We start from the raw sequence: 55,888 nt of genomic DNA, 5'->3' as shown, positions 1-55,888 counted from the left end.
GCCCGCGCGGCCGCTCGACCTTGTCCATCACGCTGTTGCAGGCGTCGACGCAGGCGGCGCAGCCGATGCATTCATACTGCAGGCCCTTGCGGATATCGATGCCGGTCGGGCATACCTGTACGCACAGTGTGCAGTCGATACAGTCGCCCAATTTGGTTTGCGTGCCGTCCCTGGCGGCTTTCTTGCTCAGCGCGCCGCGTGGTTCGCCGCGTTTTTCATCATAGGTGATGATCAGGGTGTCCTGGTCGAACATGGCGCTCTGGAAGCGCGCATACGGACACATGTATTTGCACACCTGTTCGCGCAGCCAGCCCGCGTTGCCGTAGGTGGCCAGGCTGTAGAACAGGATCCAGAACCATTCCCAGGGACCGAAATTGAAGGTTCGCACTTCATGTACCAGGTCCTGGATCGGCGTGAAGTAGCCGACGAAGGTAAACCCTGTCCACAGGGCGATCGCGCCCCACACCAGATGCTTGGCCACCTTTTTGCCGGTCTTGCGCAGCGAAGGGCCCTGGCGGTCTAGCGCCATGCGCGCGCTGCGCGTGCCTTCGATTTTGCGTTCGACCCACAGGAAGATTTCCGTGTACACCGTTTGCGGGCACGAAAAACCGCACCAGACGCGCCCGGCAATTGCAGTGACGAGGAACAGCAGATACGCCGAGATGATCAGCAGGGCCGCCAGATAGATGAAATCCTGCGGCCACAGCACCACGCCGAAAATGTAGAACTTGCGCGTGGTCAGGTCGAACAGCAGGGCTTGCCTGCCGTTCCAGTTGAACCACGGCAAGCCGTAGAACGCCAGTTGGGTGAGCCAGACGCACACCCAGCGCCATGTTGCATAGCGTCCTTTGGCCTCGCGAGGGTAGATCTGCTCGCGGGCCGCATACATCTTGATGACTTGGGGTTCCATTACATTATTTCACGGGAACTGCAGGCTGAGGGTTGGACAGGCTCCAGATATACGCCGACAGCACATGCACTTTCGACTCGCCAAGGAAGTCACCGAAGGCGGGCATCTGGTTGTTGCGGCCCTTGCGGATGGTTTCCATGATGGTGTCGGCACTGCCGCCGTACAGCCAGATCTTGTCGGTCAGGTTCGGTGCACCGAGTTGCTGGTTGCCCTTGGCGTCGGCGCCATGGCAGGCCATGCAGGCGCCGAACTTGGCCTTGCCCAGTACCGATTTGACTGGGTCCGAGGTCGAACCCGACAGGCTCAGCACATAGTGCGCGACATTCTCCACATCCTGCTCCGAACCGAGCGCGGCGCCCATCGGCGGCATGATGCCGTTACGGCCGTGCATGATGGTGGTCTTGATGATGTCCGGGTCGCCGCCATACAGCCAGTCCTTGTCGGTCAGGTTGGGAAAACCCTTGTTGCCGCGTGCATCCGAGCCATGGCACTGCGCGCAGTAGGTCAGGAACAGACGCTGGCCGATGGCGTTAGCCTGCGGATCGGCAGCCACGGTTTTCAGGTCCTGTTTCAGGTACTTGTCGAACAGGGGACCGTAATCGGCTTCGGCCTTTTTCAGCTCCTGCTCGTACTGGCCCGACGATTTCCAGCCCAGCTTGCCGGCATAAGTGCCCAGGCCCGGATACAGGAACAGATACGCCAGCGCAAACACGATGGTGATGTAGAACAGCCACATCCACCAGCGCGGCATCGGCGTGTTCAACTCCGTCAGGTCCTCATCCCACACGTGGCCGGTGGTGCCGTCGGCCGGTGCGCCCGGCAATACCTTCACTTTCGACTGCGAGTACAGCAGTACGGCGCAACCGATAATGCCCAGCAGGGACAGCACGACAATGTAAATATTCCAGAAACCACTGGTAAAGTCAGACATGGCTGCGCTCCTCTTTTGCCACTCCGGCTTCCACCGGATAGTCCAGCGCCTCGTCGGCGAACGGCAGGTTGGCCGCCGCGTCGAAGTCCTTGTTGCTGCGGCTGAATGTCCACCACAGGATGCCAACAAACGTCGTAAAGGAAACCACCGTCATGACGCTGCTGGCGCTGTCGAACAGGTTCTCGATTGCCATGCTAATTCCTCGTTTTGATTAATGTGCCCAGGCCTTGCAGGTAGGCCACCAGGGCGTCTTCTTCGGTTTTGTCCTTCAGTTGCTCCGGACCGGCCTTGATTTCTTCTTCGCTGTAGGGCTGGCCCAGGCGTTTCAGGGCGCGCATCTTCGGCACGATGTCTTCCGGCGCGAGCTTGGTCTTTGCCAGCCATGGGTAGGCCGGCATATTCGATTCCGGCACCACGTCGCGCGGATTGTTCAGGTGGGTACGGTGCCATTCATCGCTGTAGCGCGCGCCGACGCGTGCCAGGTCGGGACCGGTACGCTTGGAGCCCCACTGGAACGGACGGTCGTAGACGAATTCGCCCGCCACCGAATAGTGGCCATAGCGCTCGGTTTCCGCGCGCAGCGGACGCACCATCTGCGAGTGGCAGTTGTAGCAGCCTTCGCGTACATAAATGTCGCGCCCGGCCAGGCGCAGTGGTGAATAGGGCTTCAGACCGGCGATCGGCTCGGTGGTACTCTTCTGGAAGAACAGCGGCACGATTTCAACGGCGCCGCCGACGCTGATCACCAGGGTGACCAGGCCTATCAGCAGCCAGGGGTTTTTTTCAATCCATGCATGTGAAAATTTCATTTTGCTTTCGCTCCAATCAGGCGTGCGCCGCGTTCAGTTCCGGGATGCGTGCGACTGGCACCTTGGTGCCGCGCAAGGTCATGTAGGTGTTGTAGCCCATCACGCACATGCCAGCCAGGTACAAGAGGCCACCGCCCACGCGCACCACGTAGTACGGATAGGTAGCTTTCACGCCTTCGACAAAGGTATAGGTCAGGGTGCCGTCCGGATTGACCGCGCGCCACATCAGGCCCTGCATCACGCCGGCGATCCACATTGCAGCGATGTACAGCACGATGCCGATGGTGGCGACCCAGAAGTGCACGTCGATCAGGCGCGTGCTGTACATTTTGGTCTGGCCGGCCACGCGTGGCAGCAGGTAGTAGATCGAACCCATGGTGATGAAGCCGACCCAGCCCAATGCACCGCCGTGCACGTGGGCGACGGTCCAGTCGGTGTAGTGCGACAGCGAGTTGATGGTCTTGATCGACATCATCGGACCTTCGAAGGTGGCGATGCCGTAGAACGACAGCGAGACGATCATGAATTTCAGGATCGGGTCGGTGCGCAGCTTGTGCCAGGCGCCCGACAGGGTCATGATGCCGTTGATCATGCCGCCCCAGCTTGGCGCCAGCAGCACCAAGGAAAACACCATGCCGATCGATTGGGTCCAGTCAGGCAAGGCCGTGTAGTGCAGGTGGTGCGGGCCGGCCCACATGTAGGTGAAGATCAGCGCCCAGAAGTGGACGATCGACAGACGATACGAATAGACAGGGCGCTCGGCCTGTTTCGGGATGAAGTAGTAGACCATGCCCAGGTAGCCGGCGGTCAGGATGAAGCCCACTGCGTTATGGCCGTACCACCATTGAATCATCGCGTCCTGCACGCCGGCATAGGCCGAGTAGGACTTGGTGAACGAGGCTGGCATGACGGCGCCATTGACGACGTGCAGGATGGTGACGGCCAGGATGTAGGCGCCGAAGAACCAGTTGGCGACGTAGATATGCTTGACCTTGCGCTTGATCAGCGTGCCGAAGAAAACGATCGCGTAGGCGATCCAGACCACGGCGATCAGTATGGTGATCGGCCACTCCAGTTCGGCGTATTCCTTGCCGCGCGTCAGGCCCATCGGCAGCGTGACGACCGCGCACAGGATGACTGCCTGCCAGCCCCAGAAGGTAAAGGCGGCCAGCTTGTCCGAAAACAGGCGCACCTGGCAGGTGCGTTGTACCACGTAGTACGAGGTGGCGAACAGACCGCAGATACCGAATGCAAAAATGACCGCATTCGTGTGCAGCGGACGCAAACGACCGTAAGTGAGCCACGGTATGTCGAGGTTCAGGGCGGGCCAGGCCAGTTGGGCGGCGATGATGACGCCGACCAGCATGCCGATGACGCCCCATACCACAGTAGCGACCGCGAATTGCTTCACGATCTTGTAGTTATAGTTCAGCGATTGATCCACAAAGACTCCCTGGAATGTCTATTTATGATGGTGGGCAGAGGTTAAGTGTTTGAGGTCTAAAAAACTTTGATGTGGATCAAAATTAACCAGATGAAACATCGATTGCGGGCGGCAGCAAAAAAAATGCTGACCTGGGTAAAAAACCCCATGCAAGATCGCTGCAAGACCGGGTGGAATCGGCTGTAATCCGGCTGTTTCAGTCGTGTTCGCTGGCCGATGGTTTTGATGCTGGCTCCGGCGTCGTGTCGTCGTCCTGCAGCACGCGCAGGCCCGGTCCGACCAGGTCGTCGAACTGGCCGCCGTCGGAGGCCGTGAAGAACACCCACAGTGCGATAAACACCACCACGATGCTGAGCGGAATGAGCAGGTACAAGGACTCCATCAGGTTTTCCTCAGGCGCAGGGCATTGGCGATCACGACCGCCGAGCTGGCGGCCATGCCCACGCCGGACAGCCAGGGATTCAGAAAGCCCAGCGCGGCGGCGGGGATGGCGGTCAGGTTGTACAAGGTGGCCCAGCCCAGGTTTTCGCGGATGATGCGCATGCTGCGCGCGGCCGTATGGGCCGTGTCGAGCACCGAGCGCAGCTGGCTGGACAGCAGCACCGTGTCGGCATGCGCCTGCGCCAGCGCGGCGCCCGAACCCATGGCGAACGAGACGTCGGCCGCGCTCAGCACGGCGGCGTCGTTGATGCCATCGCCAACCATCGCGACCACCGCGCCGGTCGCTTGCAACTGCTGCACGAAATCGAGTTTTTCATCGGGCAGGCATTCGCCGCAGGCAGTGGTGATGCCGAGTTCGCGCGCCACGACTTGCGTCAGCGCTTCCTGGTCGCCGCTCAGCAGCACCACCTGCTTGCCATGACGCTGGAAATACTCCACCACCTCGCGCGCTTCCGGCCGCAAGGCGTCGCTCAACAGAAAACGCGCCAGCCACTGCCCTTGCGTAGCCAGGTACAAAGGCGTCATGCCGTCAATGCCGAGCGCCGTGTCGTCCAGGGGCGGGCCGGCGATTGCGGCCACGAAGGCCGCATTGCCGAGCCGGTAGCGCACGCCGTCGATGGTGCCTTCCAGGCCCTGGCCCTGCACTTCCTGCAACTGCTGCGCATGGCGCGCTGCGACGCCGCCGGCCGCGTCCAGGATGGCTTGCGCCAGGGGGTGGGCGCTGCCGGATTCCAGTGCCGCCGCCACTTGCAGGCAGCCATCCTGGTCGAAGCTGCCCAGGCTGTCGGTCTGGCGCAGCACGGGCCGGCCCAGGGTCAGGGTGCCGGTCTTGTCGAACACGATATGGGTGGCGCGGTGCAGGGTTTCGAGCACATGTGGCTGGACGATCAGCACGCCGCGCCGCAGCAGGCTGTCGGTGGCGGCCGCCAGCGCCGTCGGCGTGGCCAGCGACAGCGCGCATGGGCACGACACCACCAGCACGGCGATCGCCACCGGCCAGGCCCGCGCCGCATCGTGCCAGCTCCAGAAGGCGAACACGGCGACGGCAAACAACAGCAGGGCCAGCACGAACCAGGCGGCCACCTTGTCGGCCCACTGGGCGATCTGCGGCTTGCCGCTGCCGGCCCGCTCGATCAGTTTCAGCAGGTCGGACAGGGTGCTTTCACGCGCCGGTTTCAGCACCCGCAGCAGCAGCAGCGCGCTGGCGTTAATCGCCCCGCCGGGTACCTGATCGCCGATTTTTTTCCGCTGCGCCGCGCTCTCGCCCGTCAGCAGCGACAAATCGAGCGCGCTGTTGCCCTCGATAATCACGCTGTCGGCGGCGACCGCTTCGCCAGGCTTCACCAGGATCACGTCGCCTGTGCCCAGGCTGCCGGCTGGCACCAGGGCGGTGGAGCGGCTGTCCGGGAAGCCCGGCAGCAAGGTGGCCGAGGCCGGCAAGGCATGCTGCAGGCGTTCCAGCGCCGAAGCGGCCTTGCGGCGCGCCTGCAGTTCAAAGTAGCGGCTGCACAGCAGCAGGAAAATGAACATGGTGGCCGAGTCGAAATACACCTCGCCCTGGCCCGTGAATGTGGCCACCAGGCTGCCGAAAAACGCTGCCAGGATGCCCAGCGTGACCGGGACGTCCATGCCCAGGGTGCGTGCGCGCAAGCTCGACCAGGCGCCCTGGAAGAAGGGCAGCGCGGAGTAGCAAATGGCCGGCAAGGTCAGGATCAGGCTGGCCCAGCGCATCAATGAGGCCATGTTCGGGTCCAGCGTGCCGTCTTCGGCCGCCAGGTAGGACGGCGCCACGTACATCATCACTTGCATCATCGACAGGCCGGCCACGAACAGCTGGCGGCCCAGGGTCTTGCTGGCTTTTTGCAACTGCTCGCCATGGCGCACGGCGTCGTACGGATACGCCGTGTAGCCGACCTGGCGCACGGCTTGCAGGATATCGCCGGGCTCGCATTGCGCGCGGCTCCAGCGCACATACAGGCGTTCGGTGGCGACGTTCAGGCTGGCCGCCTGTACGCCGGGCAGGCGGTTCAGCTGGCGCTCGATCAGCCAGACGCAGGCGGCGCAGCGGATGCCTTCGACCGACAGGGTCGCTTCGCAGCTGCTGGCGTCGCGCGCAAATTGCGCATCGTCATTGCTATACAGGCGCAACTCGGGCGGCATCAGGGTGGCGTCAGACGCGTTGGCGGCGTAGTCGTCGCGCTCAGTGTAGTACTTGCTTTGGCCGATGTCGACGATGGTTTGCGCCACCGCTTCGCAGCCGGGGCAACACATGGCGCGCGGCAAGGCGTCGATGGTGACATTCCAGCTGGAACCGGGCGGCACGGGCAGCCCGCAGTGGAAGCATTCGGTCAATTGTAAAACGGCGTTCATCAGATTCTTTTTTTCATGGATGGGGCGCCACGCACAGGGCGTCGAGCCAGCCCAGCGAGACGCCATTGGCGGCGCGCAGCAACCCGAGCAGGCCAAAGCCCAGCACCAGCAGGCCGCTGGCAATGCGCACGGGGCGGCGCTGCAATTGCTGGCGCATGCGCACGCCCAGCAGGCCCATGCCGAGCAGGGTCGGCAAGGTGCCCAGGCCGAAGGCGGCCATGGCGGCCGCGCCATGCACGGCCGAGCCATTCATCATGGCGGTCAGCAAGGCGCTGTAGACCATGCCGCACGGTACCCAGCCCCACAGGCCGCCAACGACCAGCGCCTTGAAAGGCGTGTCCATCGGCAGCAGGGGTTGCAACAAAGGACGCACGCGGCGCCATACCAGGTTGCCGGCTGCTTCCAGCCTGGCCAGGCCGCGCCAGGCGTCCATCAGGTACAGTCCCAGGGCGACCAGCATCAGGTTGGCCAGCCAGTAGCCGGCCACTTGCAATGAGGCGATTCTGACCATGCCGGCGCCTGCCAGGCCACCAGCAAAGGCGCCGGCCAGCATGTAGCTGGCGATGCGCCCGCCGTTATAGGCCAGCACGCGCAGCGCGCTGCTGTCCTGCACCGCGTGGATGGCAATCACGGCGCGCGGATGTGGGACTGGGGCTGGGCCTCCCACCGACAGTGCACTGACTATGCCGCCGCACATGCCGATGCAGTGCACGCTGCCGGCCAGGCCGACCATGAATAGCGGCAGGAGACTGAGGTGTGTCATCGCGTGGCCGCTATACCGTTTTCGAGTAGCGCAGTGGTTGCGGTTGGTCAGGCGAGGCCAGTGCAGCCCTGGCCCTTGCTTCTGCCAGGTGGCGGTCGAACACCATGCAGATATTGCGGATCAACAAACGCCCTTTCGGCGTTACCGTCAGCCAGTCCTCTTCGATCAACAGCAGGCCGTCGCGTGCCAGGTCGCGCAGTTTTTCCAGTTCGGCGGCGAAGTAGCTGCGGAAAATCACCGGGTGGGCCTGCTCGATGGTGGCGATCGACAGTTCGAAATTGCACATCAGCATCTGGATGATGATACGGCGCAGCATGTCGTCCGTTTCCAGCTTGATGCCGCGCGCGATCGGCAGCACGCCTTCGTCGAGTTTTTCGTAATAAGCGTCCAGCGTTTTTTCGTTCTGGCTGTAGACGGCGCCCACCGAACTGATGGCCGACACGCCACAGGCGATCAGGTCGGCTTCGGCGCGTGTCGAGTAGCCCTGGAAATTGCGGTGCAAGCGGCCTTGGCGCTGTGCCACGGCCAGGTCGTCGGTCGGCTTGGCGAAATGGTCCATGCCGATATACACATAGCCGGCTGCCGTCAGGCGCGCAATGCACAGGCCCAGCATGGCCAGCTTGGTGCTGCTGTCGGGCATGTCGGCGTCGAGTATCCTGCGTTGCGGCTTGAACAAATGCGGCATGTGCGCGTAGTGGTACAGGGCGATGCGGTCGGGGCTGGCGTTGATCACCTTGCGCAAGGTTTCCGTCATGGTCTCCATGCTTTGCTTGGGCAAGCCGTAGATCAGGTCGATGCTGATGGAACGGAATCCCGCGTCGCGCGCGGCCTGCATCACGGCCACCGTTTCCGCTTCCGGCTGGATACGGTTGACGGCCTTTTGCACGTCGGCGTCGAAGTCCTGCACGCCCAGGCTGATGCGGTTGAAGCCTTGCGCACGCAGCGAAAACACGCGTTCGCGCGAGACCGTGCGCGGATCGATTTCGATCGAGTATTCGCCATCGGCGTCTGGCGCGAATTCGAAGTGCTGGCGCAGATGCGCCATCAGCTCGTCCATCTGCTTTTCGCTCAGGTAGGTCGGCGTGCCGCCGCCGAAGTGCAGCTGCTCGATCTGGTTCATGCCGGCAAACAGCTTGGACTGCATGGCGATTTCCTGCTTCAGGTAGCTGAGGTAGGTGGCGGCCTTGCTGCGGTCTTTGGTGATGATCTTGTTGCAGGCGCAGTAGTAGCACAGGGTGTCGCAAAACGGCACGTGCACGTACAGCGACAGCGGCCGGCGCCCGCCGCGCATGCGCAGCGCAGCCACCGCTTCGAGGAAATTGCCGTAGCCAAAATCGGCGGTGAAACGGTCGGCGGTCGGATACGAGGTGTAGCGCGGGCCGGACTGGCTCATCTTGCCGATGATGACGGGATCGAATTCGACAACGGCATCAAGTTCGCCGCAAGCATTGCTGAGTAATGTGGTCATGGTGGTTTGATTCTTGTAAAGTTCAGGCGGCCAGGCGTTTCAGTCCGGCGTTCTTGCCGGCGTTGGCGGCGCCGCTGCGCCCGTTATTCAGGGTGGCACGGCGTGCTGGCGGCATCTTGCCGAAGTTGAACAGGCTGACGGCTTGCGACAGGCTGGCCGCTTCTTCCGACAGGCGCTTGGCAGCGGCCGCTGCCTCTTCGACCAGCGCCGCGTTCTGCTGCGTCACCTGGTCCATGTGGGCAATCGCGGTGTTGACCTGGTCGACGCCGATGCTCTGCTCGCGCGAGGCGATCGAGATTTCCTGCATGATGGCGGTCACCTGCTGCACCGAGCTGACCACTTGTTCCATGGTGGTGCCGGCGCGGTTGACCTGCACCATGCCGGCGCCGACCTTGCTGACGGAAATATCGATCAGCTGCTTGATGTCCTTGGCCGCCACCGACGAGCGCTGCGCCAGGTTGCGCACTTCGCCCGCCACCACCGCAAAGCCGCGGCCCTGCTCGCCGGCACGCGCCGCTTCCACGGCCGCGTTCAGTGCCAGGATATTAGTCTGGAAGGCGATGCCTTCGATCAGGCCGATGATGTCGACGATCTTCTTCGACGAGGTGTTGATTTCATCCATGGTGGTGATCACGTCGGCGACGATCTCGCCGCCCTGCACCGCCACTTTCGATGCCGCCACGGCCAGGTCGCTGGCCTGCACCGAGTTGTCGGCATTCTGCTTGACGGTGGACGAAAATTCTTCGATGCTCGACGCCGTCTCTTCCAGGCTGGCGGCCTGTGATTCGGTGCGGCCCGACAAGTCCATATTGCCGACCGCGATCTGCTTGGTCGCCACCGCCATGGTTTCCACATTGATGCGCACGTCGCGGATGGTGGCGATCAGGTTGCTGTTCATCTGCTGCAGCGCGCGCAGCAATTGGCCCACTTCATCGGTGCTGTCGGTTTCAAAGCTGCCCGACAGGTCGCCGGCGGCGATCGCGCGCGCGCCGTTCAGCGCCTTGTTCAGGGGCTGCAGCACCGATACGCGCAAGGTGTACCAGAGGAAGACGTTGATCAGGAAGCCGACCAGGGTGGCGCCGAAGATGCCGTAGTTGGTGGCGGCGCCGCCCGCCGCAAACAGGGTGAGGGCGCACACCAGCAGTTGCAGACAGTTGACGGCGCTGGTTGCCATCCAGATGCGCAGGTTGAGCGACATATGGGTCAGCTTGTGTAACAGATGGGCCAGGCCCGGGCGCACGATCTGGCCATGCTTGATGATGATGCGCCCGCCCTCCTGGCTGCGGATGGCCTGATACGCCGCTTCGGTTGCCTTGACCTGGTCCTTGTCCGCTTTCACGCGCACCGACATATAGCCGATAGTCTGGCCCGCCTCGCGGATCGGCGTGACGTTGGCGCGCACCCAATAAAAATCACCGTTCTTGCAGCGGTTTTTCACCAGACCGGTCCATGGTGTGCCGGCCTTCAGCGAGGCCCACATGTCGGCAAACGCTTCGGCCGGCATGTCGGGATGGCGCACGATGTTCTGCGGCGAGCCGATCAGTTCGGCCTCGGTAAAGCCGCTGACCTTGCTGAAATACGGATTGACATAGACGATATTGCCATTCAGGTCCGTCTTCGAGACGATCGCCTGGTCTTCGAGAACCAGAGTTTCACGGTTGGTAACTGGCAAATTCTGGCGCATGACGGCTTCCCGGACAGGTGCGCCGAACGGCAGTCGGACGCATTTATTGAATAAAGCTTGCAGGATTGCAAGAACGTGGATCAGTGTAAGGAGTCATCAGCGCAAATTTATTGATGTAGATCAAAATCCTTAAAATTGGAGTGGCTAATTCGACGGTGCGCAGACATGGCTAGTTATTTCTGCCCGGCAGATGGTTGGGTGCATGCGGCCATAGTAACTACGCTGACGATGACGTTGGCGCAGCTCGTTTGTATCAGTCCAGACCGGTTATCAAAGGCCGCAGATTGCCCACCGCATAGCCTTGCGCATAATCGACGCCCAGTTCGCGGATGACGGCCAGCGTCGCCTCGTCTTCGACGTATTCGGCCACGGTTTCCAGGCCCATCACATGGCCCACTTCATTGATGGCCTTGACCATCGCGCGATTGATTGCATTGTTGGCGATATCGCGCACGAATACGCCGTCGATCTTCAGGTAGTCAACCGGCAGCGCTTTCAGGTAGCCGAACGAGGAAAAGCCGGCGCCGAAGTCGTCCAGTGAAAAGCGGCAGCCCAGCGCCTTGAGCTTCTGCATGAGGAGCTGTGCCTTGGGCAGGTTGGCGATCACTGCCGTTTCGGTGATTTCAAAGCAGATCTGCTCGGGTGCGATGGCGTACTGCACGAATTGCTCGGTGATGTAGTACTGCAAGCTGGTGTCGGCCAGCGACATGCCCGACAGGTTGACCGAGTACAGGGCCGGCGTACGGCGGCGTTGTTCCACCAGCGCCTCGCCCGGCGCCAGGCTGTCGCGCACGCTCTGGATATGCGCGCAGACGGCGCGGATGACCCAGCGGTCGATAGAAATCATCATGTCATAGCGTTCCGCAGCGGGGATAAAGGCGCCGGGCAAGATCAGGTCGCCCTTGCCGTTGCGGATGCGCAGCAGCACCTCGTCGTGGCTTTCCTGGCCATCGCGCAGGTGCACGATGGGCATCGCGTACAGGCGGAAATAGTCTTGCTCGAACGCTTCGTTCAGGCGCGAGATCCACAGCATTTCGCCATGGCGCTGGGCCAGCATCACGTCCGCTTCCTGGTACACGTGGATGCGGTTGCGGCCCTGCTCCTTGGCCAGGTAGCAGGCCTGGTCGGCGGCCACCAGCAGTTCGCTCAGCGACTTGCTGTCCTGGTTGACTTCCACCATGCCGATGCTGACGCCTAATTCATAGTTGCGGCCATCCCAGGAGAAATGGAAATCGCGGATCGACTGGCGCAACTGTTCGCCGATCTGGCGTGCATGTTCCATCGGGCAGTGCGGCAGCAGCACGCCCAGTTCGTCACCGCCCAGGCGGGCCAGGATGTCGCTGTCGCGCATCTGCGATTGCAGCAGCTTGGCCAGCAGCTGCAGCAGCACGTCGCCGGCGTCGTGGCCGCAGGTATCGTTGATGACCTTGAACTGGTCCAGGTCCAGGTACAGCAGGGCATGCACATGGCCCTGCTCCTTGGATGTGTGCAGGGCGGCGGCCACCAGCTGTTCGAAATGGCGCCGGTTGATCAGCCCGGTCAAGTGGTCGTGCGTGGCTTGCCACGACAATTGCTGGCTTAGCTTGCGTTCATGGCTGACGTCGCGAAACACCACCACCGCGCCGAGGATTTTGCCCTCGCGCGACCAGATCGGCGCGGCGCAATCCTCGATGGCGATCTGGCGCCCGTCGCGCGTGATCAGGTTGGTGTGTGTCGAGGTGCCGATGGACTGGCGCTGGTGCAGGCATTTGACGGCCACGTGTTCAAGCGGCGCGCCGGTGTGCTCGTCGGCCAGCGGCATGGTATCCCAGATGTCCAGACCCAGCGCCAGTTGGGTGGTCCAGCCCGTCAACTGCTCGGCCATGCGGTTCAGGTAGCGTGTCTTGCCCTGCGGATCGGTGGTCATTACCGCGTCGCCGATGGAACTGAGCGTGACTTCCGCCAGCTCCTTGCGTTCCGCGATCATGATTTCCTGCTGCTTCTGGTCGGTGATATCCCGGATGATGCCCAGCGTGCGCTCGGGCTGGCCGCTGGCGCCGGTAACGACATGGCCCGTGGCGGACAACCAGTGCTCGCTGCCATCGGGCCAGATCAGCCGGTACTGCAGCGCATAACCGGTGCTCCGCTGCACGCCGTCCTGCAGCACCTGCAGCACGTGCTCGCGGTCATCGGCATGCACGCAAGCGAGAAAATCGCGAAATGTCTGCGTCTGCGCGCGCCCTTCCAGTCCCAGCAGGGCGGCGCCACTGGCGGACCAGAAGACATGGCCATCGATTACCTGGCCGTTTGCAACGCATGAATCCCATATCGACATGTGGGCTGCATCCAATGCCATTTGCAAACGTTTCTGCTGGTCGCTCATCACGCTCTCCTGTGCTGTTAACAGGTAGATGCGCTGGCGACCTTTTGGTTCCCTGCGCCGCTCAGACCAAAGGCGCGCCACCGGGCTCGGCCGCCGTCTCGGGTGCCGACTGGGCCAGATCGCGTACGTTTTTTTGCACGGCCACCGCCGCAAACAGGCTCAGCAGGAATGACATGGCATAAAAGCCTTTTTCGCTGTTCTGCATGGTGGCGTTGAACAGGCCCACCGTCAGCAGCAGCAAGACCATTAACACGGAGATCCAGCACAGGCCGAAATAAATGCCGGTGACGGCGATGCCCTGGCTGCGGTCGCGTACGGATTTCTGTAGCGAGACGGCGGCGAACAGCCCATACATCAGCAAGGTAAAGTAATAACCTTTTTCATTGAGCGCCATGCCGGCATTCCACAGACCTGCCAGATAGGTGATGGAACCGATCAACAGCGCGGCCCACGAGGCGCCGACAAAGGCGCTGCTGGGACGTTGGAAGGTGGGTTGCAGCATGCTTGACTCCTGAGGTGGTTGGAAGGGATAGGGTGCGGCAGCCACGGTTGCGGCCGCCGCACCATCAGAGCAGAAATTTTATTTGGCGGGCTTGACCATGCGCAACAAAGCCTGGGCGCCGCTGACTACCGCCAGTACCAGGGCGCCGGCGATCACGCCGACGATGGCGTTGACCACGCTGGGCAGGATGGCCGCCAGCACGCCGCCGACCAGCGCCACGCCGGCCACCGCATGTTCCATCTGGTGCAGCAGGTCGCTGGCCCACGGCCAGCCGTGCGTCAGGATGCCGCCGCCGACCATGAACATGGCCAGGGTGCCGACCACGGATAAAAACTTCATCAGCTTGGGGGCGGCGGCCACCAGCATGCGGCCAAAGCCGCGCACGCCATCCATCAGCGCGCCGGCGCCCTTGCGCGCGGCCAGCCAGAAACCGGCGTCGTCGAGCTTGACGATGCCGGCCACCAGGCCGTACACGCCGACCGTCATGATCAGGGCGATGCCGACCACCACCGCCACCTGCTCGGCAAAGGTGGCGGTGGCCACGGTACCGAGCGCAATCACGATGATTTCGGCCGACAGGATGAAGTCGGTACGCACGGCGCCCTTGATCTTGTCTTTTTCCAGCGCCACCAGGTCCACGTTCGGGTCGCGCAGCGCCTCGGCCAGCTCGGCCTTGTGGCTGTCGTCCGGGTGCAGGTAGGGATGGGCGATCTTTTCAAAGCCTTCGAAGCACAGGTAGGCGCCGCCCACCATCAGCAGCGGCGTGATGGCCCATGGTGCAAACGCGCTGATGGCCAGCGCGGCCGGCACCAGGATGGCCTTGTTTTTCAATGAGCCGACCGCCACCGCCCAGACCACCGGCAATTCGCGTTCGGCGCGCACGCCCGACACTTGCTGCGCGTTCAGGGCCAGGTCGTCGCCCAGCACGCCGGCGGTTTTCTTGGCTGCCACCTTGGTCATCAGCGAAACATCGTCGAGAATGCTGGCGATATCGTCAAGCAGGGCAAACAGGCTGGAGCCGGCCATCTCAGCAGCCCTCTGCAGCGGTGAAAGGGAATCGGGCCAGGGAAGTCAATGTAAGTTTCATCATGTTCTTATTGGTTGGGATGCAAGAGAAGAGGTTAACATGATCTTAACCCAGCGCGGCCGGCAGCGACGCACGCGGCGCGGTAAAATCGCCGTCTTCCCCTCTTTCTGGATTTCGCATGAGCTTTGCCACCTGGATTGCCTTTGTCCTTGCCGCCTCCATCATCGCCGTCTCGCCCGGCTCCGGCGCCGTGCTGTCGATGTCGCACGGCCTGTCGTATGGCGTGAAAAAGACCAGCGCCACCATCCTCGGCCTGCAGATGGGCTTGCTGGTGGTGCTGTTTATCGCCGGCGCCGGCGTCGGTTCGCTGCTGCTGGCGTCGGAAGTGGCCTTCAATATCGTGAAAACCGTTGGTGCGCTGTACCTGATCTGGCTGGGCCTGTCGCAGTGGCGCGCGAAGATCGCGGTGGCCGGCGACCTGCATGCGGCCGCCGTGCTGCCGAGCATGGGCCGGCGCGTGTTGACCGGTTTCCTGACCAACGTGACCAATCCCAAGGGCATTATCTTCATGGTGGCGGTGCTGCCGCAATTTATCAGCCCCGGCGCGCCGGTGCTGCCGCAACTGCTGATACTGGCGGTGACCATGTGCACCATCGACCTGATCGTCATGCACAGCTACGCCTACCTGGCCTCGTCGATGCAGCGCTTTTTCCGCGACGCGAAGGCCGTCAGGAAGCAGAACCGCTTTTTTGGCGGCCTGTTGATGGCGGTGGGCGCGGCGCTGTTTTTCGTCAAGCGTGGTGCCCACGCCACGTCCTGATCGGGACCATGTGCAATCATTTGTAATCGGGCTTGTGGCGCTGTGCATATCGGGCTGTAATCGGGCTGTCATCCGTATCCTTGCCGTATTTTCCTGTCCAACTGGAGCGCCATCATGCGTCCGACTTTCCTGAACACCGTCTTTGCCCTCGTGCTGTCCTCCGCCGGGGCGCAGGCAGCGGCCGATCCCACCGAGCGCGTGGGGCGCATTTCCACGGTCGAAGGGCAAGTGCTGGTGCGCGCCGGCGATGGCGAGCCGCAGGACGCCTTGCTGAACTGGCCCGTCAGCACCGATAACCTGATCACCACCCGGCGCAATGCGCTGGCCGAGTTTCGCGTGGGCGGCGCAGCCGTGCGCCTGGACGGCGATTCCGAGCTGGAAGTCACGCAGCTCGACGATGACAGTTTCAAATTGCACCTCGGTTACGGCAGCGCCAGCGTGCGTGTGCGCAATCCGGACGCCCTGCGCGGCCTGGAAATCACCACCGCCCAGGCGCGCGTGGTGCTGACGCAGCCGGGCTGGGTGCGGATAGACGCCGAGCGTCCGCCCGGCACCAGCGTCGTCAGCGTGCTCGAAGGCGCGGCTGACGTCGACGGCAGCACGGCCAGCGTGATGCTGCGCGCCGGCAAGCGCGCCGAACTGACGGACGACGAGTTGCGCACCGGCCCGCTGCAGCGCATCGCCTTTGACAGCTGGCCCGAAACGGTGGTGTCGGCCTCACCGGCGCTGCGCTATGTGACTGAAGACGTGACCGGCTATGAAGAGCTGGACCGCCATGGCGCATGGCAGGAAAGCGCCGAATACGGCCCCTTGTGGCTGCCGCGTGCCGTGCCCGTCGGTTGGGCGCCCTACAGCGATGGTCGTTGGAGCTGGATTGCGCCGTGGGGCTGGACCTGGATCGACAATGCGCCCTGGGGCTATGCGCCGTCGCACTATGGCCGCTGGGTGCAGGTCGGCCAGCGCTGGGGCTGGGCGCCTGGCCGCGAACGCGCCCGCAACGCCTGGGCGCCGGCATTGGTAGGCTGGGCCGGTAGCGATCACGGTCCACGGCCGGGGCTGCAGCATGGATTGCGTCCCGGCCCCGGCCCCGGCATGGGCTGGTTTCCGCTGTCGCCGCGCGACCGCTATGTGCCCGGCTACCGGGACCGGGACCGGCCACGGCGCGACGGCGGAACGACGATGCCGCCGCCGCAGGTCCATAACGTTCCCTTGAGCACCGCACCCTCACCTTCCCATGGCACTGGCTGGCAACGTCCGCCGCGCGAAACAAACCGTCCCGATTTTCCGCGCCGCGACTGGAACAACCGGCCCGGACGCTTGCAGACGGAAGACATGGCCATGCCGGTACGCGAACCACGGCGCCCGCCCACACCGGCAGCACCCGCCATGCCCGCTGCGCCCGCTTTGCCGCCGGTACAGGATGCGATCGCCCAGCCTGGCCGTCCGGCCTGGCGCGGCGAAGATCGGCCACGCGGCGACCGTCCGGAGCGTATCGACCGCCCGGATCGCGCCGAGCGCGTGGACCGGAGCGACCGTGGCGAGCGCGGCAACCGTCCGCCGCCGCAACCGGCCCCCGCCGCTGCACCGGTGGCCGCGCCACGGCCTGCGGCACCAGCGCCAGCGCCTGCCATGCCTGTTCCACGGCCCGCCGCCGAAGGCCGTGTCGAGCGCGGCGGCGAGCGCGGCAATCCTGCGCGCGAACGCCCCAACCAGGGCAGAAACAATGGCCGCATCCAGGAAGCGGAGCGCTGAGCCTTGCCGTCTGGCGGCGATTCAGGCACTTCAGGCCGCCAAACTGACAGTTCGTCACATGCCGGAAGTAAAACGTCGGTGTTTTGTCTACAGTAGCGTCATTGCAGCACGGCGCAACGCCTTGCGGCAAGACAGCACCGATTTTTCCGGCTATTTTGTTTGTGCAAACGAAATAGTTTTTGGCCAGCTTACCCAGCTGGCCTTTTTTTGCCCGGCCGGCGCGCCGCTGGTGGCTGCTTCGCCCGCTGTGGAATTTCGCTACAATACGGGCTTGTGCGGGCGTGCCCGTCCGCCCTGACCGCTTCTGATTGGAACCACCATGCAAACCATCCCTCCCAGCGAATCGCTGATCGAGTACCCGAGCGACTTCCCCATCAAGATCATGGGTCCGACGCATGTCGATTTCGCGCCCACCATCACCGCGCTGGTGGTCAGCCATGACCCCACCTTCCATGAAGGCCGCCTGGAAGTGCGTCCATCGGGCAAGGGCAATTACACGGGCCTGACGGTGACCGTGCGCGCCGTCAGCCGCGAACAGCTCGACGCCCTGTACAACGCGCTGTCGGCGCACCCGATGGTCAAGATCGTGATGTAACGATCCATGCTGCCGCGCGGCGGCCGGTGCTGTCCGGCAGGCGCAAGTGCACCAGAACGGTGAGAGTAAAATGGTTGTGGTGTAATGCGCTTGTCGCTAACACGAAAAACTATTGGACCACCTGGACGATTCACTATGCCGCGAGGAAAATTAACGCTAGCCCTGGAGTTGCCGCGTCCTACCAGCTGGCTCGACAATCCGGCCATCAGCAAGCAGGAGAGCGCGTATGAAGCGCTGCGCGCGGCCATTCTCGGCAAGGTTTTGCCGGCCGGCAGTCGTTTGCCGTCCAGCCGCGCCCTGGCCGCGCACTGGGAATTGTCGCGCGGCACCATCGAAACCGTTTTTGACCGCCTGCATGCGCAAGCCTATGTGACGCGCGTGCCCGGTTCCGGCACGCGCGTGTGCGCGGTGGTGCCGGAACGCTTCCTGATGGCAGGCTTCAATCTGCCTGGCAACCAGGCCGCAGTTCCTGAGGCCGCAATCGACGCCGGCGTGCGCGACACCCTGCCCTTCGTGGCCCGGCGCGCCGATGCGGCTCTGTTTTCGACTGCCTCCTGGTCGCGCTGCGCGGCCAGGGCGCTGGCCGCCGCCACGCCAGGCCAACTGTGCAGCGCCGATCCTGCCGGCGCGCCCGAATTGCGCCGGCAACTGGCCGACTACCTGGCCAAGTACCGCGGCATCCGCTGCGACCCGCAAGACATCGTGATCACCACCGGTATCCGCCATGCGATTGACCTGATCGCGCGTGCCACCGTGCGCCCGGGCGACAAAGTCTGCCTGGAAGACCCCGGCTATCCGGCCGTGCGCACCCTGTTCACGCTGGCTGGCGCGACCCCTGTCGATATCGCGGTCGACGCCGAAGGCATCGATTGCGCCGCCCTGCAGGCACATGCCGACGCCAGCCTGGTGTATGTCACGCCGGCCCACCAGTCGCCGCTGGGTGTGAGCATGTCCGTGACGCGCCGCCTGGCCCTGCTCGACTGGGCCAGCGAGACCGGCGCCTGGGTGCTGGAAGACGATTACGACAGCGAATTCAACTACCACAGCGCGCCGCTGGCGGCCCTCAAATCGCTGGACCAGTACCAGCGCGTGATCTATTGCGGCAGCTTCAACAAAACCCTCTTCGCCGGGCTGCGCCTGGGCTTCATGGTGCTGCCGCCCGGCTTGCGCCCGCTGTTGCTGCGCACCCTGCAACTGACGGCCCATTCGGTGGGCATGCCGGACCAGCTGGCGCTGGCCGCCTGGATCGAGGAAAGCGTCTTCGTGCGCCATCTGCGCCAGGCGCGTCTGGCCTACAAGGAGCGGCGCGACCTGCTGCTGGCCTGCCTGGAACAGCTGGCGCCCGGCCGCTACAGCGTTTCTGGCCAGCAAGCTGGTTTTCATTTTGTGCTGTGGCTGCCGCCCGGCAGTGACGAAGCGGCATTCTGTGCGCGCGCCGCGCAGGCAGGGCTGGCGCTGCAGGGGCTGGGCGAATTTTGCCAGCAGGCGCGTCTGCCGCCGGCCGTGCTGGTCGGCTACACCGCCTTGAGCAGCGCCCAGATCCGGCTGGCGGCGCCGCAACTGGCGCAGTTGTTGTTGCAGAACTGAGCCATGGCCCGTCCTGGTTCGCCTGTGGCGGTATAATCTCGGCTTCGCCGCAGCGTCGACCGCGCGCCGGCAGCCGATCATAGAATCTGTCATGACCACCACCCGAACCGAAGCGGCCCTGATCCGCGAGCTGGGCCGCGTCGATTACGAGCCGACCTTTGCCGCCATGCGCGCGTTTACCGACGCGCGCACGACGCAAACACGCGACGAACTGTGGATCGTCGAGCACCCGCCCGTATTTACCCTGGGCCTGGCAGCCGACCGTGGCCACTTGCTGGCCGGCGCCGAGGCAATTCCCGTGGTGCAGACCGACCGCGGCGGCGAAGTGACCTTCCACGGCCCAGGCCAGGTGGTGATTTATCTGCTGATGGACTTGCGCCGCAACAAGCCGGGTGGCAAGCTGTATGCGCGCCAGTTCGTGCATAAAATCGAGCAGGCCATCATCAATGTGCTGGCCGCGTATAATCTTGCAGGCGAGCGCATCGATGGCGCACCCGGCATTTATATCGCCGGCGGACCGGACAAAGGCGCGAAGATCGCCGCGCTGGGCTTGAAAGTGCGCGGCAACGGCTGCACCTACCATGGCGTATCGCTCAATGTGGCGATGGACCTGGCGCCGTTTTCCTGGATTAACCCTTGTGGCTATTCCGGCCTGAAAACGGTCGACATGCGCAGCCAGGGCGTGGAAGTGGCGCTGCTTGAGGTGCAGCACGCGCTGGCCCGTGAACTGACCGAATTACTCGATGTACAGCATAGCGCCGCAGGCGCGCCTCAGGCAGCAGATGCCTGAGCAAACAAACCAACATGCCCCACAAGGGCTCGCAGCCATGACTTCTGAGACCATTTCCAGTACCGCCCCCGTCGCCACCGCCGCTCCCGCCTACAACCCGAGCGAAAAGCAAAAAGGCGCCAGCAAGACCTCGCGCATCCCGATCAAGATCATTCCGATCGAGCAAGTCGAGCGCCTGAAAAAGCCGGACTGGATCCGCGTCAAGGCCGCTTCTGCCTCGACCCGCTTCTATGAAATCAAGGACACCCTGCGCGAAAACAAGCTGGTGACTGTCTGCGAAGAAGCCAGCTGCCCGAATATCGGCGAATGCTTCGGCAAGGGCACGGCCACCTTCATGATCATGGGCGACAAGTGCACGCGCCGCTGCCCGTTCTGCGACGTCGGCCACGGCCGCCCGGATCCGCTGGACAAGGATGAGCCGGCCAACCTGTCGAAAACCATCGCCAAGCTGCGCCTGAACTACGTCGTCATCACTTCGGTCGACCGCGACGACCTGCGCGACGGCGGCGCCGGCCACTTTGTCGAGTGCATCCAGCAAACGCGCGCGCTGTCGCCGAACACCCGCATCGAAGTGCTGGTGCCCGACTTCCGCGGCCGCCTGGAAAAAGCCCTGAATTTGTTCAAAGATGGCTTGCCCGACGTGATGAACCACAACCTGGAAACCGCACCGCGCCTGTACAAGGAAGCGCGCCCCGGTTCGGACTATATGCACTCGCTGAAACTGCTGAAGGATTTCAAGGCCATGTACCCGGACGTCAAAACCAAGTCCGGCATCATGGTCGGCCTGGGCGAAACGGACGAGGAAATCCTGCAAGTGATGCGCGACATGCGCGAGCACGACATCGACATGCTGACCATCGGCCAATATTTGGCGCCATCGAACAGCCACCTGCCGGTACGCCGCTACGTGCACCCGGACGTGTTCAAGATGTTCGAAGAAGAAGCCTATAAGATGGGCTTTACCCACGCCGCCATCGGCGCCATGGTGCGCAGTTCGTACCATGCGGATGAGCAGGCGCATATGGCTGGGGTGGAGTCGGCGTTGAACGTGTAAGTTCCAGCAGCAATCAGATCGAGCCGCCCCGCGCAAGCCGGGCGGCTTTTTTTGGGCCGAATCGGAAACAATGCAGATTGTTCAGGAAGCTATACTTGGCTTGCCAAAAAATTCTGGAGTGAATATGGAAGTACGTATCGAGAAATCCTGGAAACAGCGGCTGCAGGCCGAATTCGAGCAGCCCTGGTGGACCAGCCTGGCGGCTTTTGTGAAAGAAGAATATGCTGCCGGACCGTGCTTTCCAGCGGGTAAAGCGATTTTCCGTGCGTTTGACCTGACGCCGTTCGAGCAGGTCAAAGTCGTGATCCTGGGGCAGGACCCGTATCACACGCCGGGCGCGGCGATGGGACTGTGCTTTTCGATTCCCGATGGCACCCGCCCACAACCGAGTTTGCGTAATATTATCAAGGAGCTGGCCAGCGATATGGGCGTGCAGCGCACGCACACCGACCTGACGGATTGGGCGCAGCAAGGCGTGTTTTTGCTCAACAGCGTGCTGACGGTACGTTCCGGCGAGGCCGGCTCGCATGCGGGCAAGGGATGGGAAAAGCTGACCGACAGCGCGATCCGCCATCTGTCGCAGGAACGCGACGGCATCGTGTTTGTTTTGTGGGGAGCGTATGCGATCGCCAAGCGCGCGCTGATCGACGAGGGCAAGCACAAGGTGCTGACGGCGCCGCATCCGTCGCCGCTGTCGGCGCACCGGGGCTTTTTTGGCAGCAAGCCGTTCAGCCAGGCCAACGCTTATTTGCAGGAAAATGGCCAGCAGCCCATCACCTGGGGCTGACGACATCACGGCAACCGACAGCGGCAGGCGTTGCTCCCTGCCGCTGTCTTCGCACGTAACTCTTTAGAAACTCGTCGACAGGCCAGCGTACAGGCTGCGGCGCGCACCATATTGCGGCGCACCGACGCCGACGCCGGAACCATCGCGCAGCAGATACGATTTGTCGAACAGGTTGATCAGCGCCAAACGTCCTTCCACTTTGCCGACCGGCGTGTTTTTCCAGGTGTGCGTCAGCGCCGTATTGACCGTGAAGTAATGCGGCAAATGGCCGGAATTCGGTGCGCCGCCGTCCGGCGTCATGCGCAGGCCACTGCCATACAGGAAGTCAGCGCTTACTTGCGAATCACCGAAGTGGTAGTGTCCGCCACCCGACATGGTGTAGGTCTGGTCGTGGTCAAGGAAGACATAGTTGTTCTTGATATACGCCACTTCATCGGCGCCGAACAGGGACTGGCCTGAATTGATGTTGCGGCCCTGCGCTTTTTGCGTGCTGGCGTTCAGGAACATGCCCCAGTCTTTCTCGGCGTAGATGGCCGACAATTCCAGGCCCTTGGCATAACCCTCGGCGTAGTTGAACGGCGTGAGTATCAGCGCCTGGCCGAACTGGCCTTCGTCAAGCAGATTGGTGATTTTTTTGTAATACGCGTCGGCCGTCAGCGTCAGTTTTGAATTCACCTGGTGGCTGATGCCGATATCGTAATAATGTGTGCGCTCGGCCTTGACGTTGTCCGAGGTGGCGATTTCCGGCGCATTGGTGGTGTTGGCATACAGGTCGATGCTGCCCTGCGCCGCCAGTTCCTGCGGCGGCGGCGTGAAGTAGCGCGAGTAGCCGGCGTGCACGGCGGTGCCTGGTGCAACCTGGTAGGCCAGGTTCAGGCGCGGGCTCCATTGCTGCTCTTCGGTAAAGGCCGAGACCTTGTCGAAACGCACGCCATAGTTCAGGGTCAGCGGTTTGCTGATATGCCATTCATCCTGCAAGTAAAAGCTGGCCAGGGTGCCGGTCTTGCCGCTGTTGTCGACGATGGTGATCGGCGTGATGGCGCTTTGGCCGTTTTCATCGGCGGGGAACACGCCGACCGTGTTGTCGCTGCCGGTTTTCTGGCGCGTGTAGGCCAGGCCGGCGCGCACGGTGTGGTCCTGGTGTACTTTGTAGCTGATATCGAACTGGGCACCCGAGGCGCTGTTCGAGCGGCGCGAATCGGAGGCTACGCCGTTGTAGATCAGGTCGCCAATCGGGTCGGGCGTGAAATGCAGCTGCGAATACTGGTGGAAGGCCGATACCTGGTAGTTCAGGTCGCCCAGGCTTTTTTGCAGCGACAGCACCAGGAAGCGGTTCACTTCGCGCTGGTTTTCATCGAGCTGCGACGATGGCAGGGTCGAGGTGCCGGCTTGTGCATCGCTGCGGCCGGCCAGGGTGAAACCGGGTGCCTGGTCCGGGTTGTTCGGGATCTGGAAGCGGCCGTTATAGGTGCCGAACATGGCGCCCAGGCGGGTATTGTCATCAAAGAAATAAGACAGGTTGCCGAACGATTTGTTCTGGCGCGTCTTGTCGTGCAGCGCATTGCGCGTGTCCTGCGGATTTTCCACGCCCAGCGAGTTACCCAGATAGCTGCCGGACAAATAGTAATTGAACTTGCCGACACTGCCGAAAAACTCCGCGCTCGGTTCGATATGGTTGTGGCTGCCTACCAGGATGCCGATGCGTCCGCCCGGCGTCATGCCGCCTTCCTTGGTTTCGATATCGACGATGCCGGCCGTGCGCAGGCCAAACTGGGCCGGCAAGGCGCCGGTGATGAAATCGGTTTTGTCGATCAGGCGCGTGTCGATCGACTGACCGAAGCCGCTGATGCTTTCCGGCAGTTGCACGCCGTTGATGCGGTACTGCACATTCGCATGGTCGTCGCGCACATGCAGGGCGCCCGAGCCCTTCGAGTCCTGCGACACACCGGGCAGGCGCAGCAGCACTTCATTGAACGGCGTATTGTCGCCCTGGCCCAGCATGTCGACCATATGGCTGTCGATACTGTAGATGGTGGTGCCCACTTTCGGCGACAGCTCGATGCGCGCACTGCGCAGATGGGCCGAGGTGACTTCGACGGTTTGCATCTCTTGTGGAGCTGCATCGGTCGTGGCGTCGGGCGCGGCATCGGCCGCATGGGCGGAAACGGTAAACAGGCTGGCAATGGCGAGCGACAGCGCGCTCAGGCGTGGAGTGTGTTGCATGGTGAACCTCATAGAGTGTACGCCAGACAGCATGGCGCGATCCCTGTGGACGCGACAATGCAGCCTGAAAAAAGTAAGAGCGTGGGAACTACAGCGAGGTCGATGGGGGGCCGCGCACGGGCGGCAACAGCAGGGCAATAACGGGCGGCGGGCTGGCCGGCAGGATGGTCAGCAGGCGATATGGCAACAGTTGCGCCGGCGGCTCGACCAGGACCGGCGGCACGGCAAGGTCGGCCACCTTGTCGATAACGGTGGCGCACAGCGCGCACTCTTCCGCGTCGAGGCCGGTCTTGTGCAGGTGCGAGGCGGCGGTCGACAGCAGCAACACCAGGGCCAGCGCACTGAACAGCGCCACGCACAGCTGCCATGGCGTGCGCGTGAAGGCGGACGCCGCTTTATGAGCTGGCTTGCGAGGTGGCTGGCGGGTGGACATAGTGCGCATGGTAGCAAAAAAACGCTGTCGCTGTCAGTGTCTGTTGCAATTGATTTGCTTTATGGCACAACAACGTTGCCTGCCGCCTCCAGCCAAAGTTGCTATCATCATCGTGTTTTCAGCCCCTACAAGAAAGACAGACAGAGACCATGAACAATCCTGAAGTTACCCTCGAAGTATTGAACCAGCGCGGCGTCGGCCGCCTGCCCGGCCACCTGGGCATCGTGATCACGTCGGTTGGCGATGGCCAGGTGACGGCCGAATTGCCGGTGCAGCCGCACTTGCTGGCGCCGAACGGCTATTTGCACGCCGGCAGCGTGGTGACCCTGGCGGACACGGCCTCGGGCTATGGCTGTATCGCCAACCTGCCTGAAGGCGCGAACAACTTCACTACCATCGAACTGAAATCGAACCATTTGGGCACGGCCCGCGAGGGCACCATCCTGTGCACCGCGAAAGTCGAGCACAAGGGCCGCAACACGCAGGTGTGGGATGCGGTGGTGACAAGCAAGGAAACCGGCAAGACGCTTGCCCTGTTCCGCTGCACCCAGATGATTCTCTATCCGAGGTAAGGACAGCCTGGGCCAGTAATATTGATGCCAGACTGGCCCACCGGTCGATGCCGATCGTTATCCGGCGATGGCGGTTTCCAGCAGCTTGTGCAGCTCGGCAAACTCGGGCTTGCCCACGTAGCGCTTGAGGATCTTGCCCTGCTTGTCGAGCACGAAGGTGGTCGGCGTCATGGCCACGTCGCCATAGGCCTTGGCGGCTTCGCCCTTGACGTCGAGCGCCACCTTGAACGGCAACTGGCGTGTCTGGGCAAAGTTCAGCACATAGTCGGCGCGGTCGTATTGCATGGCGACCGCAACAAATTCCAGGCCTTGCGCCTTGTATTTATTGTAGGTCTCGACCATTTCCGGCATTTCCGCCACGCAGGTGGTGCACGAGGTGGCCCAGAAATTGACCATCACGACTTTGCCGCGCAGGCTGTTCGATGCAATCTTTTCGCCGTTGATGGCGTGGAAGGTCACGTCCGGTGCGCTTTGCTTGTTATGCAGCGACAGATAAGCTGCGGCTGCCACGCCCGCGACCAGCACGGTGATCAGGACAGGCTTGAGCCAGGACTTGGAAGTCGATGTTGACATAATTTAAACACCTGATACGTAACGATGGGGCCATTATAGCCCCATCGTTCTGCGCGTGCCGCAGGCCGGAAGACCTATGGGTTTTACTGTCCGACGGGGTTGCTGACGCGCGCCGGTGCCGGATCGGCCTGGAATTGCTTCAGTTCCGCTTCCGAGATGTAGTCGAACAGCTTGACCACTTTCTGCACGCCGCCCACGCCGCGCGCCACGTCGGCTGCCACGGTGCCTTCGCGCTGGGTCACACGGCCCATCAGGAAGACGGTGCTGTTTTCGGTGACTACCTTGAACGAGGCGGCCGAAATGGTTTTCATGTCGACCAGGCTGGCCTTGACCTTGGTGGTCAGCAGCGCGTCGTTTGAGCGCGAGGTATAGCTGGCCGGGCCGGCGATGATCAGCTCGTTCGATACCGACTCCACGCCGGCGATATTGCGTACTTCGCGTTCGACGGCGTTTTTCATCGCTTCGTCGCGCACTTCGCCCGTCAGCAGCACGCGGCGGTTGAAGCTGGTGACATTCACATGGCCGGCATCACCTGTGACGGCCGGCACGCGTGCCTCGCCCTTCACGGCGATCGCCTTGTCTTCGGTCTGGGCGCCCAGGGTACGGCGGTCTGCGGCAGCCACGCCGCTCATCACCGCGCCACCGACCATCAATTCGATGCAGCCGGTCAGCGAGGTGAGCATGGCGCCGCACAGCAAAGCGGTCGCCAGTGGGCGTTGTACGCGTTTCCAGCCTGGGCCAGTACCGAATTTAGTCATTCACGTCTCCTCCGAATAGTGCGACGTCGATGCCGTCGCATATGCAGTGTATGGTTGTTAGATGCACTTCCTGGATGCGCGCCGTGCGTTCGGCTGGTACGCAGATATGCACGTCGGCGTCCGTCAGCATTTTTCCGATCGCGCCGCCGTCCTTGCCGGTCAGCGCCACCACGCGCATTTCGCGCTCCAGCGCCGCTTCCACCGCCGCCATCACGTTGCCGGAGTTGCCCGAGGTGGAAATGGCCAGCAAGATGTCGCCGGCCTGGCCGAAGGCCTGTACCTGCTTCGAGAAAATTTCGCGGTAGCTGTAATCGTTGGCCACCGCCGTCATGATCGACGTGTCGGTGGTCAATGCCAGCGCCGGCAGCGGAAAGCGTTCGCGCTCGAAGCGGCCAACCAGTTCGGCAGCAAAATGCTGGCAGTCGGCAGCGGAACCGCCATTGCCGCAGGCCAGGATCTTGTTACCGTTTGACAGCGCGGCAAACATCAGCTCGATTGCCTGGGCAATCGCGGGTGCCAGCACCGTAGAGGCCTGGATCTTGAGTTCGGCACTTTCGTGGAAGTGCGAGAGGATGCGTTGATTATTCATAGTCTGCCGATTATAGTGCAGGCGCGCGGAAAGACGGACAAGCGCTGTTAAAAATGCTTACATATCGAGAATGTTCTTCAGCCATTCCATGCGAGTGCCATCGATGACGACGGCGTCGAAACGGCACGGTGGCAGGCTGTTTTGCGTCAACAGCCAGGTTTGCGCCGCGCGCGTCAGGCGCCGTTGCTTGGTTGGCGTGATGCTGGCCAGGGCGCCGCCGAAAGTGTTGCTGCTGCGCTGGCGCACTTCGACGAACACGACGCTTTTGCCGTCGCGCATGATCAAGTCCAGCTCGCCGCCCTGGCACAGGAAATTGCGTTCTACCAGTTTGAGTCCCTGCAGCAGCAGATACGCCAGCGCATCGTCTTCCGCCAGCCGCCCCAATCCACGTTTGTCTGGCGCGGGCGGCATGACGGGCTTCTACTGTGCAGCCGGCATCGCCGGCGCTGGTTCAGGCACAGGTTTCGGTGGCCAGGTACCGACTACGCCCTGCTGGTAAGTGGCGGCTTGCTCGGTACGCTCGAAGCGCGCCTGGCCGCCGTCATAACTTACCGCCAGGCGGCCCGTCACGCCATCGAGCGTGAACGGCGCCCCGCGGCGCAGCGCCACTTCGCGCGCCACGCGAAAAGCATCGATGCCGAGCGCATACAGGCGTTCCATGTCGGCCGTCAGGCGCCCGTCGACGGGCTGCGGAGGTTGCGGATACACCATCACTTGCGGATGATCGCGCTGCACTTTCCATGGCAGGTCGAGCAGGCGCACGCCGTCCAGTTCCGGGCCGCTGGCGCCACGGCCGGGGCCAGGATTGAGCGACGAGGTGCCATACAACGGCAGGTCGGGGCCGATCGCCACGCGCAGCTGGCGCGCCTGGTCGGCGTCCAGCGCGGCAAAGATCAGGGCTGGTGGATTGGCCGACAGGCGCGCGCGCAGTTGCACCAGTTCGGCGTCACTGAGGTAGCCATTGGTGGCCGTCAGGTCGACTTGGTCGGCGCTGCCGCCCTGGCGCAGCCATTCCTGCTTGAAAGCGATGCTGGTGCGGCGTTGCGAGGCTGAATTGGCCGACAGGATCAAGGCGTTCGCGCGCGGCTGTTCGCTGGCGGCCCAGGCAGCGGCCTGGCGCGCTTCCGCTTCGATCGACAAGCCCATGACGAGCAGTTTTGCGGGCAGGCGCGCTTCATTGCGGTTCTCGGGGTGATTCAGGGCGATGGTCGGCTTTTTCACCAGATTGCTGTTGGCGACCGCCGTGACGGCCGAGCGCGACAAGGGGCCGACCACGATATCCTGCTCCTGCTGGGCTTGCGCAAACTTGTTCAGTACATCATCGCTGCCGTCGCCCGTATCGATCACTGTCACTTCGAAGCCGCTGCGGTCGCGCTCGTAAGCTGCCATGAAGCCGGCCCGCAACAGGCTGGCGGCCGGACCGAGCGAAGCCGAGCGCAGCGGCAGCAGCAGGCCGATATAGTGAACTTTGCCGTCCGATGGCGCCGGCGCCGTGGCAGCCGGCATGTCGAGCGGTGTACCGGCGGCCGGCTTGCCTGTCATGGGCGCTACCTCCGGCTTGCCGCCTTCATCATAGGCGGTGATGTTGGGCACGGCGACGGCAAACGTCACCGGTTCAGGCGCGGCCGGCTTGGGCAGCGGCGCCGGGATCGGCGGCGGCGCTGGCGGCAGTGCCCTTGTGTTAGATTCAATAGGCGCGCACAATTGCCCGGGCGCGTCACACGGCGTGCTGCAAGCGCTCAGCATGCCGGTCGCGGCACAAACAAGCAGTAACTTCACACTATTAGCAAGCATTGATCCTCCAAAATGACCGTACAAGAAATCAGTTCCATCGCCAGCCTGCCCATCATGACAGAGGCCGCGCACCAGGTCTATCCTATCGCAACATTGTATGTAGTGGCCACGCCGATCGGCAATGTTACCGACATCAGCCTGCGCGCCTTGCACCTGCTGAGCCTGGCTGACGCTGTCGCCTGTGAAGATACCCGCAATACCGCGCATTTGCTGACGCGTTTTGGCCTGAACAAGCCGTTAATTGCTGCGCATCAACATAACGAACGCGAAGTGGCGCAAACCCTGATCGCCCGCCTGCATGCCGGCGAGCGCATCGCGCTGGTCTCCGACGCCGGTACGCCTGCCGTATCCGATCCCGGCGCGCGCATCGTTGACGCGGTGCGTGCGGCCGGCCTGCGCGTGCTGCCCTTGCCCGGCCCGTCAGCGGCGATTACCGCCATTTCCGCCAGCGGCTTGCTGAACGACCAGTTTTACTTTATCGGCTTCTTGCCCGCCAAGGCCAAGCAGCGCGAAAACATGTTGCACAGCCTGCGCGGCGTGACCGCCACCATGGTCTTCTATGAAGCGCCGCATCGCATCCTCGACTGCGCCACCGCCCTGGCCGACGCGTTCGAGCCGACGCGCCAGGTGGTGTTCGCGCGCGAACTGACCAAGCTGTTCGAAGAAATCCACCGCTGCCCGCTGTCCGAAGCCGAAGCCTGGATCCGACTTGATGCACATCGCGAAAAAGGCGAATTCGTCATCCTGCTCGAAGGCGCCACCGAAGCGCAGGACGCCGAAGACGTGGAAGCCGAACGCATCCTGGGCATCCTGCTGGCCGAATGCAGCGTCAAGCAGGCAGCCAACCTGACGGCGCAAATTACCGGGCGCAAAAAGAATGCTTTATATGAGCGGGCCTTGCAACTAAAGGGGCAGGAGTAGGGAACGCACGGCTGCAGAATGCAGCAAGCCCGCACGCTCGCGCGCATCGGGTGGTTCAGCCTTGAGCTGGCCGATCCGCGCCAGATTCGCCAGTGCTTGTGAGGCCGATGAGTTCATCTTCCCCGCCTTTCACAAAGATTTTCGGTTGTTCCAGCACGCGCACGATAAATGACTTGCCGTCGCGTACGCGCTGGACAAATTCCGTCGGCGTGTAGAGCGTCGGGTTCACGGTGCGGCCCAGTTGCTGCTGTAGCGGTTGCAATGCGTCGAGCAAGGCGGCATTCGAGATCGGTTCGCCGATCACCATCAAATCGATGTCGCTGTGCGCTTGTTCGCTTCCTTTTGCCATCGAACCATACACGAACGACAGGTCGATCTGCGGCCAGTGCGCTTGCAGTGCCACGCGCAGCACATCGGCCACGCCAAAAGTTTTCATGACAATACTGCGCAGCTCATCAAAAATCGGTGCATGATGATTCGCCTGGTAATGCTTCTGGTTGCCCACTTTTTTGACAGTGACCAAGGCTGACTTCACCAGCTTTGCCAGTTCGCGCTGTACCGCACCTGAGCCCATGGCGGCGAAAGCGATAATCTCGTTGGCGTAAAACGAGCGTTGCGACTGGCCAAACAGCAAGGCCAGCACGCGTTGCTGTGTTTTGGAAAATAACGTATCTGCATATATGCCCATATTGGGTATGATAGTACCCAATATGGGCATATTCAAGTTATTTATGACTTGAGATCGTTACCATTTGCATCCGCTATCTTTCTTGTCGAGCAGCATTACCAACGGTGCCAATAGCCCGGCACCCGCATACGCGGTGCGGCAATCGCCGCGCTTGCCACTGGCAATATCGCGCGCCAGCTGGGTTTCCGTGCGCAACGGTTTGTCCGGGATCTGGCCGACTGCCGTGCCAACCTTGGCCGGGTCGCGTTCGCTGGCCACCTTGCGCGCGGTTTTCAAGGCCGCTTCCATATCGAACTTCGGTGCCTCAGTTGCCAGCGGATCGGCTGGCGTGGGCGATGGCGCAACCGTGATGGCGTTCGGTACGGGTTCGGCCGCTGGCATGGCCGGTACCCGGGGCGACGGCGCTGCACGGACCGGTTTCTTTTCGCGTTGCGGCGCCACCTTGGCCACGGGCGGTGGCGGCAGCGCCTTGACCACTGGCGGGCGTATCCACACGGTGACCGACTCGACCCTGGGCCCGGCGTCGGGCAGGGGCGGCGGCTTGGCATGGCGCCAGCCATACAGCAACGCCACATGCAGCAGCACCACGCCCACCACAGGAGCGATGTGGCGCCGGCGTGCCGGGCCCGGGTAATCATGCAAGGAATAAGCAAATGGTAGTGCCGTCATGTTTTCGCATCCTGTGAGAGAAAACTGGCGCTTAGTGTCGCATACTTTTTTGGCATCGAAACGGCCGGGGCCGGCAGCAGCGTAAATTATTTACGGGAAGTTTTGCCGGACCCTTGACCGAATCGAATCCGGTCTGTATTATCTTGGTCTTCGGAGTGTGGCGCAGCCCGGTAGCGCACCTGGTTTGGGACCAGGGGGTCCAAGGTTCGAATCCTTGTACTCCGACCAAATTTGTAGAAAAAAACCCAAGAGTTCACGCTCTTGGGTTTTTTTTCGTCTGTACTGTCCAGGGAAAGCGACCCCTGCATTCACACTGCAGGAGTCTTTTCTTTTATGCCAGGCGCTTGGCCGCCAGCGCATTGCCGGCGCGGCTGGAACCCTTGCGGCCCAGCTGCTGCGAAATGAACTGGCCGGCGTCGACCACCTGGTCCAGATCGATGCCGGTGGCGATCCCGAGGCCATTCATCATGTACAGCACGTCTTCGGTGGCGACATTGCCGGTGGCGCCCTTGGCGTACGGGCAGCCGCCCAGGCCCGATACCGACGAGTGATAGATGGCGATGCCCAGTTCCAGGCTGGCGTAGATGTTCGCCAGCGCCTGGCCGTAGGTATCATGGAAATGGCCGGACAAGCCTCCCACGTGGAACGCTGCGATGGCGCGCGCCATCACGGCCTGTGTTTTTCGGGGCGTGGCCACACCGATGGTGTCGGCGATGTCGATCTCGTCACAGCCCAGGTCGCGCATGCGCCCTACCACGTCAGCGACGGCATCGAGCGGCACTTCGCCCTGGTACGGGCAGCCGAAGGCGCAGCTGATGCTGCCGCGCAGGCGCAGGCCGTGATCCTTGGCGGCCTTGGCCACGCCTTCGAAGCGGGCGATCGATTCGGCGATCGAGCAGTTGATGTTCTTTTGCGAAAAGGCCTCGGAGGCCGAGCCGAAGATCACCACTTCATCTGCCCTGGACGCCAGCGCCGCGTCGAAGCCTTGCATGTTCGGCGTCAGCGCGGAATAGATGGTGCTTGGGCGGCGGGCGATGCCGGCCATGACCTCGGTGCTGGTGGCCATCTGCGGCACCCATTTGGGTGACACGAACGAGGCCGCTTCTATATTCGCAAACCCCGCTTGCGTCAGCCGGTCGACCAGTTCGATCTTGACGGCGGCGCTGATGGTCTCCTTTTCATTTTGCAGGCCGTCGCGCGGACCCACTTCGACGATCTTGACCTGTTTTGGCAGGCTGGTAGCAGCGTTCATTTCAGTATCCTTGCAAACGGTTGACGGTGCCTGCCACAACTTCGCCAGCGTGCAGGCGGCGTATCTTGGCGGCGATTTGCGCCACGCTTTCGCGGCGCAGGGTGGTGGCAGAGACATGCGGCGTGATGGTGATGCGCGGCTCCTGCCAGAACGGGTGCTGCTGCGGCAGCGGCTCATTGCGAAACACGTCCAGCGTGGCGCCGGCGATATGGCCCGAGCGGATCAATGTCAGCAGATCCGGCTCGGCCAGGTGCGCACCGCGCGCCACGTTGATGACATAAGCGCCCGGCAGCAGCATCGACAGCCGCGCGCGGTCCAGTACGTTGTGGGTATCCGGCGTGAGTGGCAGCAGGCAAATCAGCACGCGCGTGCCGCGCAGGAAGGCTTCCAGCTCCTTTTCGCCTGCAAAGCACTCGACGCCATCGAGTTGTTTGCGGCTGCGGCTCCAGCCGCGCAGCGGAAACTCGAACTGCACCAGCGCGTCCAGCACGCGGGTGCCGAGCACGCCCAGGCCCAGCACACCAACGGGAAAGTCCGTCTTGTCGAAGGCGGGCAGCGGCTGCCAGATGCCGGCGCGCGCCTGCGCTTCGTAGTCGTCGAAACGGCGGAAGTGGCGCAGCACGGCGTGGCTCACATACTCGGCCATTTGCACGCCCATGCCAGCATCGTCGAGGCGCACCAGCGGCACATCGGCCGGCAGCGCGGCACCGAATTTGAGCAGCGCATCGACCCCGGCACCGGTATTGAAAATGGCTTTGACCTTGCCCAGTTGGTCCAGCATGGCCGCTGGCGGCTGCCAGACCACGGCGTAGTCGCAGTCGGGCACCGCTATGCCTTCGCCCCAGGCAGTGATCTCGGCCTCGGGCAGCAGTGCGGCCAATTCGCTGATCCAGTCCGCCTCCTTGCCGTCCGAACGTTGCAGCAATATGCGCATGATGATTCCTAAGCTGCCGCCTTGAAGGCCAGCAGCGGCGCACCGTCGGCCACCTGGTCGCCGACCGCATACAGCACGTCTTCCACCAGGCCGTCGTGCGGCGCGGCGATGGTGTGCTCCATCTTCATGGCCTCCATGATCACCAGCGGCTCGCCCTTTTTCACGTCCTGGCCTTTGTTCACCAGCACGGCTACCACCTTGCCCGGCATCGGCGCCGTCAAACGGCCGCCTTCGGCTTCCGCTTCGCCAGCATGCGCCATCGGGTCGTTGTAGTGCAGCGTGTAATGCGCGCCGCCCGTAAAGACATGGAACTGCTCGCCGTCGCGGTGCACGGTGCCGCGCACGGCCCGCTCGCCGAGCTTGATCTGCAGTTCCTGGCCGTCTCGCGCGCTCAAACTCAGACGCTGGCCGTTGAACAGCCAGCCGTTCTGCTGGTACGCGATGCGCATGGCATACGCCCTGGCATCAAGGTTCAGCGCGTATTCGTCGGCGAATGACAGTGTGCGTCCCAGGGTGCTGTTCAAACGCCAGCCCAGCGCATCGCCCCAAGGGCCGCTGCCATGGCTGGCGGCTGCTTCCTGCGTCAGCAGCGCCACGGCGGCCAATGCCAGCGCCGTATCGGGCGCCACCTGCAGGGCCGGGAACAGTGCTTCCTGGTTGCGCTCGATCAGGCCCGTGTCCAGCTCGGCAGTGCTGAACGCCTCGCCTTCGACCAGGCGTTTCAAAAAGGCGATATTGCTGGCCAGGCCGACGATCTGGTAGTCGGCCAGTGCCTGGGCCATGCGTGCCAGCGCCTCGCGGCGGTCGGCGCCCCAGACGATCAGCTTGGCGATCATCGGGTCGTAGAACGGCGAAATCGCATCGCCCTCGCGCACGCCCGAATCGATGCGCACGCCGGCCGGAACCGGCGTGCCACCGAGCTCGAACGTCACTGCGGCAGGTGCGCGCATATGGCGCAAGGTACCGATCGACGGCAGGAAACCCTTCTCCGGGTTTTCAGCATAAATGCGCGCCTCGATGGCGTGGCCGTGGATAGCCAGTTCGCTTTGCGTTTTCGGCAGCGGCTCGCCAAAGGCCACGCGCAGCTGCCACTCCACCAGGTCGGTGCCGGTGATCATTTCGGTTACCGGATGCTCGACCTGCAGGCGCGTGTTCATTTCCATAAAGTAGAACGAACCGTCCTGGTTGGCGATGAATTCCACCGTGCCGGCGCCTACATACCCAACCGCTTTTGCGGCAGCGACGGCCGCCTCGCCCATGGCCGCGCGGCGCTCAGGCGGCATGCCCGGCGCCGGTGCTTCTTCCAGCACCTTTTGATGGCGGCGCTGTACCGAGCAGTCGCGCTCGAACAGGTAGATGCAGTTGCCCAGGGTATCGGCAAACACCTGGATCTCGATATGGCGCGGGCGCGACAGGTATTTCTCGGCCAGCACCTTGTCGTCGCCGAAAGAGCTGATCGCTTCGCGCTTGCACGAGGCCAGCGCGGCCTTGAAGTCCAGCGAGTTTTCGATCACGCGCATGCCCTTGCCGCCGCCGCCGGCCGAGGCCTTCAGCAGCACCGGGTAGCCGATCTGGTCAGCCTGCGCGTGCAAAAAGTCCGCGTCCTGATTCTCGCCGTGATAGCCGGGCACCAGCGGCACATGGGCTTTTTCCATCAGCGACTTGGCCGCCGATTTCGAACCCATGGCGCGCATCGCCGACGCCGGCGGGCCGATAAACACCAGGCCGGCGCTAGCGCAGGCGTCGGCAAAGTCGGCGTTCTCGGACAAGAAGCCATAGCCGGGATGGATAGCCTGGGCGCCGGTGGCCAGTGCCACGGCGATGATCTTGTCGCCGCACAGATAGCTTTCTTTGGCCGGCGCAGGGCCGATCAATACGGCTTCGTCGCACACGGCCACGTGCTTGGCATTGGCGTCGGCTTCCGAATACACGGCGACCGTGCGGATGCCCATGCGGCGCGCGGTAGCGGCCACGCGGCAAGCGATTTCGCCACGGTTGGCGATCAGGATTTTTGTGAACATGGTCTCTCTCTTTGCAGCTCGTGGCTGGAAGTTTTTTTATGGGGGCAGATCAGATCAGCAGCCGCACTTCTCTTTCTGTACCGATTCGAGCATCGCACCGCGCGTCTGCAAGCCCAGTTTGTTCAACAAGGTGCGGTCGTCTTCCGCTTCCGGGTTATCGGTGGTCAGCAGCTTGTCGCCGTAGAAGATGGAATTGGCGCCGGCCAGGAAGCACATGGCTTGCACCGCTTCGCCCATCTGGCGCCGGCCTGCCGACAGGCGCACGCGCGCTTTCGGCATGGTGATGCGGGCGACCGCAATCGTTCGCACGAATTCGAATGGGTCCAGCGCTTCCAGGCCAAACAACGGCGTGCCTTCCACCTGCACCAGGTGGTTGACGGGCACCGATTCCGGATACGGATTCAGGTTGGCCAGCTGGGCGATCAGGCCGGCGCGTTGCAGGCGCGTCTCGCCCATGCCGACGATGCCGCCGCAGCACACTTTCAGCCCGGCTTCGCGCACGCGGCCCAGGGTATCGAGGCGGTCCTGGTATTCGCGGGTCGAGATCACGTTGTCGTAGAACTCGGGCGCCGTGTCCAGATTATGGTTATAGAAATCGAGGCCGGCATTTTTCAGGCGGTCGGCCTGGCCCTCTTCCAGCATGCCCAGGGTGGCGCAGGTTTCCAGGCCCAGGGCCTTGACCTTGCTGACCATTTCCTCGACTTTTTCCATGTCGCGGTCCTTCGGGCCGCGCCAGGCGGCGCCCATGCAGAAGCGCGTGGCGCCATTGGCCTTGGCCTGGCGGGCGGCGTCCAGCACGGTGTCGATGTCGAGGATTTTTTTCGCTTCCACGCCCGTGTCGTAGCGGGCCGCCTGCGGACAGTAGCCGCAGTCTTCTTCGCAGCCACCGGTCTTGATCGACAACAGGGTTGCCAGTTCCACGTCACCGTCAGGGAAGTTGGCGCGGTGGGTTTGCTGGGCCTTGAACATCAGGTCGTTGAACGGCAGGTCGAACAGGGCCAGCACGTCGGCGACGGGCCAGGTGGCCGTTTCGGGCACGGTAATGCGTGCCGCGGGACGGTGCAGTTCGACGGTTTTTGCTGCTTCTTGGATGAATGACATCGTGATTCCTTGGGTTTCGTTTACTTCAATTGTCGGGATGTTGCAGCGGCCAGTTCGGCAGGCCAGTAAAATCGAGATACGACGCCGCTTCTGCGGCGCTCGGCTGCGCCATGCGCGGCACCTTGCCCAGCAGCGGCGCCGGGATGCGCTCGATCAGCGCATCGATATTTTCGTCGATGAAGCGCATTTCCACTTCGAGGGTATTGGCGACCCAGCCGATTAAGGTAAGTCCGCGTGCCTCGATCGCTTCGAGCGTCAGCAGGGCCTGGTTAATGCAACCCAGGCGCATGCCGACCACCAGAATCACCGGCAGGTCCAGCTGCTGCGCCAGGTCGGCTGTGTCGAAAGTGGCGGACAGCGGCACGCGAAAGCCGCCCACCCCTTCCACCACCACCGCATCAGAAGCGGCCGCCACTTCGAGGTAGGCGGCCAGGATAGGCACCGGGTCGATCGTCACGCCTTCAAGCGCGGCGGCGATATGCGGCGCGGCCGGCTCCTTGAACATGTACGGCGTGGTCAGGTTGGGCAGCAGGTTGACGTTGCCGGCCGCTTTGAGGCTGTCGGCGTCTTCATTATGCAGTTCGCCATCGCGCAGCTCGGCGCCGGCTGCCACCGGCTTCATGCCGCAGGCGCGTACGCCGCGCTGTACCAGCGCATGCAGCAGCGCCGACGAGGTCAATGTCTTGCCGATTTCCGTGTCGGTGCCCGTAACAAAACAGGCAAAGCGCGACGGCAGTGCGGCAGCCACGGGGGCCGGTTCCAATGCCGGCTCCAGTACCGCTTCCACTTCGCTCACTTCGGCCGTACCGATGACGATGGGTTCATCAAGACTCATGGCGCGTCCTTTCCAGGTTATTCACTGCATTGATCAATAGTGCCACGTCTTGCTGTGTGTGGCCGGCCGACAGGGTCACGCGCAGGCGCGCGGTGCCCAAGGGCACGGTGGGCGGACGGATCGCGCCTACCCACAAACCCTGCTGATACAGGCTGGCGGCAATGTCCATCATCGCGGCGTTTTCGCCGATGATCACGGGCTGTATCGCGGTGTTCGATGCCAGCGGCTGCCAGTGCCGCAATTGCAGGCCGTCGTTCCATTGTGCCACCAGCGCCGCCAGGTGCGCGCGGCGCTGCCGGCCTTCCTCGCCGGCGATAATATCCAGGCTGGCCAGCAGCGCATGGGCGATTGCGGGCGGTGCGGCGGTGGTAAAGATATACGGGCGCGCTTTCTGGATCAGCGTTTCGATCACGGCTTCGTGCGCGGCCACGAAAGCGCCACCGACGCCGGCCGACTTGCCCAGGGTGCCCACATATACCAGGTTGGACGAGTGCAAATCAAAATGTTCGAGCGCACCGCGGCCGTGTTCACCCAGGGCGCCGAAGCCGTGCGCATCGTCGACCACCAGCCAGGCGCCATATTGTTCGCACAGGGCCAGCAGTTCGGGCAGCGGCGCCAGGTCGCCATCCATGCTGAACACGCTGTCAGTGACGACGATTTTGGTGGCCGCCGTGCTGGCCGCCAGCAGGCTTGCCAGCGCAGCTGTATCGGCGTGCGGATAGACGCGCGTGGCCACGCGCGCCAGGCGCGTGCCGTCAATCAGCGAGGCGTGGTTCAGCGCTTCGGAAAAAATCTCGGTGTCCTTGTCGCCCACCGCCAAGCCAGTCAGCACGGCCAGGTTGGCCATATAGCCGGTGCAAAAATACAGCGCGCGCGCCGACTCCAGGTTGGGGCCGACAAACTCGGCCAGCCGCTCTTCGAGCAGCGCATGGGCGCGGCCATGGCCGCTGATCAGGTGCGAAGCGCCGCTGCCGGCGCCGTACAGATCGGCGCCTTGCTTGAGGGCATCCACGATGCGCGGATGCGAAGCCAGGCCCAGGTAATCATTGCTGCAAAAGGCCAGCATTGCGCGGCCATCGACGCTGATGCGCGGCGCGCACGGCGTGTCGACCGTGCGGCGCCGGCGTATCAGGCTGCGTTCTTCCAGTGTCTGCAACTGCTGTTGCAAGCGTGTGATCAGTTCCACTTCAAGCCCCCATCACATGGTTGAACACGGCCAGCATCTGCTTGCCCACGCCGGCTATCTGTTCGTCGTCGAGGATATACGGCGGCATCAGGTAGACGGTGGAGCCGATCGGGCGCATCAGGAGTTCATGTTCGAGCGCGGTGCTGAAAAAGCGGCGTGAAAAGTCCGGCGTGGCATCGACTGCATCAAACGCCCAGATCATGCCCTGCTGCCGGAAGTGGCGCACTCTGTCGTGCTGCGCCAGCGGCATGAGTGCCTGCGTGATCTTGTCGGCGCGCAGCCGGTTATTCACCAGCACCTCGTCTTCTTCAAAAATGGCCAGCGTGGCAAGCGCGGCGCGGCAGGCCAGCGGATTGCCGGTGTAAGAATGCGAATGCAAAAAGCCGCGGCGCATATCGGTGCTGTAAAAGGCCTGGTAGATATCTTCGCGCGTCATCACCAGGGACAGCGGCAGGTAGCCGCCGCTGATGCCTTTGGACAGGCACACGAAATCGGGCCAGATGCCGGCCTGTTCGCACGCAAAAAAGGTACCGGTACGGCCGCAGCCAACAGCGATTTCGTCGAGGATCAGATGCACCTGATGGCGGTCGCACAGCTCGCGCACCAGCGACAGATACAGTGGGTCGTGCATGGCCATGCCGGTCGCGCACTGCACCAGAGGCTCAATGATGACGGCGGCGATCTTGCCGGCTTTTTGCTGGAACAGCTGCTCCACCTCGGCTGCGGCGCGCCTGGCCACGTCCTGCGCCGTTTCGCCGTCGTGCGCCTGGCGGAAGTCCGGCGACATCACCGTCTGCGTGGCGCGCAGCAGCGGGCCGTAGGCGTCCTTGAACAGCGCCACGTCGGTGACGGCCAGTGCGCCGATGGTCTCGCCGTGGTAGCTGCCCTTGAGGCAAACGAATTCCTGTTTTTCACTCTTGCCACTGTTGCGCCACGCATGAAAACTCATTTTCAGAGCGATTTCCACGGCCGAGGCGCCATCGGACGCATAGAAGCTGTGACCGAGCACGCCGCCGGTCAGGGCCGACAGTTTTTCCGACAGTTCAATTACCGGTTCGTGCGTAAAACCGGCCAGCATGGCGTGTTCCAGCCGGTCCAGCTGGTCCTTCAGTTGCGCATTGATGCGCGGATTGGCATGGCCGAACAGGTTTACCCACCACGAGCTGATGGCGTCCAGGTAGCGCCGGCCGTCATGGTCGTACAGCCAGGCGCCGCGGCCATGGCTGACCGGGATCAGAGGCACTGACTCATGATGCTGCATCTGCGTGCACGGATGCCACACGCTGCGCAGGCTGCGTTCGACCCATGCCGATTGTTTTTCTGATTTCAAACCTGCTCCAATTATTTTGTTAGCCCATGAGCCAACCCGGCTTGCGCTTGTCCAGGAAGGATTGCACGCCCTCGCGCCCCTGTTCCGAAGCGCGGATCTGCGCGATGCGTTCGGCGGTGTCTTGCAGCAGCGCATCGGTCACCGGCTGGCCGGCGATCTCGCGCACCAGCGTCTTCGCTTGTGCCACCGCGTGCGGGCTGTTGCCGGTCAGCGCTTTCAGCACTTCGGCGGTTTTCGCGTCCAGTGCATCGAGCGCGACTACCTCGTGGGCAAAGCCGATGCGCAGCGCTTCGTGGGCGGAAAATCGCTCGGCAGAGATAAAGTAGCGGCGCGCCGCCTGTTCGCCCATGGCCTTGATGACATACGGTGAAATGGTGGCCGGGATCAGGCCCAGCCGCACTTCGCTCAGGCAGAATTGCACCTCTTCTGCAGCCAGGATGATATCGCATGCGGCCACCAAGCCCATGCCGCCGGCATAACAGTCGCCCTGGACCTTGGCCACCACCGGCTTCGGGCAGGTATAAATCGTGCGCAGCATCTGTGCCAGCTGCAGCGCGTCGGCCTGGTTTTCGGCATGCGTGTAGCCGGCCATCTTCTTCATCCAGTGCAGGTCGGCACCGGCGCAAAAGGCCGGGCCGTTCGCGGCCAGCACGATGGCACGCACCATGTCGCTGCGGCCCAGGCCCTCGAAGGCGCGCGCCAGTTCGGCGATCGTGGTCTCGTTGAAGGCGTTGCGCACATCGGGGCGGTTCAGGGTCACGGTCGCGACATTGCCTTCGATGACCAGTTTCAGGGTTTCAAATTCCATTTTCTTCTCACTTACATCCTGGTTACATACGAAACACGCCGAACTTCGTCTCGGGGATTTCCGCGTTCAGCGCGGCCGACAGGCCCAGGCCCAGCACCATGCGGGTGTCGGCCGGATCGATCACGCCATCGTCCCACAGGCGCGCGGTGGCGTAGTAGGGGTGGCCCTGGTGTTCGTACTGGTCCTTGATCGGCTGCTTGAAAGCCGCTTCCTCGTCCGCGCTCCAGGCGCCGCCCTTGCCCTCGATGCCGTCGCGCTTGACGGTGGCCAGCACCGACGCGGCCTGGTCGCCACCCATCACAGAAATGCGCGCATTGGGCCACATCCACATGAAGCGCGGCGAAAACGCGCGGCCGCACATGCCGTAGTTGCCGGCGCCGAAACTGCCGCCGATAATCACGGTAAATTTCGGCACCGCTGCCGTCGCCACTGCGGTGACCATCTTGGCGCCGTTGCGCGCGATGCCCTCGTTTTCGTATTTGCGGCCGACCATGAAGCCGGTAATATTTTGCAAAAATACCAGCGGGATCTTGCGCTGGCAGCACAGTTCGATAAAGTGCGTGCCCTTCAGTGCCGACTCGGAAAACAGGATGCCGTTGTTGGCGATAATGCCGACCTTGATGCCATGGATATGCGCAAAGCCGCAGATCAGCGTGGTGCCGTAGCGGGCCTTGAATTCGTCGAATTCGCTGGCGTCGACGATGCGGGCGATGACTTCGCGCACGTCGAACGGCTTGCGCGTATCGACCGGAATCACGCCATACAGTTCCTGTGGCGGGTAGTGCGGTTCCATCGACTCGCGCAGCGCCATCTGCTGCGGTTTCGTGCGGTTCAGGTTAGAGACGATGGTGCGCGCCAGTGACAGCGCATGCAGGTCATTCTGCGCCAGGTGGTCGACCACGCCGGACAGGCGCGTATGCACGTCGCCGCCGCCCAGGTCTTCGGCCGTCACCACTTCGCCGGTGGCCGCTTTCACCAACGGCGGGCCGCCGAGGAAAATCGTGCCCTGTTCCTTGACGATGATCGACTCATCGCTCATGGCCGGCACATAGGCGCCGCCGGCGGTGCACGAACCCATCACCACGGCGATTTGCGGAATCCCCTTGGCCGACAAATTGGCCTGGTTGTAGAAGATGCGGCCGAAATGGTCGCGGTCGGGGAATACATCGTCCTGGTTGGGCAGGTTGGCGCCGCCCGAGTCGACCAGGTAGATGCACGGCAGATTGTTCTGGTCGGCGATTTCCTGCGCCCGCAAATGTTTTTTCACCGTCATCGGGTAGTAAGTGCCGCCCTTGACGGTGGCGTCATTGCAGACGATTACGCATTCCTGGCCCGAGACCCGGCCGATGCCGGTGATGATGCCTGCACTTGGGGCCGCGTCAAAGCCGTTGGCGTCCCGGTACATGGCGTAGGCCGCCATCTGCGAAAACTCGAGAAACGGCGTGCCGGGATCGAGCAGCATCTGCACCCGGTCGCGCGGCAGCAGCTTGCCGCGCGCCAGGTGCTTGGCGGCAGCCGCCTCGCCGCCACCGGCCGCGATTTTCTCCACCTTGTCGCGCAAATCGTCGACGATGGCTTGCATGGCGGCCACATTGGCCTTGAAATCGTCGCTGCGCGGATTGAGTTTGCTTTCGATGTGCGGCATTGCGGTTCCTTTTTATTATCGCCCGGTCTCTCGGGTCGCGCTATTCGGGAAAACTGCCGTCGAGATAAAACCAGCGCAGGGTGCCATCGCCGCCCTTGCCGGATTCGCGCACGAAGCGACTCACTTCATGCAGGCGGTGGGCGCGGCCCCCGACCTTGTAGCGGGCCACGAATTCGACGGTATCGCGGTTGATCTCTTCGGCCTGATCGGCAGATTCTGCTTTACGTTGACGTAAACGTAAACCAGATTTTACCTCAAGTCCCAGCCACTGGACTTTTTCTTCTTCGGCAAATAATGCGTCGCCCGGGCAGGTGCTGGCGTGCCAGGTGGTGCGCAGATACGGCTCGTCGCGCAAGGTAAACGCCGTATAGCGCGAGCGCATCAGGACTTCGGCCGTGGGCGGCAGGGCGCTGCCCGCGATATACGGGCCGCAGCAAGTGGCATAGGCGCCGCCGCCACAGGGGCAGGCAACGGATTTCGAGGTTGTGGACATGCGATAGACGGCAAGAGCGGAAAGTTCCGCAATTATCCGCCATAAGGGACAGGCACGTGACTGCTAGCGGCGCGGCTGAAGAAAGTCCAGCGCAAATGGCGGCGCCTTGCCGGCCATCAGATCAGCCAGGATGCGCGCCGTGCCGGCCGCAAAGGTAAAGCCCAGCGGGCCGTGGCCCACGTTCAGCCACAAGTTGGCGTACTTACTGGCGCCCACCAGCGGCGCGCTGTTGGGCGTGGCGGGCCGCAAGCCGGCCCAGGCCGTCGCCTGCTCGTAATCTGCCGCCTGCGGCATGGCCTCGCGCGCCAGCCGTTTGAGGCCGGCAATGCGCTCTGGCGTGATACTGGCATCGGCGCCCACCATGTCGACCATGGCCGCCACGCGCAAGCTGCTGCCGATGCGCGCATACAGCACCTTGCGCTCGAAGTCGGTAATGCTGATCGCGGGCGCCAGGTCTTGCACGCGCACGGGGGCCGTCAGGCTGTAGCCCTTCAGCGGATACAGCGGCAGATAGATGCCGGCCGTGGCGGCCAGGTCGCGGCTCTGGATACCAGCTGCCAGCACGTACTGGTCGGCGCCCAGCAGGCCCAGGCTGGTTTCGACGCCTGCCACCTTGCCGTTGAGCATCACCAATTTGTGGGCTTCGCCCTTGAGCAGCAGCGCGCAATTCGGATGCTGCCGCAGCCGCGCTTCAAGTGCCAGGCAAAACGCGTGGCAATCGGCCACCGCTTCGCCTTCAGTAAAGATGGCGCCAGCGAGCGACTGTTGCAGCGCGGCCAGGGCCGGCTCGCGCTGCACGGCCTGTGCCGGCGTCAGCACCAGGCGTGCCTCTTCCGATTCGGGGCGGGCCACGGCGCGCTGGAAAATGGCCGGTGAACGGTAGACGATCAACTTGCCCGCATCGCGCCAGGCATAGGTTTGCGGCGGTACCGTTGCCTCCAGCTGGGCCATGCCAGCGCGGCTCAGTTCGCCCAATTCCAGCAGCTTGGCGGTGGTGCGGGCGTTGCTGGCGGCATTGCAGTTGCGTAAAAAGCTGGCCATCCAGCGCCACTGGCGCCAGTCGGCTTCCGGGCGAAAACGCAGCGGACCATCTTTTTGCAGCAGCCATTGCAGCGCTTTCAGGGGCACGCCGGCGTCCGCCAGCGGCGCCACGTAGCGATAGCTGAGTTGTCCGCCATTGCGGTAGCTGGCGGCGGTGCCGACCTGTTCGTTGCGTTCCAGCAGCGTGACTTTGTAGCCGGCCTCGGCCAGCCACCAGGCCGACGTCAGGCCGACGACGCCGCCACCGATGATGATGACTTGTTGTTGCTGCATGCTGCCTCGCTGCGTAGGTACTCCCATGGGAGGGGAGCATTCGGTAAGAGCTTAGAGGGTGCGTACGGGGCGGGCTAATGAAACATCATGGTGCAGCCATAACTTGCAGGAATGCACTGATTTGGTGCGAATTATTCAAGATTGACAATCGCTCCATGGTATAGTGCGTCGAGCACCGCTTCTTCTGGCCGCGATAGCGCGGTGTGCGGGCCGCGCTGCTGGCCCGGATCGCTGCCGGTGCCACCTATCAGGTAAATCATGCCGTTCTTGTTGGCAAAGTCGAGCACAAAGGCGGACAGCAGGCCATAGGCGTCGCCGAGGTGGCCGGCAGCGGAAAAATGCGCGTTTGCCACCAGCCCGTTGCCGCGTGCGCCATCCGCATCGAATTGCTGGTTGCCCAGGCCCCACGCACGGAACAGTCCTTGATCGCTGTCGCCATTGCCGCCATCCGCCGCCAGCTGCCATTGCCGGGTAAACATCAGCGTGATGCTGGCCGGCTGCAGTATCTGCTGGCCCTGATAGCGTCCGTCGGCCAGCAGCATCTGCATGACCTTGCCCATGTCCGCCGCCGAGATACGCAAACCGCCGGTGGGGCTGAAGATGGTGGCATTGCTGCCGATCACATAGCGGTCGATACCTGCAGGTTTGGCTGGCGCCTGGCGGCGCACATCATCTGCCTGGGCAATCCAGGGGCCGTTCGGGTTCCACGTTTCGCTGTCGGCTGGCCGCTTGCGGTACAGGGTGGCGATGTCGTTCAGTTCGCCTGGCGAGAATTCTGCCGGGTTATAGCCGCCGCGCAATCCCATCGGCGCCAGCAGCAAACGCCGCATCAGGTGGTCGAAGCGTTCGCCCGTGACCTTTTCCATCACCGTGCCGATCACGCCCCAGTTCAGGTTGGCATAGCTGAAGTACTGGCCCGGTGCGGCATTGCCTGCCCACATGGCGTCGCCGCCAGCGGTAAATACATCGCGCAGGCTGCGCTCGGCGCCCCAGAAATAGCCGCCTGCGTCGCGCAGCGACGAGGTATGGCTGAGCAGGCTGCGCAGGGTGACCGCCTGTTTGGGAAAGTGCGGGTTGCGCAGTGAAAACCCAAGATAAATGCCGACGTCCTGGTCCAGTTGCAGCTTGTGCTGTTCCACCAGCCGCATCAGGGCCAGAGTGGTCATCATTTTCGAGACCGAGGCGATGCGAAACAGCGTATCGGGCGTGACAGGCAGGCTTTGTTCCGCTTGCGCCGGCAGATAACGATAGCCGAATTGCTGCTGGTACACCGCCTGGCCATGGCGTATCGCCAGCACCGACAGGCTGGCCAATGGCTGGCGCGCATCGCCGACGATGGCCGCCAGTTGATTGTCGAGCTTGACGTTGCCCACCTTGCCTGCCGCCGCCATTGCCGTGCTACCGAGCAGCAATCCCCCCATCCAGCCGCCCAGCCATCGCAGCATTGCCTGATTCATGTCGTTTTCCTTGAGCACGCTTGCCATGATGGGCCAGCATAGAGTGCGGAACAGGAATGCGCCAATGAAAAGTGCTTATTTGTCTATAATTCCAAGTTATGCTTTTAGCGAATTACTCAAAGACCAGTGTTTTAAAAGCGTATGGCCGTTATTCATGCCTGTTTTCCATTTATTCACGGGCGGCGCACCACGTGCAAGCGCCATCGCCATTACACTAGATAGACTAGGAGAACAGTAATGAGCCAGACCAGCATGGAACTCAAGGTCGATTTAACTGACAATTCGCCTTTGTATATGCAGATCGCCCGCAAGCTGAGCGATGATGTACGCAATGGCCGCTACCAGGTAGACCAGGCCCTGCCGTCCGAACGCACCCTGTCCGAATTGCTCGACGTCTCGCGGGTCACCGCGCGCAAGGCCATCGACCAGCTGGTCGAGCAGGGCCTCGTCGTGCGCCGCCGCGGTTCGGGCAACTATATTGCGCCGCGCATCGAGCAGCCACTGTCGAACCTGTCGAGCTTTTCGGAACAATTGCAGCAACGCGGTTACCGGGCCGGTTCGCGCTGGCTCAAGCGCGAGGTGGTGATCGCCAGCAGCGAAGAACAACTGAGCCTGGGCCTGGCGCAAAACACCAAAGTGGCGCGCCTGGAGCGCCTGCGCCTGGCCGACGATGTGGTGATGGCCTACGAGGTCAGTGTATTGCCCTACAGCGTGGTGCCGGACCCGGCCGCCGTGGGCGACTCCTTGTATGCCTACCTGGCCCAGATCAGGAAGTCGCCGGTGCGCGCGCTGCAGCATATCCGCGCCATGAACGCCACCGGCGTGCTGGCCGCGCAGCTGGGCGTGCCTGACGGCCAGGCTGTGCTGTTCATTACCCGCCTCGCCTACCTGGAGTCGGGTGTCGCGGTGGAACTCACGCATTCGTATTGCCGCAGCGATCATTACGACTTTGTGGCGGAGATGCGCCGCGCCCCATAATCTGCCGTTATGCGTGTTCGCCATCCTTTCATGGCTGGCTGTGCTGGTCGGTATTAAACTGGTTTCATCGTTCAACCATGTCCATGAGTCATGTTAAAAACTGAAACCCCGAGTACGCAGCATGCGCAACTCGATCTGTATCCCGCCGAACAGCTGGTGGCCGCGCTGGTCGATGACCAGTTCCGGGCCGTCGAGGCCGTACGGCTGGCCTCGCCGCAGATCACTTCAGCCATCACCGCCGCCCTGCCCCGTATCGCCGCCGGTGGCCGGCTCTTGTATGTCGGCGCCGGTACCTCGGGCCGGCTTGGTGTGCTTGACAGCGTGGAGCTGCATCCGACTTTTTCCTGGCCGCTTGATCGCGCCGTGGCCATCCTTGCCGGCGGTGCCGGCGCCATGTTCGCGGCCGTCGAAGGGGCGGAAGACGATGTGGCGCAGGGTGCGGCCGACCTGCTGGCCTTGCAACCGCAGCCGAACGACGTGGTGTTCCTGCTGGCCGCGTCCGGCGCCACGCCATATGTGCTGGGAGCCTTGCGCGCCGCGCGTGGGGCTGGTGCGCTGACGGTCGGGATTGCCAATAATGTCGATGCGCCGGTGGCCATGCAAGCCGAATATGGCATCGTGCTCGACACGGGCAACGAAGTGATCTCCGGCAGCACCCGTCTGAAAGCGGGCACGGCGCAGAAAATCACCCTCAATACCATTTCCAGTGCGCTGATGGTCGGTTTGCACAAAACCTATGGAAACTTGATGGTAGACTTGAAGCCGACCAACGCCAAGCTGATCTTGCGGGCCGTCAGACTGACCATGCATGCCACCGGCGTAGATGAAGCGCAGGCAAGAAGCGTGCTGGAGCAATGCCAGTTTCATGTCAAGGTGGCGATTGTTGCCTTGTTAAAAAAAATTACCACAGACCAGGCACAAGCATTGTTGGCCGGCGCTGGCGGCAGTGTGCGCTCGGCACTGGCCGCCTGAACCGATGGCGCGGCATTCTTCTGCCTGTTTGACGATGAAGGATGTATGAAGCTTGTGAAACAAACCGCCCCGGCCACCGCAGCCGCGCGCGTGAAAAACCCCTGGCTGTGGATCCCCTCGCTGTATTTCGGCCAGGGCATACCGTATGTCGTGGTCATGACGCTGTCGGTGATAATGTACAAGAACTACGGCTTCAGCAATACCGATATCGCCCTGTATACCAGCTGGCTGTACCTGCCATGGGTGATCAAGCCGCTGTGGTCGCCCTTTATCGACATGTACCGCACCAAGCGCTTCTGGATCGTCGGCCTGCAACTGGTGATCGGCGCCGCGCTGGCGCTGGTGGCGCTGACCACATCCTTGCCGCACTTTTTCCAGATCAGTCTGGCGATCTTCTGGCTGATGGCCTTCAGTTCCGCCACGCATGATATCGCGGCCGACGGTTTCTACATGCTGGGCCTGGAAGAACACCAGCAAGCCGCGTTTGTCGGCGTGCGCAGCACCTTTTATCGCCTGGCGATGATTTCAGGCCAGGGCCTCTTGGTCTACCTGGCCGGCTACCTGACGCACTCTACCGGCAGCGTGCAACTGGCCTGGTCGGTGGTGTTCGCCATCCTGGCGGGGCTGTTCATCATTTTGTTCCTGTACCACTATTTCATTCTTCCGAAACCCCCAGCCGACCGGCCCGGCATCACCGATGCCGGTGTTTCTCCGCTGCAGGAATTCGTCGCCACCTTCGCCGCCTTCTTCAAGAAAAAAGACATTCTCGTCATCCTCGGCTTCTTGCTGCTGTTTCGCCTCGGCGAAGCGCAACTGCTGAAACTGGCAGCGCCCTTCCTGCTCGACCCCGTCGCCAAAGGCGGCCTGGGCCTGTCCACCGAACAGGTGGGCCTGGTCTACGGCACTATCGGCGTGATCGCGCTGACCCTGGGGGGCTTGCTGGGCGGCTACATCATTTCGCGCTTTGGCTTGAAGCGCTGCCTGTGGATCATGGTGCTGTCGGTACACCTGCCGGACCTGGTATTTGTTTACCTGGCCACCACCCTGCCCAGCAATATCTATCTGATCGCCGGCGGTATCGCGCTGGAACAGTTCGGCTATGGCTTCGGCTTCGCTTCTTATATGTTGTACATGATCATGGTCTCGGACGGCGCCCACAAGACGGCCCATTACGCCATCTGCACCGGTTTCATGGCGCTGGGCATGATGTTGCCTGGCATGGCCAGCGGCTGGATACAGCAGATGCTGGGCTACCAGCACTTCTTTATCTGGGTCTGTATCGCCACCATCCCCGCCTTCATCATGGCGGCCCTGGTCAGTATCGATCCCGAATTCGGCAAGAAGGCCGAGGCCTGAGCTTTTCTACTGTGCGCGCCGCGGCACGGCCGCGCACAGTAGAATGCCCGCACCGATAGACCTGCGCCCTACCTTGCGAGGAATTGTTTTGTTGTCTACTTTTAAAAAATGTCTGGCGTCCAGCGCCGGCATGGTGGCCGCGCTGGCCGCCGCCAGCTTGCTCAGCAGTTGCACCAGTTCGCGCATGCCCACCGATGCGACGTCCGGCCCGGCCGCCCTGCCGGCCGTGCCTCCCGTGCAACATATCCGTGGTGAAGTGCCGCCGCCGGCGCCGCGCGAGTTCCGCGCCGCCTGGGTCTCGACGGTTGCCAATATCGACTGGCCCAGCCGCAGCAACCTGACGGTGGCCAAGCAGCAAGCTGAAGCGATCGCCATCCTCGACCGCGCCAAGTCCCTCAATCTGAACGCCATCGTGCTGCAGGTACGCCCCAGCGCCGATGCGATCTACCCGTCGCAACTGGAGCCGTGGTCGGAGTTCCTCACCGGCAAGCAAGGCCAGCCGCCGCTGCCGATGTATGACCCGCTGGCGTTCTGGGTGGCCCAGGCGCATGCGCGCGGGCTGGAGCTGCACGCCTGGTTCAATCCCTACCGTGCCCGCCACGCCACCGCCAAGTCACCGCTGGCGCGCGACAGTTTTGCCAGCACCAACCCGGCGTCCGTGAAACAGTACGGCCGCTATCTGTGGATGGACCCGGGCGACGCCGCTGCGTCGAAACACACGCTTGATGTGGTGCTCGATGTGGTGCGCCGCTACGATATCGACGGCGTGCATATCGACGATTATTTCTATCCCTACCCGATCGACGCGCCGGGTGCCGGTGCCGGCGCCGAGACCGCCGCGCTGGACGCCGGCAGCGGCGCCGCCAGGGGCGAGCTGCCGTTTCCCGATGAACCGTCGTGGCAGAAATACCTGCTCGGTGGCGGACAACTGGATCGCGCCGGCTGGCGCCGCCAGAACGTCAACCAGCTGATCGAGGGCTTGTATACCGGCATCCACCGCGAGAAAAGCTGGGTGCGCTTCGGCATCAGTCCGTTCGGCATCGGCCGCCCAAACCTGCGTCCGCCCGGCATCGTCGGCTTCAGCCAGTATGACAAATTGTATGCGGATGCGGAATTGTGGCTGTCCAAGGGCTGGCTCGATTACCTGTCGCCGCAGCTGTATTGGCCGGTGGCGCAGGCGCCGCAGGCGTTCGGCGTGCTGCTCGATTATTGGCTGGCGCAAAATCCATATGGCCGCCACGTGTGGCCGGGCCTGTACACCAGCCGCATCGACAATACGCCGAAGTCGTTCACGCCGCAGGAAATCGTCAAGCAGATCGAAGTGACGCGTACGCGCACTGGCGCCAATGGACAAGTGCATTTCAGCATGGCGCCGCTGATGCAAAACCGCAAGGGCATCAGCGAGCAGCTGAAAGCGGGCGTGTATCAAAGCCCTGCCCTGATTCCGGCCACGCCATGGCTGGGATCGGAAGCGCCCGGCACGCCGCTGGTGGCGATGCGGCGCGCTGGTGATGGCGTGAATGTGAAACTGACGGCCAGCGGCGGCAAGCCTGTGGCGCAGTACGCGGTGTGGGCACGCTATGGCGAGGAATGGCGCTTCCTGGTGGTAACCGGTACGCAAGCCGAACTGAACCTGGTGGACGACCCCATCGGCCGGGTCAATGCAGTGGTGGTCAGTGCCGTCGACCGCCTCGGCAATGAAAGCCCGCGCATTACCTTGCGCCAGCCGACGGTGGTGGCTGCGAAGTAACAGTTCCTGATCGACCTCGATCAGTCCATAACCTGCAGGCATGTATCGTGCGCAAGCTTTCATGCCTGACAGTCTCGTCTGGCCTTACACTCACGGCATGACTTCTTTCCATGCAGCTTCCCGGCCAGGCCTGGGCATCGATGCCGGCGGTACCCAGACGCGCTGGGCGCTGGCCACCGCCGATGGCGCCATCGTTGCCAGCGGCGTGGTGGACGGCTTGTCGGCCTTGCAAATGAGCAGCGATGCGGGCCGTGCGGCCTTGCACGCCACCTTTGCCAGCTTGAGCCAGGCCGTGCTTGCCGTTGGCCAACCGTCCCATGTGCATGCGGGCCTGACCGGTTTTGGCGGCGATGGTGCGCTGTTGGCGCAGTCCCTGGCGACGCTGCTGGCACTGCGCCCGTCGGACGTGACTTTGTGCAATGATATTGAAATCGCTTATCTTGACAGTTTTGCGCCCGGTGAGGGTTACCTGGTGTATGCCGGTACCGGTTCGATCGCCGCCTGGATCGATACCGGTGGCGTGTTTCACCGTGCTGGAGGGCGCGGCGTCTTGCTCGACGATGGCGGTGGCGGCTATTGGATCGCGCGCGAAGCCTTGCGCCAGATCTGGCGCCGCGAAGATGAGGCGCCGGGCAGCTGGACGCAATCAGCGATGGCGCACGCCGTATTTGAACAGATAGGCGGCAGCGACTGGGACAGTTCGCGCCAGTTCATGTATGGCCAGGATCGCGGCGCCATCGGCCGGCTGGCACTGGCTGTCGCCGCCAGTGCCGAGCTTGACCCGCTGGCACTGGACATCTTGCAGCGGGCCGGACAGGAACTGGCGCGGCTGGCGCTGGCGCTGACGGCGCGCCATGGTCCACGCCGCGTGGTGCTGGCCGGCCGCGCGGCGCAGTTGCACCCGGCAATCGCGGCCGCCATGCGCGCCGCTTTGCCGGACTCGTTGATGATGGAACAAAAGACAGCTCGTTCGCATGAGGCGGCCGCCCGGCTGGCCGCCAAGGTGAGCGGCACGCCATGGATTGATTAACCCTGTTATGGATACCGTATGAAAAAAATTGCTCTTGCCCTGCTGGTTGCCCTGCTGTCGGCCTGTACCACCACTGTTCCCCAGATCGACCGCAGCCTGACCGCGCGCGGCCAGAGTCCGCGCGTGAAATTCATCGTCATCCATTACACCGTCAGCGACTTGCCCCGTTCGATCAATATCTTGACGCAGCAGGTTGTCAGCAGCCATTACCTGCTGACCGATACGGCCCAGCCGAAATTCTATGCGCTGGTCGACGAGTCGCGCCAGGCCAATCACGCCGGCGTCAGCAACTGGAAAACATATACCCAGCTGAACGTCAGCTCGATCGGCATCGAGATCGTCAACCCGGGCTTTACCGAATCGCCACAAGGCCGCATCTGGTATCCGTTCCCGCAGGCGCAGATCGACGCGCTGATTCCACTGCTGAAAGACATCCAGGCCCGCTACAATATCGCGCCGGAAAACATCCTGGGCCACAATGAAATCGCGCCGCAGCGCAAGCAGGATCCGGGCCCGTTGTTCCCATGGAAACAGCTGGCCGATGCCGGCCTGATCGTCTGGCCGGACGCCACCCGCGTGGCCGCACAGCGCGTGATGTACGAGCAATCGCTGCCGGACGCCGTCTGGTTCCAGAAGAAACTGGCCGAACATGGCTACGCCACGCCACAGACCGGTGTGTTCGACGAAGAGACCAAGAACGTGCTGATCGCTTTCCAGATGAAATACCGCAACACCTTGTTTGATGGCACGGCGGATGCGGAAACGGCGGCCTTGCTGCAAGTATTGACGACGCCGCTGCCCGTGGCCACCCCTGCGCCGGCTGTTGCAAGCAAATAGCACGCCATTCCAGCCCATGACTTTTTCCATTAAGCTGACCTTTTTCGGCCTCAGCGGTCGAATGTAAAGAGCAAAGGAAACAGTCATGCGGTTGCGCCATATTGAAGTCTTCCACGCCATCATGCAGGTCGGCACCATCAGCGGCGCGGCGCAAGTGCTGCATATCTCGCAGCCGGCCGTCACCAAGGTGCTGCAGCATTGCGAGCTGCAACTGGGCATGCCGCTGTTCGAGCGCGTGCGCGGCAAGCTCTATCCCAGGCCCGAAGCGCATCGCCTGTTTGTCGAGACCGAAAAACTCAACCGTGATCTGATCGGCATCCGCCGCCTGGCCGCCAGCCTGAAGGGCCATGCGGTGGAAACCATCCGCCTGGTGTCGACGCCGACGATTGCCATCAGCGTCCTGCCGTTTGCCATGACGGCCTGGCGCCGTGACTTTCCCCATACCCGCTGCCAGCTGGCAACCCACCATACCAGCGAGATCGTCAATACCCTGCGCCTCGGCGAAGCGGACCTGGCCCTGTCGCTGCAGGACCCGCGCCACCCCGGCATCGTCGCCGAACCGATCGCCCAGGGCTTGATGACGGTGATCGCGCCGGCGGGCACGTGGCGCGCGGCGGAATGTGGCACGCCCTTGAGCGCGCATGGGCTGACGGGCGAGCTGATCGGCCATGCCGACAATGATCCGCTGGGTGAACTGGTGATTGCCGGCTGCGAAGCGCACAATATCCACCCCGTGTTTTCCACCGTGGTGCAAACCTACCAGATCGCCCGCTCGCTGGTGGAAGCGGGCGCCGGCATGGCGGTGGTCGACCCGTTTACGGCCGCCTCCGGTTCGACGCAATTGCTGCAGCGCCGGCCCTGGGCACCGGCGATACCAATTCAACTGTATTTATTGACGGCCAGCCATTCGCCCCTGTCGCATGGTGCACGCCGCCTGGCCGACAGCATCGGCGTGGCCGCCCGCAACTGCCTGGAAAGAGGAATGTAATGGCTGCTGCAAGCGTGCAACTGGAAGCGGTCGCCAGCGATCCGCAGTTTCGCCACTTGAGCAGCATCGCAGGTATCGTTGTGGACTTGCGCTACGCCACACCCGACAACTTCGTCGGCCGCGACCTGTATAGCCCCATCGACTGCGCCTGGCTGCACCGCGATGCGGCCGCTGCTTTGGAAAGCGCCGTGGCCTGGCTGGCGCGACAAAGGCCCGGTCATCATCTGCTGGTGCTCGACGCCCTGCGCCCGCAGCGGGTGCAGCAGCAATTGTGGGAGGCCTTGCAAGGCACCGAGTTGCTCGGCTATATCGCCGAACCTTCGCGCGGCTCGATCCACTCGTTCGGCATGGCGCTCGACATCACTATTGTCGGGCCTGATGGCCGCGAACTCGACATGGGGACGGGGTTTGACGATTTGAGCGAGCGCTCGCACCCGGCGCTGGAACTTGCCATGCTGGAACGTGGCGAGATCACCGAACAGCAGGTGGAGAACCGCCGCCTGTTGCGCGGCGCCATGTTCCAGGCGGGCTTCTTTGGCATCAACAGCGAATGGTGGCATTTCGACTGCGGCGACCGGGTGCTGGTGCGCCAGCACTACACCCGGGTACTCTGATTAAAATACCTGCAAGCCCTTCAGCATCACCAGCAGGATCAATACGGGTGAAATGTAGCGCAGCAGGAACAGCAGCACATTGGCCAGCGCGCCATTGTGCAAGCGGCCCTGGTTGCTGATCGCCTGCCTGAAGTTGTCCTTGCCCCATGCCCAGCCTGCAAACAAGGCAATTGCGATACCGCCGATCGGCAGGAAGATATTCGACGACACGAAGTCGAACAAGTCGAACATATTCAAATTGAACAGCGTGAATCCGGCCAGCGTGCTGTTGCTGAGGGCGCACACGGAACCGAGCGCGGCCAGCGACAGCATGGTGACCAGGGTCGCCTTGCGCCGGCTCCAGCCCAGCCGCTCATGAAAGATCACCACCGGCACTTCCATCAGCGACAGCATCGCACCGGTAGCGGCCACCGCCGCAAGGATAAAGAACACCACCATCAGCACCTGGCCCATTGGTATTTGCGAGAACACGGCCGGGATGGTGATGAACACCAGCGATGGCCCTGCACTGGGCGCAAAGCCGAAGGTAAACACGGCCGGGAAGATGGCGATGCCGGCCAGCAGCGACACACCCAGGTCGGCCGCCATCACGCGCAAGGTGGTCAGCGGAATATTCTGGTCATCACGAAAGTAACTGCCGTAGGTCATCATGGTACCCATGCCAACCGATAGCTTGAAAAAGGCCAGGCCCATCGCCGTCAGCACCACGGCGCCAGTCAGCTTGGAAAAATCGGGCCGGAACAGAAACGCCAGCCCTGCACTGGCTTTCTCCAGCGACAGGCTGACCGCACACAGCAGTAACAGCAACAGGAACAGCAGCGGCATCAGCTTTTTGGCGATCGCTTCGATGCCCTTGGTCACACCCAGCATCAATATGCCGCCGATAAACAGCAGCACGCCCCATTGCCACAGCAGCGCCTGCAGCGGGTTGCTGATCAGCGAGGCAAACGCTGCCTCCGTCACGTGGCGGTCGCTGCTGAGAATGGAGCCGTCAATGGCCTTGACGATATAGGCAAACACCCAGCCCACCACTTCCGAGTAAAACGCCACGATCAGGAAGGCGGCCACCAGGCCGATCACGCCAACCAGCCACCAAGGCTGACCCCTGGGCGCCAGCTGTTGCATGGTCGAGATGGGATTGACCTTGGCGCGCCGGCCCAGGGTGATTTCCGCAATCATCACGGGCAGGCCGACCAGCAAAGTGGCCAGCAGGTAAATCAGCAAGAAGCCTGCGCCGCCATTGGCGCCTGTCAGGTAGGGGAACTTCCAGATATTGCCAAGACCGACGGCCGAACCGAGGGTGGCGGCCAGCACGCCGAAACTGGAACTGAAGCCAGCGCGTTTTTGTTGTTTCATATCGATATTCGCTATAGGTATGCGTCGACGGACGCCGAGGGGGCGAAATTGTAGCAGTTGAGTAAAAATAGCCGGCAAAAGCCTTGCGCCGGCAATAGCGCTTTGCTATAGTTCGCCTCCTCGCAAAACGACGCACACAAAACAAGGTGCTGCGGAGCAAAACGGGGCAGAAAAGAAGGTTGACGAAATGCTGAAAACGCTTCATACTCTTCCTTCTTCGCAGCTGACAAACACAACGCTTTGTCGATAGCGCGAAAGTAGCACCGAATACAGTTCTTTAACAATTAACAGTCGATAAGTGTGGGCATTTGATGA

At 62.7% G+C, this 55,888-nt stretch carries 53 protein-coding genes and 1 tRNA gene (1 of these 54 cut by a window edge); 19 read left to right on the top strand and 35 right to left on the bottom strand.

Annotation, left to right across the window (positions count from 1 at the left end; genetic code table 11):
* The 13 genes from ccoG to ACQ4WM_RS18905 form a co-directional block, all read right to left on the bottom strand.
* Positions 1-910: the 5' portion of a cytochrome c oxidase accessory protein CcoG gene (ccoG, locus tag ACQ4WM_RS18965; RefSeq protein ID WP_436548215.1), read on the bottom strand. The gene continues 482 nt to the left of window position 1, outside the view; only the first 910 of its 1,392 coding nucleotides appear in the window; its start codon is at positions 908-910; its stop codon lies off the left edge, out of view.
* Between the two features lie 4 nt (positions 911-914).
* Positions 915-1,841 (bottom strand): cytochrome-c oxidase, cbb3-type subunit III, encoded by a 927-nt coding sequence (gene ccoP, locus ACQ4WM_RS18960; RefSeq protein WP_436548214.1) that lies wholly within the window; start codon positions 1,839-1,841, stop codon positions 915-917.
* Positions 1,834-2,034 (bottom strand): cbb3-type cytochrome oxidase subunit 3, encoded by a 201-nt coding sequence (locus ACQ4WM_RS18955; protein WP_436548213.1) that lies wholly within the window; start codon positions 2,032-2,034, stop codon positions 1,834-1,836. The genes ccoP and ACQ4WM_RS18955 overlap by 8 nt, the downstream gene beginning before the upstream one ends.
* A 1-nt stretch (position 2,035) precedes the next feature.
* Entirely contained in the window at positions 2,036-2,650 is a 615-nt protein-coding gene (gene ccoO / locus ACQ4WM_RS18950; RefSeq protein ID WP_436548212.1) for a cytochrome-c oxidase, cbb3-type subunit II, read from the bottom strand.
* Positions 2,651-2,666: 16 nt separating this feature from the next.
* A complete protein-coding gene (gene ccoN, locus ACQ4WM_RS18945) occupies positions 2,667-4,094 on the bottom strand; it encodes a cytochrome-c oxidase, cbb3-type subunit I (protein ID WP_436548211.1) in 1,428 nt (475 codons plus the stop codon).
* Positions 4,095-4,290: 196 nt separating this feature from the next.
* Positions 4,291-4,476, bottom strand: a complete 186-nt coding sequence (ccoS, locus tag ACQ4WM_RS18940; protein ID WP_436548210.1) for a cbb3-type cytochrome oxidase assembly protein CcoS — start codon at positions 4,474-4,476, stop codon at positions 4,291-4,293.
* A complete protein-coding gene (locus ACQ4WM_RS18935) occupies positions 4,476-6,905 on the bottom strand; it encodes a heavy metal translocating P-type ATPase (RefSeq protein WP_436548209.1) in 2,430 nt (809 codons plus the stop codon). The genes ccoS and ACQ4WM_RS18935 overlap by 1 nt, the downstream gene beginning before the upstream one ends.
* A 13-nt stretch (positions 6,906-6,918) precedes the next feature.
* Complete coding sequence (locus tag ACQ4WM_RS18930) at positions 6,919-7,668, bottom strand: sulfite exporter TauE/SafE family protein (RefSeq protein ID WP_436548208.1); 750 nt, start codon at positions 7,666-7,668, stop codon at positions 6,919-6,921.
* A 10-nt stretch (positions 7,669-7,678) separates the two neighbouring features.
* Positions 7,679-9,136 (bottom strand): oxygen-independent coproporphyrinogen III oxidase, encoded by a 1,458-nt coding sequence (gene hemN, locus ACQ4WM_RS18925; protein ID WP_436548207.1) that lies wholly within the window; start codon positions 9,134-9,136, stop codon positions 7,679-7,681.
* A gap of 22 nt (positions 9,137-9,158) precedes the next feature.
* Positions 9,159-10,820: a methyl-accepting chemotaxis protein gene (locus tag ACQ4WM_RS18920; RefSeq protein ID WP_436548206.1), complete on the bottom strand. Its 1,662-nt coding sequence runs from the start codon at positions 10,818-10,820 to the stop codon at positions 9,159-9,161.
* A 253-nt stretch (positions 10,821-11,073) separates the two neighbouring features.
* Complete coding sequence (locus tag ACQ4WM_RS18915) at positions 11,074-13,182, bottom strand: EAL domain-containing protein (RefSeq protein WP_436548205.1); 2,109 nt, start codon at positions 13,180-13,182, stop codon at positions 11,074-11,076.
* Between the two features lie 61 nt (positions 13,183-13,243).
* On the bottom strand, positions 13,244-13,684 hold the full coding sequence (yiaA, locus tag ACQ4WM_RS18910) for an inner membrane protein YiaA (RefSeq protein ID WP_436548204.1): 441 nt from the start codon (positions 13,682-13,684) through the stop codon (positions 13,244-13,246).
* Between the two features lie 78 nt (positions 13,685-13,762).
* On the bottom strand, positions 13,763-14,710 hold the full coding sequence (locus ACQ4WM_RS18905; protein ID WP_436548203.1) for a DUF808 domain-containing protein: 948 nt from the start codon (positions 14,708-14,710) through the stop codon (positions 13,763-13,765).
* A gap of 179 nt (positions 14,711-14,889) precedes the next feature.
* On the opposite strand from ACQ4WM_RS18905, the gene ACQ4WM_RS18900 reads away from it, so the two are divergent.
* The 8 genes from ACQ4WM_RS18900 (at position 14,890) to ACQ4WM_RS18865 (ending at position 22,096) form a co-directional block, all read left to right on the top strand.
* On the top strand, positions 14,890-15,531 hold the full coding sequence (locus ACQ4WM_RS18900) for a LysE family transporter (protein WP_436548202.1): 642 nt from the start codon (positions 14,890-14,892) through the stop codon (positions 15,529-15,531).
* A 114-nt stretch (positions 15,532-15,645) separates the two neighbouring features.
* Positions 15,646-17,283: a DUF6600 domain-containing protein gene (locus ACQ4WM_RS18895; RefSeq protein WP_436548201.1), complete on the top strand. Its 1,638-nt coding sequence runs from the start codon at positions 15,646-15,648 to the stop codon at positions 17,281-17,283.
* A complete protein-coding gene (locus tag ACQ4WM_RS18890) occupies positions 17,255-17,581 on the top strand; it encodes a hypothetical protein (RefSeq protein ID WP_436548200.1) in 327 nt (108 codons plus the stop codon). The genes ACQ4WM_RS18895 and ACQ4WM_RS18890 overlap by 29 nt, the downstream gene beginning before the upstream one ends.
* 21 nt (positions 17,582-17,602) lie before the next feature.
* A complete protein-coding gene (locus ACQ4WM_RS18885; protein ID WP_436548199.1) occupies positions 17,603-17,878 on the top strand; it encodes a DUF493 family protein in 276 nt (91 codons plus the stop codon).
* Positions 17,879-18,013: 135 nt separating this feature from the next.
* Positions 18,014-19,465, top strand: a complete 1,452-nt coding sequence (pdxR, locus tag ACQ4WM_RS18880) for a MocR-like pyridoxine biosynthesis transcription factor PdxR (RefSeq protein WP_436548198.1) — start codon at positions 18,014-18,016, stop codon at positions 19,463-19,465.
* Between the two features lie 91 nt (positions 19,466-19,556).
* The gene (lipB, locus tag ACQ4WM_RS18875) at positions 19,557-20,255 is read left to right on the top strand and encodes a lipoyl(octanoyl) transferase LipB (RefSeq protein WP_436548197.1); all 699 of its coding nucleotides are present in this window, start codon (positions 19,557-19,559) and stop codon (positions 20,253-20,255) included.
* Between the two features lie 37 nt (positions 20,256-20,292).
* On the top strand, positions 20,293-21,309 hold the full coding sequence (lipA, locus tag ACQ4WM_RS18870; protein WP_436548196.1) for a lipoyl synthase: 1,017 nt from the start codon (positions 20,293-20,295) through the stop codon (positions 21,307-21,309).
* A gap of 124 nt (positions 21,310-21,433) precedes the next feature.
* The gene (locus ACQ4WM_RS18865) at positions 21,434-22,096 is read left to right on the top strand and encodes a uracil-DNA glycosylase (RefSeq protein WP_436548195.1); all 663 of its coding nucleotides are present in this window, start codon (positions 21,434-21,436) and stop codon (positions 22,094-22,096) included.
* Positions 22,097-22,159: 63 nt separating this feature from the next.
* On the opposite strand, the gene ACQ4WM_RS18860 is transcribed toward ACQ4WM_RS18865, so the two are convergent.
* Both ACQ4WM_RS18860 and ACQ4WM_RS18855 read right to left on the bottom strand, forming a co-directional pair.
* The gene (locus ACQ4WM_RS18860) at positions 22,160-24,319 is read right to left on the bottom strand and encodes a TonB-dependent receptor (RefSeq protein ID WP_436548194.1); all 2,160 of its coding nucleotides are present in this window, start codon (positions 24,317-24,319) and stop codon (positions 22,160-22,162) included.
* Positions 24,320-24,407: 88 nt separating this feature from the next.
* Positions 24,408-24,752 (bottom strand): hypothetical protein, encoded by a 345-nt coding sequence (locus tag ACQ4WM_RS18855; RefSeq protein ID WP_436548193.1) that lies wholly within the window; start codon positions 24,750-24,752, stop codon positions 24,408-24,410.
* Positions 24,753-24,901: 149 nt separating this feature from the next.
* Here ACQ4WM_RS18855 and ACQ4WM_RS18850 point away from each other — a divergent pair, with 149 nt between their 5' ends.
* Complete coding sequence (locus tag ACQ4WM_RS18850; RefSeq protein WP_436548192.1) at positions 24,902-25,324, top strand: PaaI family thioesterase; 423 nt, start codon at positions 24,902-24,904, stop codon at positions 25,322-25,324.
* Positions 25,325-25,381: 57 nt separating this feature from the next.
* Here ACQ4WM_RS18850 and ACQ4WM_RS18845 read toward each other — a convergent pair whose 3' ends face one another.
* From ACQ4WM_RS18845 to ACQ4WM_RS18825, 5 genes are all read right to left on the bottom strand, one after another.
* The gene (locus ACQ4WM_RS18845) at positions 25,382-25,897 is read right to left on the bottom strand and encodes a peroxiredoxin family protein (protein ID WP_436548191.1); all 516 of its coding nucleotides are present in this window, start codon (positions 25,895-25,897) and stop codon (positions 25,382-25,384) included.
* 83 nt (positions 25,898-25,980) lie between these two features.
* Positions 25,981-26,655 (bottom strand): BON domain-containing protein, encoded by a 675-nt coding sequence (locus ACQ4WM_RS18840; RefSeq protein WP_436548190.1) that lies wholly within the window; start codon positions 26,653-26,655, stop codon positions 25,981-25,983.
* Positions 26,648-27,244, bottom strand: coding sequence for a phosphoheptose isomerase (locus ACQ4WM_RS18835; RefSeq protein WP_436548189.1), 597 nt, complete (start codon positions 27,242-27,244; stop codon positions 26,648-26,650). The genes ACQ4WM_RS18840 and ACQ4WM_RS18835 overlap by 8 nt, the downstream gene beginning before the upstream one ends.
* 57 nt (positions 27,245-27,301) lie before the next feature.
* A complete protein-coding gene (locus ACQ4WM_RS18830; protein ID WP_436548188.1) occupies positions 27,302-27,655 on the bottom strand; it encodes a YraN family protein in 354 nt (117 codons plus the stop codon).
* 9 nt (positions 27,656-27,664) lie between these two features.
* Positions 27,665-29,038 (bottom strand): penicillin-binding protein activator, encoded by a 1,374-nt coding sequence (locus tag ACQ4WM_RS18825; RefSeq protein ID WP_436548187.1) that lies wholly within the window; start codon positions 29,036-29,038, stop codon positions 27,665-27,667.
* Between the two features lie 12 nt (positions 29,039-29,050).
* On the opposite strand from ACQ4WM_RS18825, the gene rsmI reads away from it, so the two are divergent.
* On the top strand, positions 29,051-29,959 hold the full coding sequence (gene rsmI, locus ACQ4WM_RS18820) for a 16S rRNA (cytidine(1402)-2'-O)-methyltransferase (protein ID WP_436548186.1): 909 nt from the start codon (positions 29,051-29,053) through the stop codon (positions 29,957-29,959).
* 55 nt (positions 29,960-30,014) lie between these two features.
* On the opposite strand, the gene ACQ4WM_RS18815 is transcribed toward rsmI, so the two are convergent.
* Together ACQ4WM_RS18815 and ACQ4WM_RS18810 are read right to left on the bottom strand one after the other, a co-directional pair.
* Positions 30,015-30,677 carry a nucleotidyltransferase domain-containing protein gene (locus ACQ4WM_RS18815; protein WP_436548370.1) on the bottom strand — a complete coding sequence of 221 codons (663 nt, stop codon included), beginning with the start codon at positions 30,675-30,677 and terminating at the stop codon, positions 30,015-30,017.
* A gap of 27 nt (positions 30,678-30,704) precedes the next feature.
* Positions 30,705-31,316, bottom strand: coding sequence for a hypothetical protein (locus tag ACQ4WM_RS18810; protein ID WP_436548185.1), 612 nt, complete (start codon positions 31,314-31,316; stop codon positions 30,705-30,707).
* Positions 31,317-31,467: 151 nt separating this feature from the next.
* On the opposite strand from ACQ4WM_RS18810, the gene ACQ4WM_RS18805 reads away from it, so the two are divergent.
* A tRNA-Pro gene (locus ACQ4WM_RS18805) sits at positions 31,468-31,544 on the top strand.
* A gap of 103 nt (positions 31,545-31,647) precedes the next feature.
* Here ACQ4WM_RS18805 and ACQ4WM_RS18800 read toward each other — a convergent pair.
* The 12 genes from ACQ4WM_RS18800 to ACQ4WM_RS18745 form a co-directional block, all read right to left on the bottom strand.
* Positions 31,648-32,568 (bottom strand): hydroxymethylglutaryl-CoA lyase, encoded by a 921-nt coding sequence (locus ACQ4WM_RS18800; RefSeq protein ID WP_436548184.1) that lies wholly within the window; start codon positions 32,566-32,568, stop codon positions 31,648-31,650.
* A gap of 1 nt (position 32,569) precedes the next feature.
* Positions 32,570-33,502 carry a 2-hydroxyacid dehydrogenase gene (locus ACQ4WM_RS18795; RefSeq protein WP_436548183.1) on the bottom strand — a complete coding sequence of 311 codons (933 nt, stop codon included), beginning with the start codon at positions 33,500-33,502 and terminating at the stop codon, positions 32,570-32,572.
* A gap of 8 nt (positions 33,503-33,510) precedes the next feature.
* Positions 33,511-35,523 carry an acetyl/propionyl/methylcrotonyl-CoA carboxylase subunit alpha gene (locus tag ACQ4WM_RS18790; protein WP_436548182.1) on the bottom strand — a complete coding sequence of 671 codons (2,013 nt, stop codon included), beginning with the start codon at positions 35,521-35,523 and terminating at the stop codon, positions 33,511-33,513.
* A 54-nt stretch (positions 35,524-35,577) separates the two neighbouring features.
* The gene (bioB, locus tag ACQ4WM_RS18785; protein WP_436548181.1) at positions 35,578-36,624 is read right to left on the bottom strand and encodes a biotin synthase BioB; all 1,047 of its coding nucleotides are present in this window, start codon (positions 36,622-36,624) and stop codon (positions 35,578-35,580) included.
* 25 nt (positions 36,625-36,649) lie between these two features.
* On the bottom strand, positions 36,650-37,459 hold the full coding sequence (gene bioD / locus ACQ4WM_RS18780; RefSeq protein ID WP_436548180.1) for a dethiobiotin synthase: 810 nt from the start codon (positions 37,457-37,459) through the stop codon (positions 36,650-36,652).
* Positions 37,449-38,645, bottom strand: a complete 1,197-nt coding sequence (bioF, locus tag ACQ4WM_RS18775) for an 8-amino-7-oxononanoate synthase (protein WP_436548179.1) — start codon at positions 38,643-38,645, stop codon at positions 37,449-37,451. Before bioF ends, bioD begins: the two co-directional genes overlap by 11 nt.
* A gap of 1 nt (position 38,646) precedes the next feature.
* A complete protein-coding gene (gene bioA, locus ACQ4WM_RS18770; RefSeq protein ID WP_436548178.1) occupies positions 38,647-39,975 on the bottom strand; it encodes an adenosylmethionine--8-amino-7-oxononanoate transaminase in 1,329 nt (442 codons plus the stop codon).
* 19 nt (positions 39,976-39,994) lie between these two features.
* On the bottom strand, positions 39,995-40,783 hold the full coding sequence (locus ACQ4WM_RS18765) for an enoyl-CoA hydratase/isomerase family protein (protein ID WP_436548177.1): 789 nt from the start codon (positions 40,781-40,783) through the stop codon (positions 39,995-39,997).
* 22 nt (positions 40,784-40,805) lie between these two features.
* A complete protein-coding gene (locus ACQ4WM_RS18760) occupies positions 40,806-42,428 on the bottom strand; it encodes a carboxyl transferase domain-containing protein (protein WP_436548176.1) in 1,623 nt (540 codons plus the stop codon).
* Positions 42,429-42,468: 40 nt separating this feature from the next.
* Positions 42,469-42,921 carry a YchJ family protein gene (locus tag ACQ4WM_RS18755; protein WP_436548175.1) on the bottom strand — a complete coding sequence of 151 codons (453 nt, stop codon included), beginning with the start codon at positions 42,919-42,921 and terminating at the stop codon, positions 42,469-42,471.
* A 63-nt stretch (positions 42,922-42,984) separates the two neighbouring features.
* The gene (locus ACQ4WM_RS18750; protein ID WP_436548174.1) at positions 42,985-44,235 is read right to left on the bottom strand and encodes a D-amino acid dehydrogenase; all 1,251 of its coding nucleotides are present in this window, start codon (positions 44,233-44,235) and stop codon (positions 42,985-42,987) included.
* Positions 44,236-44,366: 131 nt separating this feature from the next.
* On the bottom strand, positions 44,367-45,692 hold the full coding sequence (locus ACQ4WM_RS18745) for a serine hydrolase domain-containing protein (RefSeq protein ID WP_436548173.1): 1,326 nt from the start codon (positions 45,690-45,692) through the stop codon (positions 44,367-44,369).
* Between the two features lie 237 nt (positions 45,693-45,929).
* Between ACQ4WM_RS18745 and ACQ4WM_RS18740 the strand changes: the two genes are divergently transcribed.
* The 8 genes from ACQ4WM_RS18740 to ACQ4WM_RS18705 all read left to right on the top strand — a co-directional run bounded on the left by ACQ4WM_RS18740 (position 45,930) and on the right by ACQ4WM_RS18705 (position 54,217).
* Entirely contained in the window at positions 45,930-46,670 is a 741-nt protein-coding gene (locus ACQ4WM_RS18740; RefSeq protein WP_436548172.1) for a GntR family transcriptional regulator, read from the top strand.
* A gap of 90 nt (positions 46,671-46,760) precedes the next feature.
* A complete protein-coding gene (locus ACQ4WM_RS18735; RefSeq protein ID WP_436548171.1) occupies positions 46,761-47,642 on the top strand; it encodes an N-acetylmuramic acid 6-phosphate etherase in 882 nt (293 codons plus the stop codon).
* Between the two features lie 45 nt (positions 47,643-47,687).
* Positions 47,688-48,998 (top strand): MFS transporter, encoded by a 1,311-nt coding sequence (locus ACQ4WM_RS18730; protein WP_436548170.1) that lies wholly within the window; start codon positions 47,688-47,690, stop codon positions 48,996-48,998.
* Positions 48,999-49,128: 130 nt separating this feature from the next.
* On the top strand, positions 49,129-50,748 hold the full coding sequence (locus ACQ4WM_RS18725) for a glycoside hydrolase family 10-like protein (RefSeq protein WP_436548369.1): 1,620 nt from the start codon (positions 49,129-49,131) through the stop codon (positions 50,746-50,748).
* A gap of 97 nt (positions 50,749-50,845) precedes the next feature.
* On the top strand, positions 50,846-51,778 hold the full coding sequence (locus ACQ4WM_RS18720) for an N-acetylglucosamine kinase (RefSeq protein ID WP_436548169.1): 933 nt from the start codon (positions 50,846-50,848) through the stop codon (positions 51,776-51,778).
* Between the two features lie 18 nt (positions 51,779-51,796).
* Complete coding sequence (locus ACQ4WM_RS18715) at positions 51,797-52,615, top strand: N-acetylmuramoyl-L-alanine amidase (RefSeq protein ID WP_436548168.1); 819 nt, start codon at positions 51,797-51,799, stop codon at positions 52,613-52,615.
* Positions 52,616-52,700: 85 nt separating this feature from the next.
* Positions 52,701-53,603, top strand: coding sequence for a LysR family transcriptional regulator (locus ACQ4WM_RS18710; protein WP_436548167.1), 903 nt, complete (start codon positions 52,701-52,703; stop codon positions 53,601-53,603).
* Positions 53,603-54,217 (top strand): M15 family metallopeptidase, encoded by a 615-nt coding sequence (locus ACQ4WM_RS18705; RefSeq protein ID WP_436548166.1) that lies wholly within the window; start codon positions 53,603-53,605, stop codon positions 54,215-54,217. Before ACQ4WM_RS18710 ends, ACQ4WM_RS18705 begins: the two co-directional genes overlap by 1 nt.
* Here the strand turns inward: ACQ4WM_RS18705 and ACQ4WM_RS18700 are convergent, their stop codons facing one another.
* Positions 54,218-55,573: a sodium-dependent transporter gene (locus ACQ4WM_RS18700; RefSeq protein ID WP_436548165.1), complete on the bottom strand. Its 1,356-nt coding sequence runs from the start codon at positions 55,571-55,573 to the stop codon at positions 54,218-54,220. It lies immediately after the preceding gene.
* Positions 55,574-55,888 lie beyond the last annotated feature (315 nt).

Source organism: Janthinobacterium longum (genome assembly GCF_051380735.1).
Classification (GTDB): Bacteria; Pseudomonadota; Gammaproteobacteria; order Burkholderiales; family Burkholderiaceae_D; genus Janthinobacterium.
Note: the sequence above shows the minus strand (reverse complement) of the source record. Positions and strands in the feature narration are given on the sequence as shown.

What these genes read in the sequence shown, in the direction of transcription:
- ccoP (WP_436548214.1), bottom strand. Translation starts at nt 1,841, where the DNA reads ATGTCTGACTTTACCAGTGGTTTCTGGAATATTTACATTGTCGTGCTG.
- ACQ4WM_RS18955 (WP_436548213.1), bottom strand. Translation starts at nt 2,034, where the DNA reads ATGGCAATCGAGAACCTGTTCGACAGCGCCAGCAGCGTCATGACGGTG.
- ccoO (WP_436548212.1), bottom strand. Translation starts at nt 2,650, where the DNA reads ATGAAATTTTCACATGCATGGATTGAAAAAAACCCCTGGCTGCTGATA.
- ccoS (WP_436548210.1), bottom strand. Translation starts at nt 4,476, where the DNA reads ATGGAGTCCTTGTACCTGCTCATTCCGCTCAGCATCGTGGTGGTGTTT.
- ACQ4WM_RS18935 (WP_436548209.1), bottom strand. Translation starts at nt 6,905, where the DNA reads ATGAACGCCGTTTTACAATTGACCGAATGCTTCCACTGCGGGCTGCCC.
- ACQ4WM_RS18930 (WP_436548208.1), bottom strand. Translation starts at nt 7,668, where the DNA reads ATGACACACCTCAGTCTCCTGCCGCTATTCATGGTCGGCCTGGCCGGC.
- hemN (WP_436548207.1), bottom strand. Translation starts at nt 9,136, where the DNA reads ATGACCACATTACTCAGCAATGCTTGCGGCGAACTTGATGCCGTTGTC.
- ACQ4WM_RS18920 (WP_436548206.1), bottom strand. Translation starts at nt 10,820, where the DNA reads ATGCGCCAGAATTTGCCAGTTACCAACCGTGAAACTCTGGTTCTCGAA.
- ACQ4WM_RS18915 (WP_436548205.1), bottom strand. Translation starts at nt 13,182, where the DNA reads ATGAGCGACCAGCAGAAACGTTTGCAAATGGCATTGGATGCAGCCCAC.
- yiaA (WP_436548204.1), bottom strand. Translation starts at nt 13,684, where the DNA reads ATGCTGCAACCCACCTTCCAACGTCCCAGCAGCGCCTTTGTCGGCGCC.
- ACQ4WM_RS18905 (WP_436548203.1), bottom strand. Translation starts at nt 14,710, where the DNA reads ATGGCCGGCTCCAGCCTGTTTGCCCTGCTTGACGATATCGCCAGCATT.
- ACQ4WM_RS18900 (WP_436548202.1), top strand. Translation starts at nt 14,890, where the DNA reads ATGAGCTTTGCCACCTGGATTGCCTTTGTCCTTGCCGCCTCCATCATC.
- ACQ4WM_RS18895 (WP_436548201.1), top strand. Translation starts at nt 15,646, where the DNA reads ATGCGTCCGACTTTCCTGAACACCGTCTTTGCCCTCGTGCTGTCCTCC.
- ACQ4WM_RS18890 (WP_436548200.1), top strand. Translation starts at nt 17,255, where the DNA reads ATGGCCGCATCCAGGAAGCGGAGCGCTGAGCCTTGCCGTCTGGCGGCG.
- ACQ4WM_RS18885 (WP_436548199.1), top strand. Translation starts at nt 17,603, where the DNA reads ATGCAAACCATCCCTCCCAGCGAATCGCTGATCGAGTACCCGAGCGAC.
- pdxR (WP_436548198.1), top strand. Translation starts at nt 18,014, where the DNA reads ATGCCGCGAGGAAAATTAACGCTAGCCCTGGAGTTGCCGCGTCCTACC.
- lipB (WP_436548197.1), top strand. Translation starts at nt 19,557, where the DNA reads ATGACCACCACCCGAACCGAAGCGGCCCTGATCCGCGAGCTGGGCCGC.
- lipA (WP_436548196.1), top strand. Translation starts at nt 20,293, where the DNA reads ATGACTTCTGAGACCATTTCCAGTACCGCCCCCGTCGCCACCGCCGCT.
- ACQ4WM_RS18865 (WP_436548195.1), top strand. Translation starts at nt 21,434, where the DNA reads ATGGAAGTACGTATCGAGAAATCCTGGAAACAGCGGCTGCAGGCCGAA.
- ACQ4WM_RS18860 (WP_436548194.1), bottom strand. Translation starts at nt 24,319, where the DNA reads ATGCAACACACTCCACGCCTGAGCGCGCTGTCGCTCGCCATTGCCAGC.
- ACQ4WM_RS18855 (WP_436548193.1), bottom strand. Translation starts at nt 24,752, where the DNA reads ATGTCCACCCGCCAGCCACCTCGCAAGCCAGCTCATAAAGCGGCGTCC.
- ACQ4WM_RS18850 (WP_436548192.1), top strand. Translation starts at nt 24,902, where the DNA reads ATGAACAATCCTGAAGTTACCCTCGAAGTATTGAACCAGCGCGGCGTC.
- ACQ4WM_RS18845 (WP_436548191.1), bottom strand. Translation starts at nt 25,897, where the DNA reads ATGTCAACATCGACTTCCAAGTCCTGGCTCAAGCCTGTCCTGATCACC.
- ACQ4WM_RS18840 (WP_436548190.1), bottom strand. Translation starts at nt 26,655, where the DNA reads ATGACTAAATTCGGTACTGGCCCAGGCTGGAAACGCGTACAACGCCCA.
- ACQ4WM_RS18835 (WP_436548189.1), bottom strand. Translation starts at nt 27,244, where the DNA reads ATGAATAATCAACGCATCCTCTCGCACTTCCACGAAAGTGCCGAACTC.
- ACQ4WM_RS18830 (WP_436548188.1), bottom strand. Translation starts at nt 27,655, where the DNA reads ATGCCGCCCGCGCCAGACAAACGTGGATTGGGGCGGCTGGCGGAAGAC.
- ACQ4WM_RS18825 (WP_436548187.1), bottom strand. Translation starts at nt 29,038, where the DNA reads ATGCTTGCTAATAGTGTGAAGTTACTGCTTGTTTGTGCCGCGACCGGC.
- rsmI (WP_436548186.1), top strand. Translation starts at nt 29,051, where the DNA reads ATGACCGTACAAGAAATCAGTTCCATCGCCAGCCTGCCCATCATGACA.
- ACQ4WM_RS18815 (WP_436548370.1), bottom strand. Translation starts at nt 30,677, where the DNA reads ATGCCCATATTGGGTACTATCATACCCAATATGGGCATATATGCAGAT.
- ACQ4WM_RS18810 (WP_436548185.1), bottom strand. Translation starts at nt 31,316, where the DNA reads ATGACGGCACTACCATTTGCTTATTCCTTGCATGATTACCCGGGCCCG.
- ACQ4WM_RS18800 (WP_436548184.1), bottom strand. Translation starts at nt 32,568, where the DNA reads ATGAACGCTGCTACCAGCCTGCCAAAACAGGTCAAGATCGTCGAAGTG.
- ACQ4WM_RS18795 (WP_436548183.1), bottom strand. Translation starts at nt 33,502, where the DNA reads ATGCGCATATTGCTGCAACGTTCGGACGGCAAGGAGGCGGACTGGATC.
- ACQ4WM_RS18790 (WP_436548182.1), bottom strand. Translation starts at nt 35,523, where the DNA reads ATGTTCACAAAAATCCTGATCGCCAACCGTGGCGAAATCGCTTGCCGC.
- bioB (WP_436548181.1), bottom strand. Translation starts at nt 36,624, where the DNA reads ATGTCATTCATCCAAGAAGCAGCAAAAACCGTCGAACTGCACCGTCCC.
- bioD (WP_436548180.1), bottom strand. Translation starts at nt 37,459, where the DNA reads ATGAGTCTTGATGAACCCATCGTCATCGGTACGGCCGAAGTGAGCGAA.
- ACQ4WM_RS18765 (WP_436548177.1), bottom strand. Translation starts at nt 40,783, where the DNA reads ATGGAATTTGAAACCCTGAAACTGGTCATCGAAGGCAATGTCGCGACC.
- ACQ4WM_RS18760 (WP_436548176.1), bottom strand. Translation starts at nt 42,428, where the DNA reads ATGCCGCACATCGAAAGCAAACTCAATCCGCGCAGCGACGATTTCAAG.
- ACQ4WM_RS18755 (WP_436548175.1), bottom strand. Translation starts at nt 42,921, where the DNA reads ATGTCCACAACCTCGAAATCCGTTGCCTGCCCCTGTGGCGGCGGCGCC.
- ACQ4WM_RS18750 (WP_436548174.1), bottom strand. Translation starts at nt 44,235, where the DNA reads ATGCAGCAACAACAAGTCATCATCATCGGTGGCGGCGTCGTCGGCCTG.
- ACQ4WM_RS18745 (WP_436548173.1), bottom strand. Translation starts at nt 45,692, where the DNA reads ATGAATCAGGCAATGCTGCGATGGCTGGGCGGCTGGATGGGGGGATTG.
- ACQ4WM_RS18740 (WP_436548172.1), top strand. Translation starts at nt 45,930, where the DNA reads ATGAGCCAGACCAGCATGGAACTCAAGGTCGATTTAACTGACAATTCG.
- ACQ4WM_RS18735 (WP_436548171.1), top strand. Translation starts at nt 46,761, where the DNA reads ATGTTAAAAACTGAAACCCCGAGTACGCAGCATGCGCAACTCGATCTG.
- ACQ4WM_RS18730 (WP_436548170.1), top strand. Translation starts at nt 47,688, where the DNA reads ATGAAGCTTGTGAAACAAACCGCCCCGGCCACCGCAGCCGCGCGCGTG.
- ACQ4WM_RS18725 (WP_436548369.1), top strand. Translation starts at nt 49,129, where the DNA reads ATGGTGGCCGCGCTGGCCGCCGCCAGCTTGCTCAGCAGTTGCACCAGT.
- ACQ4WM_RS18720 (WP_436548169.1), top strand. Translation starts at nt 50,846, where the DNA reads ATGACTTCTTTCCATGCAGCTTCCCGGCCAGGCCTGGGCATCGATGCC.
- ACQ4WM_RS18715 (WP_436548168.1), top strand. Translation starts at nt 51,797, where the DNA reads ATGAAAAAAATTGCTCTTGCCCTGCTGGTTGCCCTGCTGTCGGCCTGT.
- ACQ4WM_RS18710 (WP_436548167.1), top strand. Translation starts at nt 52,701, where the DNA reads ATGCGGTTGCGCCATATTGAAGTCTTCCACGCCATCATGCAGGTCGGC.
- ACQ4WM_RS18705 (WP_436548166.1), top strand. Translation starts at nt 53,603, where the DNA reads ATGGCTGCTGCAAGCGTGCAACTGGAAGCGGTCGCCAGCGATCCGCAG.
- ACQ4WM_RS18700 (WP_436548165.1), bottom strand. Translation starts at nt 55,573, where the DNA reads ATGAAACAACAAAAACGCGCTGGCTTCAGTTCCAGTTTCGGCGTGCTG.